At 66.6% G+C, this 56,936-nt stretch carries 48 protein-coding genes and 1 riboswitch (2 of these 49 cut by a window edge); of the genes, 29 read left to right on the top strand and 19 right to left on the bottom strand.

Translation table 11 applies throughout. The features are described from left to right. The 6 genes from msbA to LDJ84_RS27105 form a co-directional block, all read left to right on the top strand. Positions 1–813, top strand: partial view of a lipid A export permease/ATP-binding protein MsbA gene (gene msbA, locus LDJ84_RS27130; protein WP_065085593.1) — the end only. Its footprint begins 1,020 nt before the window's first position; 813 of the gene's 1,833 nt are visible here — the last part of the coding sequence; its start codon lies off the left edge, out of view; the stop codon is at positions 811–813. A gap of 22 nt (positions 814–835) precedes the next feature. Beyond that, positions 836–1,732, top strand: a complete 897-nt coding sequence (locus tag LDJ84_RS27125) for a GNAT family N-acetyltransferase (protein WP_065085592.1) — start codon at positions 836–838, stop codon at positions 1,730–1,732. Positions 1,733–1,829: 97 nt separating this feature from the next. After that, a complete protein-coding gene (locus LDJ84_RS27120) occupies positions 1,830–3,242 on the top strand; it encodes a PIG-L deacetylase family protein (RefSeq protein WP_065085591.1) in 1,413 nt (470 codons plus the stop codon). Between the two features lie 64 nt (positions 3,243–3,306). Further along, positions 3,307–4,731: a bifunctional D-glycero-beta-D-manno-heptose-7-phosphate kinase/D-glycero-beta-D-manno-heptose 1-phosphate adenylyltransferase HldE gene (hldE, locus tag LDJ84_RS27115; RefSeq protein WP_024764284.1), complete on the top strand. Its 1,425-nt coding sequence runs from the start codon at positions 3,307–3,309 to the stop codon at positions 4,729–4,731. A gap of 159 nt (positions 4,732–4,890) precedes the next feature. Next, complete coding sequence (locus LDJ84_RS27110) at positions 4,891–6,174, top strand: acyl-CoA dehydrogenase family protein (protein ID WP_065085590.1); 1,284 nt, start codon at positions 4,891–4,893, stop codon at positions 6,172–6,174. A 148-nt stretch (positions 6,175–6,322) separates the two neighbouring features. Then, positions 6,323–7,528, top strand: a complete 1,206-nt coding sequence (locus tag LDJ84_RS27105; RefSeq protein WP_065085589.1) for an acyl-CoA dehydrogenase family protein — start codon at positions 6,323–6,325, stop codon at positions 7,526–7,528. A gap of 128 nt (positions 7,529–7,656) precedes the next feature. Here the strand turns inward: LDJ84_RS27105 and LDJ84_RS27100 are convergent, their stop codons facing one another. The 4 genes from LDJ84_RS27100 to LDJ84_RS27085 all read right to left on the bottom strand — a co-directional run bounded on the left by LDJ84_RS27100 (position 7,657) and on the right by LDJ84_RS27085 (position 11,284). Next, positions 7,657–8,568 carry a metal ABC transporter ATPase gene (locus LDJ84_RS27100; protein WP_065085588.1) on the bottom strand — a complete coding sequence of 304 codons (912 nt, stop codon included), beginning with the start codon at positions 8,566–8,568 and terminating at the stop codon, positions 7,657–7,659. A 329-nt stretch (positions 8,569–8,897) separates the two neighbouring features. After that, on the bottom strand, positions 8,898–9,701 hold the full coding sequence (locus tag LDJ84_RS27095) for an aldo/keto reductase (RefSeq protein WP_065085587.1): 804 nt from the start codon (positions 9,699–9,701) through the stop codon (positions 8,898–8,900). After that, complete coding sequence (locus LDJ84_RS27090) at positions 9,698–10,873, bottom strand: NAD(P)/FAD-dependent oxidoreductase (protein WP_065085586.1); 1,176 nt, start codon at positions 10,871–10,873, stop codon at positions 9,698–9,700. The genes LDJ84_RS27095 and LDJ84_RS27090 overlap by 4 nt, the downstream gene beginning before the upstream one ends. 78 nt (positions 10,874–10,951) lie before the next feature. Beyond that, positions 10,952–11,284, bottom strand: coding sequence for a DMT family transporter (locus LDJ84_RS27085; protein WP_024764290.1), 333 nt, complete (start codon positions 11,282–11,284; stop codon positions 10,952–10,954). A 142-nt stretch (positions 11,285–11,426) separates the two neighbouring features. On the opposite strand from LDJ84_RS27085, the gene LDJ84_RS27080 reads away from it, so the two are divergent. After that, a complete protein-coding gene (locus tag LDJ84_RS27080) occupies positions 11,427–12,311 on the top strand; it encodes a LysR family transcriptional regulator (protein WP_024764291.1) in 885 nt (294 codons plus the stop codon). A gap of 77 nt (positions 12,312–12,388) precedes the next feature. Next, positions 12,389–13,669, top strand: coding sequence for a lipid IV(A) 3-deoxy-D-manno-octulosonic acid transferase (gene waaA / locus LDJ84_RS27075; protein ID WP_065085609.1), 1,281 nt, complete (start codon positions 12,389–12,391; stop codon positions 13,667–13,669). Here the strand turns inward: waaA and LDJ84_RS27070 are convergent. From LDJ84_RS27070 to LDJ84_RS27060, 3 genes are all read right to left on the bottom strand, one after another. Then, positions 13,650–14,243 carry a helix-turn-helix domain-containing protein gene (locus LDJ84_RS27070; RefSeq protein WP_024764293.1) on the bottom strand — a complete coding sequence of 198 codons (594 nt, stop codon included), beginning with the start codon at positions 14,241–14,243 and terminating at the stop codon, positions 13,650–13,652. The two genes, waaA and LDJ84_RS27070, sit on opposite strands and share 20 nt — an antisense overlap. 185 nt (positions 14,244–14,428) lie before the next feature. Next, positions 14,429–16,378 carry an FAD-dependent oxidoreductase gene (locus LDJ84_RS27065; protein WP_065085584.1) on the bottom strand — a complete coding sequence of 650 codons (1,950 nt, stop codon included), beginning with the start codon at positions 16,376–16,378 and terminating at the stop codon, positions 14,429–14,431. Between the two features lie 164 nt (positions 16,379–16,542). Then, on the bottom strand, positions 16,543–16,893 hold the full coding sequence (locus LDJ84_RS27060) for a cupin domain-containing protein (RefSeq protein WP_065085583.1): 351 nt from the start codon (positions 16,891–16,893) through the stop codon (positions 16,543–16,545). Between the two features lie 333 nt (positions 16,894–17,226). On the opposite strand from LDJ84_RS27060, the gene LDJ84_RS27055 reads away from it, so the two are divergent. After that, entirely contained in the window at positions 17,227–18,300 is a 1,074-nt protein-coding gene (locus LDJ84_RS27055) for an ABC transporter substrate-binding protein (RefSeq protein ID WP_065085582.1), read from the top strand. A gap of 66 nt (positions 18,301–18,366) precedes the next feature. Beyond that, positions 18,367–19,155, top strand: a complete 789-nt coding sequence (locus LDJ84_RS27050; RefSeq protein ID WP_065085581.1) for a class II aldolase/adducin family protein — start codon at positions 18,367–18,369, stop codon at positions 19,153–19,155. Positions 19,156–19,225: 70 nt separating this feature from the next. Here LDJ84_RS27050 and LDJ84_RS27045 read toward each other — a convergent pair whose 3' ends face one another. Continuing rightward, complete coding sequence (locus tag LDJ84_RS27045; RefSeq protein WP_065085580.1) at positions 19,226–20,680, bottom strand: TolC family outer membrane protein; 1,455 nt, start codon at positions 20,678–20,680, stop codon at positions 19,226–19,228. 174 nt (positions 20,681–20,854) lie between these two features. Beyond that, positions 20,855–20,962, top strand: a riboswitch (TPP riboswitch). 112 nt (positions 20,963–21,074) lie between these two features. Between LDJ84_RS27045 and thiC the strand changes: the two genes are divergently transcribed. Both thiC and cytX read left to right on the top strand, forming a co-directional pair. Next, a complete protein-coding gene (thiC, locus tag LDJ84_RS27040; RefSeq protein ID WP_024764298.1) occupies positions 21,075–22,955 on the top strand; it encodes a phosphomethylpyrimidine synthase ThiC in 1,881 nt (626 codons plus the stop codon). A 136-nt stretch (positions 22,956–23,091) separates the two neighbouring features. Next, complete coding sequence (gene cytX / locus LDJ84_RS27035; RefSeq protein ID WP_024764299.1) at positions 23,092–24,378, top strand: putative hydroxymethylpyrimidine transporter CytX; 1,287 nt, start codon at positions 23,092–23,094, stop codon at positions 24,376–24,378. 89 nt (positions 24,379–24,467) lie between these two features. Here cytX and LDJ84_RS27030 read toward each other — a convergent pair whose 3' ends face one another. Further along, positions 24,468–25,220, bottom strand: a complete 753-nt coding sequence (locus LDJ84_RS27030; RefSeq protein ID WP_024764300.1) for an RsiV family protein — start codon at positions 25,218–25,220, stop codon at positions 24,468–24,470. Positions 25,221–25,449: 229 nt separating this feature from the next. On the opposite strand from LDJ84_RS27030, the gene LDJ84_RS27025 reads away from it, so the two are divergent. The 11 genes from LDJ84_RS27025 (at position 25,450) to LDJ84_RS26975 (ending at position 37,856) form a co-directional block, all read left to right on the top strand. Then, positions 25,450–26,067 (top strand): NUDIX domain-containing protein, encoded by a 618-nt coding sequence (locus tag LDJ84_RS27025; protein ID WP_038803343.1) that lies wholly within the window; start codon positions 25,450–25,452, stop codon positions 26,065–26,067. Next, positions 26,058–26,516, top strand: a complete 459-nt coding sequence (locus LDJ84_RS27020) for a DUF1249 domain-containing protein (RefSeq protein WP_024764301.1) — start codon at positions 26,058–26,060, stop codon at positions 26,514–26,516. Before LDJ84_RS27025 ends, LDJ84_RS27020 begins: the two co-directional genes overlap by 10 nt. Before the next feature lie 159 nt (positions 26,517–26,675). Then, positions 26,676–27,485, top strand: a complete 810-nt coding sequence (gene cpdA / locus LDJ84_RS27015) for a 3',5'-cyclic-AMP phosphodiesterase (RefSeq protein ID WP_024764302.1) — start codon at positions 26,676–26,678, stop codon at positions 27,483–27,485. 75 nt (positions 27,486–27,560) lie between these two features. After that, entirely contained in the window at positions 27,561–28,190 is a 630-nt protein-coding gene (locus LDJ84_RS27010) for a YqiA/YcfP family alpha/beta fold hydrolase (protein WP_024764303.1), read from the top strand. 11 nt (positions 28,191–28,201) lie between these two features. Further along, entirely contained in the window at positions 28,202–30,097 is a 1,896-nt protein-coding gene (parE, locus tag LDJ84_RS27005) for a DNA topoisomerase IV subunit B (RefSeq protein ID WP_065085579.1), read from the top strand. Further along, positions 30,097–31,149 (top strand): esterase-like activity of phytase family protein, encoded by a 1,053-nt coding sequence (locus tag LDJ84_RS27000; RefSeq protein WP_065085578.1) that lies wholly within the window; start codon positions 30,097–30,099, stop codon positions 31,147–31,149. The genes parE and LDJ84_RS27000 overlap by 1 nt, the downstream gene beginning before the upstream one ends. Continuing rightward, positions 31,146–31,670 carry a TIGR02281 family clan AA aspartic protease gene (locus LDJ84_RS26995; protein WP_024764305.1) on the top strand — a complete coding sequence of 175 codons (525 nt, stop codon included), beginning with the start codon at positions 31,146–31,148 and terminating at the stop codon, positions 31,668–31,670. The genes LDJ84_RS27000 and LDJ84_RS26995 overlap by 4 nt, the downstream gene beginning before the upstream one ends. A 7-nt stretch (positions 31,671–31,677) precedes the next feature. Then, the gene (gene parC, locus LDJ84_RS26990) at positions 31,678–33,942 is read left to right on the top strand and encodes a DNA topoisomerase IV subunit A (protein ID WP_065085577.1); all 2,265 of its coding nucleotides are present in this window, start codon (positions 31,678–31,680) and stop codon (positions 33,940–33,942) included. A gap of 151 nt (positions 33,943–34,093) precedes the next feature. Next, positions 34,094–34,816, top strand: coding sequence for a membrane integrity-associated transporter subunit PqiC (locus tag LDJ84_RS26985; RefSeq protein WP_024764306.1), 723 nt, complete (start codon positions 34,094–34,096; stop codon positions 34,814–34,816). 245 nt (positions 34,817–35,061) lie between these two features. Continuing rightward, positions 35,062–36,618 carry an ArnT family glycosyltransferase gene (locus LDJ84_RS26980; protein ID WP_065085576.1) on the top strand — a complete coding sequence of 519 codons (1,557 nt, stop codon included), beginning with the start codon at positions 35,062–35,064 and terminating at the stop codon, positions 36,616–36,618. Continuing rightward, positions 36,618–37,856: a calcineurin gene (locus LDJ84_RS26975; protein WP_065085575.1), complete on the top strand. Its 1,239-nt coding sequence runs from the start codon at positions 36,618–36,620 to the stop codon at positions 37,854–37,856. The genes LDJ84_RS26980 and LDJ84_RS26975 overlap by 1 nt, the downstream gene beginning before the upstream one ends. Before the next feature lies 1 nt (position 37,857). Here the strand turns inward: LDJ84_RS26975 and LDJ84_RS26970 are convergent, their stop codons facing one another. Then, the gene (locus tag LDJ84_RS26970; protein WP_065085574.1) at positions 37,858–38,394 is read right to left on the bottom strand and encodes a metal-dependent hydrolase; all 537 of its coding nucleotides are present in this window, start codon (positions 38,392–38,394) and stop codon (positions 37,858–37,860) included. A gap of 50 nt (positions 38,395–38,444) precedes the next feature. Further along, entirely contained in the window at positions 38,445–40,013 is a 1,569-nt protein-coding gene (locus tag LDJ84_RS26965; RefSeq protein ID WP_226045613.1) for an AhpA/YtjB family protein, read from the bottom strand. Between the two features lie 222 nt (positions 40,014–40,235). On the opposite strand from LDJ84_RS26965, the gene serB reads away from it, so the two are divergent. Beyond that, positions 40,236–41,456, top strand: a complete 1,221-nt coding sequence (serB, locus tag LDJ84_RS26960; RefSeq protein WP_024764311.1) for a phosphoserine phosphatase SerB — start codon at positions 40,236–40,238, stop codon at positions 41,454–41,456. An 81-nt stretch (positions 41,457–41,537) separates the two neighbouring features. On the opposite strand, the gene LDJ84_RS26955 is transcribed toward serB, so the two are convergent. The 6 genes from LDJ84_RS26955 to LDJ84_RS26930 all read right to left on the bottom strand — a co-directional run bounded on the left by LDJ84_RS26955 (position 41,538) and on the right by LDJ84_RS26930 (position 50,005). Beyond that, entirely contained in the window at positions 41,538–43,622 is a 2,085-nt protein-coding gene (locus tag LDJ84_RS26955; RefSeq protein WP_065085572.1) for an EAL domain-containing protein, read from the bottom strand. A gap of 65 nt (positions 43,623–43,687) precedes the next feature. Beyond that, a complete protein-coding gene (locus tag LDJ84_RS26950; RefSeq protein WP_065085571.1) occupies positions 43,688–45,496 on the bottom strand; it encodes a molecular chaperone in 1,809 nt (602 codons plus the stop codon). Positions 45,497–45,624: 128 nt separating this feature from the next. Further along, the gene (locus LDJ84_RS26945) at positions 45,625–46,602 is read right to left on the bottom strand and encodes an HPP family protein (RefSeq protein ID WP_065085570.1); all 978 of its coding nucleotides are present in this window, start codon (positions 46,600–46,602) and stop codon (positions 45,625–45,627) included. A 76-nt stretch (positions 46,603–46,678) separates the two neighbouring features. Continuing rightward, a complete protein-coding gene (gene asd, locus LDJ84_RS26940) occupies positions 46,679–47,548 on the bottom strand; it encodes an archaetidylserine decarboxylase (protein WP_024764314.1) in 870 nt (289 codons plus the stop codon). A 3-nt stretch (positions 47,549–47,551) separates the two neighbouring features. Continuing rightward, the gene (gene rhdA / locus LDJ84_RS26935; protein WP_065085569.1) at positions 47,552–48,367 is read right to left on the bottom strand and encodes a thiosulfate sulfurtransferase; all 816 of its coding nucleotides are present in this window, start codon (positions 48,365–48,367) and stop codon (positions 47,552–47,554) included. Between the two features lie 114 nt (positions 48,368–48,481). After that, entirely contained in the window at positions 48,482–50,005 is a 1,524-nt protein-coding gene (locus LDJ84_RS26930; RefSeq protein ID WP_065085568.1) for an HDOD domain-containing protein, read from the bottom strand. 120 nt (positions 50,006–50,125) lie between these two features. Between LDJ84_RS26930 and motA the strand changes: the two genes are divergently transcribed. Together motA and motB are read left to right on the top strand one after the other, a co-directional pair. Further along, entirely contained in the window at positions 50,126–50,977 is an 852-nt protein-coding gene (motA, locus tag LDJ84_RS26925) for a flagellar motor stator protein MotA (RefSeq protein WP_024764317.1), read from the top strand. Between the two features lie 15 nt (positions 50,978–50,992). Then, positions 50,993–52,060: a flagellar motor protein MotB gene (gene motB / locus LDJ84_RS26920; RefSeq protein WP_024764318.1), complete on the top strand. Its 1,068-nt coding sequence runs from the start codon at positions 50,993–50,995 to the stop codon at positions 52,058–52,060. Positions 52,061–52,194: 134 nt separating this feature from the next. On the opposite strand, the gene rsgA is transcribed toward motB, so the two are convergent. Then, positions 52,195–53,226, bottom strand: a complete 1,032-nt coding sequence (gene rsgA, locus LDJ84_RS26915) for a small ribosomal subunit biogenesis GTPase RsgA (protein ID WP_065085567.1) — start codon at positions 53,224–53,226, stop codon at positions 52,195–52,197. Positions 53,227–53,315: 89 nt separating this feature from the next. Here rsgA and orn point away from each other — a divergent pair, with 89 nt between their 5' ends. After that, positions 53,316–53,858 carry an oligoribonuclease gene (orn, locus tag LDJ84_RS26910; RefSeq protein WP_024764319.1) on the top strand — a complete coding sequence of 181 codons (543 nt, stop codon included), beginning with the start codon at positions 53,316–53,318 and terminating at the stop codon, positions 53,856–53,858. Positions 53,859–53,963: 105 nt separating this feature from the next. On the opposite strand, the gene queG is transcribed toward orn, so the two are convergent. Then, a complete protein-coding gene (gene queG / locus LDJ84_RS26905) occupies positions 53,964–55,025 on the bottom strand; it encodes a tRNA epoxyqueuosine(34) reductase QueG (RefSeq protein ID WP_065085608.1) in 1,062 nt (353 codons plus the stop codon). A gap of 245 nt (positions 55,026–55,270) precedes the next feature. Between queG and LDJ84_RS26900 the strand changes: the two genes are divergently transcribed. Beyond that, the gene (locus LDJ84_RS26900; protein WP_065085566.1) at positions 55,271–56,767 is read left to right on the top strand and encodes a bifunctional ADP-dependent NAD(P)H-hydrate dehydratase/NAD(P)H-hydrate epimerase; all 1,497 of its coding nucleotides are present in this window, start codon (positions 55,271–55,273) and stop codon (positions 56,765–56,767) included. Further along, positions 56,755–56,936, top strand: partial view of a tRNA (adenosine(37)-N6)-threonylcarbamoyltransferase complex ATPase subunit type 1 TsaE gene (tsaE, locus tag LDJ84_RS26895; protein ID WP_037012078.1) — the start only. It continues 286 nt past the right edge of the window; only the first 182 of its 468 coding nucleotides appear in the window; it begins with the start codon at positions 56,755–56,757; its stop codon lies off the right edge, out of view. Before LDJ84_RS26900 ends, tsaE begins: the two co-directional genes overlap by 13 nt.

Below are 56,936 nucleotides of genomic sequence, written 5' to 3'. Positions count from 1 at the left end.
GTGGACAACGGTACCGTCGAGCGTGACCGCGTAAAGGGCCGCCTTGAAGTGAAGAACCTCAGCTTCACCTACCCGGGTACCCAGAAGAAGGTCCTCGACGACCTGAACTTCAGCGTCGAGCCGGGCCAGATGGTGGCGCTGGTCGGTCGTTCCGGCAGCGGCAAGTCGACGCTCGCCAACCTGATCCCGCGCTTCTACGACCATAGCGAAGGGCAGATCCTGCTCGATGGCACGGATGTCGAGGACTACAAACTGAGCAACCTGCGCACACACATCGCGCTGGTGACCCAGCAGGTCAACCTGTTCAACGACAGCGTGCTCAACAACATCGCCTACGGCGACCTGGCCAGCAAACCGCGCGAAGCGGTGGAGAAGGCCGCCGAGGACGCCTTTGCCCGCGAGTTCATCGACCGCCTTCCCGAAGGCTTCGAGACCGAAGTCGGCGAGAACGGCGTGATGCTTTCCGGCGGTCAGCGCCAGCGCCTGGCAATTGCCCGCGCCTTGCTCAAGGATGCGCCGGTGCTGATCCTCGACGAGGCCACCTCGGCGCTGGACACCGAGTCCGAGCGGCACATTCAGGCCGCCCTGGAAAAGGTCATGGAAGGTCGCACCACCCTGGTTATCGCCCACCGCCTGAGCACCATCGAGGCGGCGGACCTGATCCTGGTGATGGACCAGGGTCACATCGTCGAGCGCGGCAGCCACGACGAGCTGATCGCGCAGAACGGCTACTACGCCCGTCTGCACGCCCGTCAGTTCGCCGACGACCCGGTCGACGGGACCGAAGAAGCACCGGTCGAGCAACCGGTATGACGGCAGTGGGGAATCGCCGTCCATGCTGAACCGCCTGCGCGTCTTCCGCGAGCGCGGCTGGACCTCCCTCAGCGCCACCGATTACGCCGCCGCCTGGCAGCGCTTCGGCGGCAGCGTCGCGACCCATCCGGACGTGGTCGAACGTCTCGCCGCCCTGGCCGGTATCCCGGTGCGCTACCTCGGTTGGTTCGAAGGCGACGAACTGCGCGCCGCCGTGCCCACGTGGGGGCGCAACCTGGCCTTGTCCAAGGACGTGCTCAAGCGCGAAGGCAAGAAGGCGCTGTTCGACCTGGGCAACGCCGAGATCATCCTGCCGATCGCCGAGGGCGCGCGCATCGAGTTGCGCCATCAGGTGCGCTATCTCTCGGAGCTGAACCGTGAGCAGGTCAGCGACGCCCGTGAGCAACCCGAGCAGTTGGCGATGAATCGCGCGCCAGCGGATTTCTCGAAGAAATTCCGCTACAACCAGCGCCGCGAACAGCGTTTGCTGGAAGAGGCGGGCGGCGTGCTGCAGCCGATGAGCGAGCTGAGCCCCGAGGAGCAGGCGAGCATCTATGCCGACCTGTTCCAGCGCCGCTGGGAGTTCGAGGTACCGGGCAAGGCACGGTTGGCCGAGGTATTCGGCCTGATGCGTGAGTTCATGCGTGGTTCGCTGGTGCGCCTGGACGGCGAGCCGGTGGCGATCCAGATTCTTTACAGGGTCGAGGCGCCGAAATGGATCAGCGTCGAATATATCAATGGCGGCGTGGCGCCGGAGAACCGCGAGTTCAGCCCCGGCAGCGTGCTCAGCTTCGTCAATACCCAGCAGGCCTGGGCCGAAGCCGAAGCGCTGGGCAAGCCGCTGCGCTACTCCTTCGGCCGCGCCGACCGCGAGTACAAGGACCGCTGGTGCCACCGCGTGCCGGTGTTCCAGGTCTGAAGGCCCCTCGTCCTTCAGGGACAGGGGAGAACCCGAACCTCAAGCCTCACCGTTTGAGCGGACCTCGTCCACCATTTGCCTTGAGAGAGATCCCCGCGTGACCGCCCGCAAACAGCATCTGCTCAAACAGCACCGCCGCAAGAAGCGTGTGGTTCTGCTCGTCGCCCTGCTGGCGCTGATCCTGCTGGGTATCTTCGCGCCCTGGTGGAGTGTGCCGCTGGCCGTGTTGCTCGGCTGGGTCGCCCACGAGGCGTGGTTCGCCGATCACCTGTTCTACTCGCCGCGCGACGACTACCGCTACGACTTCCCCGAAGGCTCCGTCGCGCTGCCGGTCTCCCTGGGTCCGCACGGCTTGCACGTTGCCACCGGCGCGTTGCCGGAGCGGGAAGAGACCCTGGTGCTGGAGATCGAGGTGAAAGCCTCGCTGCTCGGCCGCTGGCTCGATCCGCAGGTGTTGATCGAGGGCGTCGAGAACGACCGCCAGGACTTCGAACGGGGTGTCAGCGGCAAGCGCTACATCAACCTCTCCGGCCAGGGCGCAGCATTGCGTGCCGGGCACCTGCGCATCCGCAGCCGCCATTGCCGGCTGGCGCAGCAGGGCGTGCTGCATGCCTTCGACAACCCCGATTACGCCCGGCAGCGCCTGCTGATCATCGCCCCTCACGCCGATGACGCCGAACTGGCTGCCTTCGGCCAGTACAGCCGTTGCCCGGAAGCCTGGATCGTCACCCTGACCCAGGGTGAGATCGAGGCCGAACACTACCAGCGTCTCGGGCTGGGCAAGGCCGAGGCTGCCAGACTCAAGGGCCGTCTGCGCACCTGGGACAGCATTGCTGCGCCGCTCTGGGGTGGCGTGCCGGCCGAGCGTTGCGTGCAACTGGGCTACTACTGCCTGCAACTGCCGGCCATGGCTGCCGAGCCGAGCCAGGCGTTCGGCTCGAAGGAGTCCGGCGAGACCGACATCCGCAGCGTACGCGGCTTCAATCCGTTCGCGCTGCCGGCCGACAGCGACGGTGCGCCGACTTGGCTCAACCTGGTGGCTGACCTCACCACACTGATCGAACACATCCGCCCTGAGGTGATCCTTACCGCTCACCCGGAGCTGGACCCCCACGCCGACCACGTGCACGCTACCCGCGCGACCCTGGAGGCCATCGAACGCAGCAGCTGGCGGCCGCAGACCCTGCTGCTTTACGCCAACCACCTGCACGATAACGATCGCTGGCCCATGGGGCCGGCCGATGGCGGTATCGCCCTGCCACCTTGTATCGAGGCATTGCCGGCCGACCCGCTGTGGAGCCCGGTGCTGGATGCCGCGACGCGCATCGACAAAGCCCAGGCCCTGGCCCTGCAGCACGATCTGCAGACCCCGCTGACCGGCAAGAAGCGCCTGCGCCGGCTGATCCAGCGTGTGTTCGCCGGGCGCCAGTGGCCGGTCACCGGTGACGACGAGTTCTTCCGCAAGGCGGTGCGTCGCCACGAGCTGTTCTGGGTCCGCAGACTGCCCTGACCGGCGCAAGTCGCACCGGGCGGCTATGGTATTATCCGCGGCGATTTCGACCTGCGGAGTTCCCATGAAATTGACCATGCCCCGATTCGATCAGGCCCCCGTTCTAGTAGTCGGCGACGTGATGCTCGACCGCTACTGGCACGGCGCGACCTCGCGCATCTCGCCCGAGGCGCCGGTGCCCGTGGTGCGGGTCGAGCAGCATGAGGACCGCCCCGGCGGCGCCGCCAACGTCGCGCTGAACCTTGCCGCCCTCGGCGCACCGGCCTTCTTGGTCGGTGTCACTGGTGTCGACGAGGCCGCCGACAGCCTGAGCGACAGCCTGCAGGCCGTGGGCGTGACCACCCGCTTCCAGCGCATCGCCGGCCAGCCGACCATCGTCAAGCTGCGGGTCATGAGCCGCCACCAGCAATTGCTGCGCGTAGACTTCGAGGAAGCCTTCCGCACCGACGCGGTGGCGCTGTCCGCCGATGTCGAAGCGCTGCTGGACCAGGTCCGTGTGCTGGTGCTCTCCGACTACGGCAAGGGCGCGCTGAAGAACCACCAGGCACTGATCCAGGCCGCGCGCAAACGCAATATCCCGGTGCTGGCCGATCCCAAGGGCAAGGACTTCGCCATCTACCGTGGCGCCAGCCTGATCACCCCGAACCTCTCCGAATTCGAAGCCATCGTCGGTCGCTGCACCGATGAAGCCGACCTGGTTGCCAAGGGCCAGCAACTGATGACCGAGCTGGAGCTCGGTGCGCTGCTGGTCACCCGTGGCGAACACGGCATGACCCTGCTGCGCCCCGGCCACAGCGCCCTGCACCTGCCGGCCCGCGCCCGCGAAGTGTTCGACGTCACCGGTGCTGGCGACACGGTGATTTCCACCCTGGCCGGCGCCATCGCTGCTGGCGAGGACCTGCCGCAGGCCGTGGCCCTGGCCAATCTCGCCGCCGGCATCGTCGTCGGCAAGCTCGGCACCGCCGCCATCAGCGCCCCGGAACTGCGTCGCGCCGTGCAGCGCGAGCAGGGCTCCGAGCGGGGCGTACTGAGCCTCGACCAACTGCTGCTGGCCATCGAGGACGCCCGCGCCCACGGCGAGAAGATCGTCTTCACCAACGGCTGCTTCGACATCCTCCACGCCGGCCACGTGACCTACCTGGAGCAGGCGCGCGCCCAGGGCGACCGCCTGATCGTCGGGGTCAACGACGACGGCTCGGTGACCCGCCTGAAAGGCCCTGGCCGCCCGATCAACAGCGTCGACCGCCGCATGGCCGTGCTCGCCGGCCTCGGCGCGGTGGACTGGGTCGTCAGCTTCGCCGAAGACACCCCCGAGCGCCTGCTCAGCGAAGTCCGCCCGGACGTGCTGGTGAAAGGCGGCGACTATGGCGTCGATCAGGTCGTGGGTGCCGACATCGTCAAGGCCTACGGCGGCGAAGTCCGCGTGCTGGGCCTGGTGGAAAACAGCTCCACCACCGCCATCGTCGAGAAGATTCGTCACCAGGGCTGATCCTCCCCTCCCCAGAAAGGGCGCTACCGGGTAGCGCCCTTTTTGTTTGTGCCCCATGCACTGACCGCTCTGCCAGCGACCAACGGCAAAGCGGTCATGGTTCCTGCGGCATTTTGCGGCGCATGATCGGGGCATCCACCCTCCGCGGAGCGAGATGCCATGACCACCGACGTGCAGGGCCGCGCCCTGGCCGTGCTGAACCGTGTCGCCCAGGCCGACTGGCCGGACCGACTGAAGCTGCGCAAGCCTTTCGAAAGACTGCTCTACAGCGGCAGCCGCACCGGCTTTCGGTTGGCCAGCGAGCGCGCCGCCAAGCAGCCCAAGACCCCACGCAAGGCCGATCCCGATGGGCTGTTCGACCTGTCCCTGTCCGACGAGCAGCAGATGTTGGTGGAGATGCTCGAAGGCTTCGCCGCCGAAGTGCTTCGCCCGGCCGCCCATGAGGCCGACGCCAGGGCCCATCTCAGTCTCGAACTGCTGGCCCAGGCGCAGGAGCTGGGGCTGATCCACTATGGCGTCAGCGAAGTGCATGGCGGCATGGCCGGCGAACGCACCGTGGTGACCAACGCGCTGATCGCCGAATCCCTCGCCCGCGGCGACCTGAGTCTGGCTGCCGCGCTGCTGGTGCCGTTGTCGGCGGCCAACTCTATTCGCCGCTGGGCCTCGCCCGAACAGCAGGCGCGCTGGCTGCCGGCCTTTGTCGCCGAGGAAGCGGCGCCGCTGATTGCCATCGCGGTGAACGAGCCGCAGTTGTTGGCTGATCCACTGCGCCTGTCCACCAGGGCCCGCAAGCGCGGTTCGAGCTACACGCTATCCGGCGAGAAGTGCCTGGTGGTGCGCGGCGTGGATGCGCAGAAGCTGATCGTCGCCGCGGATGCCGGCGACGGCCCGGCGCTGTTCCTCGTCGATACCCGTGCCAAGGGCGTCGAAGTGCGTGCCGAGCCGGCGATGGGGCTGAAAGCCACCGGCACCGCGCGGGTTCGCTTCAAGGGGGTGAGAGTCCCGGCCGAACAGCGGTTGGCAGCCGAGCGCTTCGACTATCAATCCTTCCTCGATCACACCGCGCTGGCCTGGTGTGCGCTGGCCGTGGGCACCGCGCAGGCCGCGCTGGACTACGTGATCACCTACTGCAACGAGCGCGAAGCCTTCGGCGAGCCGATCAGCCACCGCCAGGGTGTGGCCTTCATGGTTGCGGATATTGCCATCGAACTGGACGCCATGCGCCTGATGGTCTGGCGCGCGTGCGCGCTGGCCGAACGTGGCCAGGCGTTCCACCGCGAGGCCTATCTCGCGAAGCTGCTCTGCGCCGAGAAGGCGATGAAGATCGGCACCGACGCGGTGCAACTGCTCGGCGGCCACGGTTTCACCCAGGAACACCCGGCCGAGCGCTGGTACCGCGACCTGCGCGCCGTCAGTTTGATGGTCGGCGGCCTACACCTGTAACGCGGGCTCATCGCTGCTGTGCTCGCCCAGCCGGCGTTGGAAACGAACTCGGAATGCTCATTTACAACTGTAGACTCCGCTTCCTCGTCCGTTTCCGCCTTGGCTGCGCTTCGCTCGCAACGCGATGAGCTCCGCTTAGGAGCCTTGCATGTACCTCGAGACACCGAAGAAATTCCGCACCTTGCAGAACCAGGCCCGTCAGGTCGCCGAGAACTACCTGCGGCCGATTTCACGCAAGTACGACAAGGCCGAACACGCCTATCCCAAGGAACTGGACCTGCTGGCGGCGCTGCTGGACGGCATGAACGCCGGTTCGCCGGACGCCGTCGGCGCCACCTCGGCCAGCAAGCGCAAGGCCGGCGCGGAGGAGGGCGTGAAGAACGGCGGCAACCTCTCCGCCTGCCTGGGCGTGATGGAAATGTGCTGGGGCGATACCGGCCTGCTGCTGGCCATGCCGCGCCAGGGCCTGGGCAACGCCGCTATCGCCGCGGTGGCCAATGAGGAGCAGCTCAAGCGCTTCTCCGGTACCTGGGCGGCCATGGCGATCACCGAGCCGGGCTGCGGCTCGGACTCGGCAGCAATCCGCACGACCGCAACCCGCGATGGCGATCACTACCTGCTCAACGGCGAGAAGATCTTCGTCACCTCCGGCGCCCGCGCCGATGCGGTGGTGGTGTGGGCGACCCTGGACAAGAGCCTCGGCCGCGCGGCGATCAAGTCCTTTGTGGTGGAGAAGGGCACGCCGGGCATGACCGTCACCCGGCTGGAGAAGAAACTCGGGATCAAGGCGTCGGATACCGCCTCCATCAGCTTCACCGATTGCCGCGTGCCGGCGGCTAACCTGCTGGGCAATGCCGAGATCGATGTGCAGAAAGGCTTTGCCGGGGTAATGGAAACCTTCGACAACACCCGGCCATTGGTGGCCGCCATGGCCATCGGCGTGGCGAAGGCCTCGCTGGACCGTACTCGCGAGCTACTGAAGAAGGCGGGTTGTCGCTTCGACTTTCGCCAGCCGCTGCTGATCGCCAGCCATGCCGAAGCCACCCTCTATCGCCTGGAAGCTGAATGGGAAGCCGCGCGCCTGCTGACCCTGAAGGCGGCGTGGATGGCCGACAACCGCCTGCCCAATTCCAAGGAGGCTTCCATCGCTAAGGCCAAGGCCGGGCGGGTGGCCAACGAGGTGACGCTGAAATGCGTCGAACTGGCGGGGGCGTTGGGTTACGGGGAAGAGGAGCTGTTGGAGAAGTGGGCGCGGGATTCGAAGATCCTCGACATCTTCGAGGGCACCCAGCAGATCCAGTTGCTGATCGTGGCGCGGCGCTTGCTGGGCAAGAGTTCCAGTCAATTGAAGTGAAGCTGTTGTAGGAGCGAGCTTGCTCGCGAACTGCTCAACGCCGGCGTACCCGCCTGACATGGTTCGCGAGCAAGCTCGCTCCTACAGACGTCGCCCTACCGTCAGGCAGGGCGAATCAGGTTACGGCCTCAGGCCGTGCGTCGCCCGCTGCCGGCATTGCCGGCGGCGGGCGGCCACTGCTCCATCCATTCGCGGAAACGGATGCGCTCTTCGCGCACCAGCCAACCTTCCTGTTCGGCGAAGCTTTCCGATAGCCAGAGGCCGCGGGTACTCGCCTTGCACAGTTCGCCCTTGCTCAGGGTGAAGAGTTCGCCAGTGGGGCGGCCGTGTTCCAGCGGCAACAGGTAGAGGTCCGGACGACGGCGGTCCAGGCGGGCCACCAGCGGGCCGCTTTCGAGTTTTTCGTCGACATGGAACAGACTGACCTCGCGGGCGTCCTTTGGCAGCTCCATGCGCAAGTCGTAGACCAACTGCAGGGAGGCCGTCGGCAGGTGCACGTAGGCTTGCGGGCGCTCCAGCAGGCGCAGCGCGCCGGCCTGCACCGGGCGCGAGGCGCCGGAGAGCGGGGTGAGCGAGAAGTGGCTGGTTTCGCGGTAGCGCAGGATGCCCTCGTAGGGCGTTGGCAGCCAGGTGTCGCCGAAGCGCCCGCCGAGCCAGCCGTCCGCGGTTTCCACCAGGCATTCCTCGGCCACTTCCTGGATCGCGGTGAGCAGCGGCAGGTTCAGTTCGTGGGCCGGCACGTAGCCGGAAATCAGCTTGAGCACCGTGTCGCCGCGGTCGAGGCGGCGCTGGCGCACCAGGATCCAGTGATCGCGGCCCTGGTAGTTCAAGGTCAGTCGCACCGACACGCCGAGATTGGCCAGTTCGGTGGTAAAGCGTTCGGTTTCGTGGATTTCGATGGGGCGGCGCTTTTCCAGGACCTGGGCAAAGTTCAGGGGCTTGCCGAGGGTCTGGTAGGCGAGACCTTCCGGGCTGGCTTCCACCAGCAGCGGCAGGGTCTTGAAGGCGGTCGGGTCCTTGCGGGCGAGCGTACGGGGCATGTGGGGGTTCCTTCTCGTACAGGGCGCCGGGTTGCGCCGGGCGCGTCCTTTTCAAAGGCGACGCCGACGCCAACGCTGACCGTCTGCGGGAGACGGACCGGCCGATCGTTCTTTACCGGGTCGCTACAACCTAGACAGCCTGACACCGATTCTGGCGTCATCGAAAATCAAAAAGATTTCCGGATTTTTCCCTGAAGGTCTTGGTGATTCCGAGATTTTTGCAGGGGAATGGCTGGCTGGCGACAGTTTCTGTGCCCACGGTTTTCGCCGGGGGAGTTGGAGCATGGCACAGGAATACGCAATCCACATGACCGTACGGCGTCTGCCGATCAGTGGTCGAGCACCTCGGCGGCGATGCTGACGTTGTGCGCCAAGTGCAACGGATTGATGGTGCCGACAATGGCGCTGGCGACGCCCGGATGGCCCAGCGCCAGCTCGAAGCTGGCGCGCACCGGATCGACACCCGGCGCCAGGGTGGCGTGGCCGCTGGCCAGGGCCTTCTTGATCAGGATGCCGCGACCCTGGGCCAGGGCATGGTCGATCACCAGCTTTTCCGCCTGTTCGTTGAGGTTGTAGGTGACCATGGCGCAGTCGCCGCGCTCCAGGGCCAAGAGGCCGCCGTCGGCGGTCTTACCGGAGAAACCGAAGCCGCGGATCAGCCCTTCGTCCTTCAGCTGTTCCAAGGTTGCGTAGACCTCGGTGCCGCGCAGGATGTCCAGGTCGTTGCCGTCGGAGTGCACCAGCACCAGGTCGATGTAGTCGGTCTCCAGGCGCTGGAGGCTGCGCTCTACCGAGCGGCGCGTGTGGGCGGCGCTGAAGTCGAACTGCGACTGGCCGCTGACGAATTCCTCGCCGGTCTTGCTGACGATCACCCACTGATCGCGCTGGCCGCGCAGCAGCGGGCCGAGGCGTTCTTCGCTGCGGCCATAGGCCGGTGCGGTGTCGATCAGGTTGATGCCCAGATCGCGGGCCAGGGCGATCAGGTCGGCAGCCTCGCGGTCATCGGGAATGCGAAAGCCCGCGGGATATTTTACGCCCTGGTCGCGGCCGAGCTTAACGGTGCCCAGGCCCAGCGGCGAGACGTTCAGGCCGGTGCTGCCCAGCGGGCGGTGCAGGTGATGCAGGGTCTTCATCCGAACAGTTCCTCCCACACCGGGCTGGCCATGGCCGGGCGCGGCAGGTTGGGCAGGGCGGCGCTGGCTTGCGGGCGGACGCCGCTCTTCTCCAGGGACTCCACTACGCGATCGGCGAAGTTCGGCGCCAGGGCCAGCTTGGTCGGCCAGCCGACCAGCAATGCGCCGTCCTCCGCGAGGAAGGCGCTGTCCGGACGCAGCAAGTTGTTCTGCGAAGGCTCCGCGCGGTCCACCCGCAAGGTGGCCCAGCGCGCGGTGGAAAGGTCGATCCACGGGACCAGCTTGTGCAGCTCGCGCTGCGCCTCGGTGATCTGCTCGGCTTCGCTGCGCGCGACACCGCCGGCTTCGGCGATGTCGCCTCCCAGGTACCAGACCCAGTCGCCATTGCTCAGCGGGTGGGTGGTGACGGTGACTCGTGGCTTCGGCCCGCCGCCGAGGCAGTGGGCGTAGAGCGGTTTCAGGGTCGGCGCGGTGACCAGCACCATGTGCAGCGGGCGGCGCTGCATTTCCGGGCGCTCCAGGCCCAGCTCGCGCAGCAGCGCCTCGTTGCCGGCGCCGGCGCTGAGCACCACGCGCTGGGCGCGGATCTCGCGGCCGTCCACGCGCAGGCCGGCCAGTTGGCCGCCTTCGCGCAGGGCTTCGATGTGTTCGCCGGCCAGCAGGCTGTCTCCGGCCAGTTCGGCGAGGCGGGCGATCAGGCTCGGCACGTCCAGCACCAGTTCAGTGAGGCGGTAGGCCTTGCCCTTGAAGGCCTTGTCCTGCAGGGCGGGCGGCAGATCGCTGCCCTTCACCTGGGCGACGCGGCTGCGCACCGCCTTGCTGGCGAAGAAGCTGGTGAGATTACCGGCCAGGCCGCCCGGTGACCACAGGTAGTGGGCGTCGGACAGCACGCGTACGCCGCGCAGGTCCACTTCGCCGGTCCCGGCCAGGCAGTCGCGCCACAGGGCCGGCATGTCGGCGATGGCTTCCGAGGCGCCGGTCAGCGCGCCGTGCAGCGCGTACTTGGTGCCGCCATGGATGATCCCCTGCGAGCGCATGCTCTGCACGCCCCCCAGCGCGGTGTTTTCCACCAGCAAGGTGGAAAAGCCGGAGCGACGCAGGCGGGCGTTGAGCCAGAGACCGGCGATGCCGCCGCCGACGATGAGGATGTCGGTGCTCAGGGATTCGGACATGAAAGCGCCTCGAAGGGAAAACAAGGCGCGCAGTATAACCCGATGGCGCGCGGCGGCAGGCCGCGCGCCGATGCCACGTCAGTGACCGGCGTTACCGGAAAACAGTTGGATCACCACCACCCCACTGACGATCAGGCCCATGCCGAGCAGCGCGGCGGTATCGAGCTTCTGTTGGTAGAGCACCAGGGCTGCAATGCTGACCAGCACGATGCCCAGCCCGGCCCAGATAGCGTAGGCGATGCCCACCGGGATGCTGCGGACCACCAGGGTGAGCATCCAGAAGGAAATGGCGTAGCCGACGATCACCAGTACCAGCGGCAGAGGCGTGGACAGGCCCTTCACCGATTTGAGTGAGGCGGTGGCGATGACTTCGGCGACGATGGCGATGGCGAGGTAGAGATAGCCGGGCATGGTGGGTGCTCCCCGGAACGACACGCCGCTCGTTGTGAGCGACACGCAGCTGACGTTCGATTCTGCCGGCCATTCTAGTCCCGTGGCTGATGGGATAAAGTCATTACCTATCTGAGTTGGAGATGGGTTCTGGAGATAGACCATGCAGTGGAACCTGGACCAGTTGCGCCTGTTCGTCAGCGTCGCCGATCAGTCGTCGTTTTCCGCTGCCGCGCGGCAGCTCAAGCGGGTGCAGTCTGCCGTGAGTTCTTCCATCGCGCTGCTGGAAAGCGACCTGGGTGTGACCCTGTTCGAGCGCAGCAGCGGCCGCCAGCCGGTGCTGACCGTCGAGGGGCGTGCGCTGCTGGACGAGGCGCGCGAAGTGCTGCGCCAGTGCGAGCGGCTGGAGAGCCGCGCGCTGTCGCTGGTGCGCGGCACCGAGCCCTTGTTGCGATTGGCGCAGGATGAAGCGATGCCTTATCAGCCGGTGCTCTCCGGGCTGCAGGCGCTGGCGCAGGAGTTCCCCGCGGTGGAGGTGCAGCTTTCCAGCAGCGCCCAGGGCGACGTGGCGCGCAAGCTGCTGGAGCGCCGCGCGGACCTTGGTCTGCTGTTCCATCACGAGGGTATGCCGCAGGAACTGGAGCGGCAGCGCCTGGGCACCATCGAGATGGTCACCGTGTGTGGCGCCGGGCATGAGCTGGCGAAGCTGGATTATGCGGACCGTCGCGAGCTGGCTCGGCATCGCCAGTTACTGATGGCCCCGCAGGACAGCCACTACCCCGGCGGCGAGCAGATCAGCCCGCTGGTGTGGCGCGCCGACAGCTTCTACGCCATGGCCGAACTGCTGATGCGCGACCTCGGCTGGGCCTGGCTGCCGACCCACGTGGCGCAGTATCCGGCCTACCAGCCGTTGCTGGTCGAGCTCGCCAGCGACTGGACGCCGCCGCCGCTGGTGGTGGAGTTGGTCTGGCGCCGCGACGAGCCGCTGGGGCCGGCGGCGAACTGGCTGGGCGAGTGCTTTGCGGAGCATCTCGCCGCGCCGGTTTGACCTGCTCTTCGTGGGAGCGATGCACCATGCAGGATTGTCCGGCCGCCAAGCCCGCTAATTTGCTACTCTCCGCCGCCATGAACCGGACCCTCTATACCCTGCTGTTCCACCTGGGCCTGCCGCTGGTCGCGCTGCGCCTGTTCCTGCGCTCGCGCAAGGCCCCGGCCTATGCCCAGCGCGTTGGCGAGCGCTTCGCCCTCGGACTGCCGGCGCTCAAGCCTGGCGGCATCTGGGTGCATGCGGTATCGGTGGGCGAGAGCATCGCCGCCGCGCCGATGATCCGCGCGCTGATACAGCGTCACCCCGGCCTGCCGATCACCGTCACCTGCATGACGCCCACCGGCTCCGAGCGCATCCGCGCGCTGTTCGGTGACCAGGTGCAGCACTGCTACCTGCCGTACGACCTGCCCTGGGCGGCGGCGCGCTTCCTCGACCGCGCACGGCCGGTGCTGGGCGTGATCATGGAGACCGAGCTGTGGCCCAACCATATCCACCAGTGTGCCAAGCGCGGTATTCCGGTGGCGCTGGCCAATGCGCGGCTGTCCGAGCGCTCGGCGCGTGGCTACGCGCGTTTCGCCGGGCTGACCCGGCCGATGCTCGAAGAGATGAGCTGGATCGCCGTGCAGACCGAGGCCGAAGCCGAGCGCTTCCGCCGGCTCGGCGCGCGCCCGGACTGCGTGAGCGTCACCGGCTCGATCAAGTTCGACCTGGCCATCGACCCTGAACTACTGGTCCGCGCCGGTGATCTGCGCGCCCAATGGCAAGCACAGCAGCGGCCGATCTGGATCGCTGCCAGCACCCATGTCGGCGAAGACGAAATCATCCTGGCGGCGCACCGCCAACTGCTGGAAAAACATCCGGACGCCTTGCTGCTTCTGGTGCCGCGCCACCCGGAGCGCTTCGGCCCGATGTTCGAACTGTGCCAGCGTGAAGGCTTCCGTACCCAGCGTCGCTCCACCGGCGAGCTGGTCACGGCGGACACCCGGGTGCTGCTGGGCGATACCATGGGCGAACTGCTGTTCCTCTATGCGCTGGCCGACGTCGCCTTCGTCGGTGGCAGCCTGGTGCCCAATGGCGGGCACAACCTGCTGGAGCCGGCGGCGCTGGGCAAGCCGGTGTTGTCGGGCCCGCACCTGTTCAACTTCCTGGAAATCGCTGCGCAATTGCGCGAGGTTGGGGCGCTGCGCGAGGTGGCCGATGCACCTTCGCTGGCAGTGGCCGTGGCCGCTCTGTGGGACGAGCCGGCAAGCGCCGAGCGCATGGCCGAGGCCGGGCGTGGCGTGATGAAAGCCAACCAGGGCGCGCTCGGGCGGTTGCTGGATGGGCTGGGGCGACTGATCAGAACGTCGGCGGGGTAATCACCCACAGCACCACCGCGTCCACGTCACCCGGATTGCCGTAGCGATGCGGCTCCTGGCTGGAGTAGCTGAAGCTGTCGCCCTCATTGAGCAGGAAGTAGCGCTCGCCCACCCATAGCTCGAACGTGCCGCTGAGCAGGTAGCCGGCTTCTTCGCCTTCATGGCTGTAGCTCTGCTGGCTGTAGGTGCCGGGCGGGAACTTCGAGTGGAGGATTTCCAGCTGGCGGCTGGGTTGTGGGCTGAGCAGTTCGTCGACGATGCCATCCTCGTAGTGCACGCTGGTACGGGCGTTGCGCCGCACGACGTAGCCGGCGTCGGCCGGATCGACCTGCACTTCGCTGGCGAAGAACCACTGGATGGTCACGCCCAGGCTGCGGGCGATATTGAACAGCGCCGGAATCGACGGATACGCCAGGTTGCGCTCCAGCTGGCTGATGTAGCCGGCGGTGAGCCCGCTCTGCTCGGCCAGCGCCGCCAGGGTCATGCCGCGCCGCTTGCGCAGGCCGCGGATGCGGGTGCCGAGGAACTGCGCTTCGGCGTTGGCGGGTGCTTCCTGCGGGGCTTTGCGGCTCATGCGGCGAGAGTCCTGGCGAATATCGTCGTGGGGCATTCTAAACAATGCGCCGGGGCTGTGGACCGTTTGCTCTTCGTAGGAGCGAGGGGCACCCAGTTCTTGCTCGCGAACGAGGCTCCCGGCGAGTTCGGCGCTGAGCGGTTCGCAAGCAAGCTCGCTCCTGCAGGAAGTTGCCTTGCCAGGGCTCAGATTGCCCAACCCGCCTTGAGTCCCTCGTAGATCGCCTCTTCCGCCGTGCGTGGCGCCAGGCAGTCGCCGATGCGGCGTACCTCGGCGAGGTCGGCGATCTCGTCGGCCAGTTCGTCCACCGGTTGGTGGCCCTGGCAGAGCACCAGAGTGTCGATGTTTTCCACCAGCATCGGCTCGCCGCTGGCGGTGTGCTGCAGGTAGACGGTGCTGTCGTCCACACCGTACAGGCGGGCGTAGGTGGTGATGCTGATGCCCAGGCGGTGCAGCTCGCCAGCCAGGTGATCGCGCACGTAGAGGGGCAGGCTTTCGCCGGCGTGGGTGCCGTTCACGGCGAGTTGCACCTGGTGGCCGTCGCGTACCAGGCGCTCGGCGATGCCGGGGGCGATCCAGTCGGCGCGCCAGTCGGTGACCAGAACGGAGCGGCCGAGCTTCACTTCGCCGCGCAGCACCTGCCAGGCGTCCACCACCTGCAGCTCGCCCGCTTCTTCGTAAGGGGGGCGATAGGGTTTGGCGCCGGTGGCGACGATCACTACGTCGGGGCGCTCGGCTTCTACCAGCGCGCGGTCGACGCGGGTGTTGCGGCGCACTTCGACGCCCGCCAGCTGCATCTCGCGTTGCAGGTTGGTGGAGGCACCGCCGAACTCCGCGCGGCGCGGCAGGAGCTGGGCGAGGTTGACCTGGCCGCCCAGCTGAGCGGTGGCTTCGCAAAGGGTGACGTCATGGCCACGCTGGGCAGCGACAGCGGCGGCCTTCATGCCGGCTGGCCCACCACCGACCACCAGGACGCGTTTGCGCTGGGCGGCCATCTTGCGTTCGGCGTAGATCAGTTCGCGGCCGGTTTCCGGATGCTGGATGCAGGAGATCGGGTAGCCGCGGTGGAAGTGGCCGATGCATGCCTGGTTGCAGGCGATGCAGGCGCGCACGTCCTCGACGTGGCCGCGTTCGGTCTTGCTGGGCATCTGCGGGTCGCAGATCAGCGCGCGGGTCATGCCGCAGACATCGGCCTGGCCACGGGCGACGATCAGCTCGGCTTCCTGCGGCTGGTTGATGCGCCCGGTGACGAACAGCGGGATGTCCAGATTGCGCTTGAAGGTGCCGGCTTCGTTGGCCAGGTAGGCCGCTTCGATGGCCATCGGCGGCACGATGTGGATGGCGCCGCCCAGGGAGGCGGAGGTGCCGGCGACGATGTGCACGTAGTCCAGGTCTTTCTGCAGCCCTTTGACGCCCTGCAGCGATTCGTCTTCGGTGAGGCCTTCGGGATCGCGTTCGTCGGCGGAGATGCGCAGGCCGATGATGAAGTCCTCGTCGGTGGCGGCGCGGATGGCGGCGATCACCTCGCGGGTGAAGCGCAGGCGGGCGTCGAGGTCGCCGTTGTAGCCGTCGCTGCGGCGGTTCACCCGTGGGTTGAGGAACTGCGCCGGCAGGTAGCCGTGGCTGGCCACCACTTCCACGCCGTCGATGCCGGCAGTGTGCAGGCGCCGTGCGGCGGCGGCATAGCCTGCAATGATCTCGTCGATCATCGCCTGGCTCAGCTCGCGGGGCATGACGCGGAAGCGCTCGTTGGGCGAGGCGGACGGTGCGTAGGCCACGGCCAGCAGGCCGTCGCTGGACTCCATGATTTCGCGGCCGGGGTGGAACACCTGGGACAGCACCACCGTGCCCTCGGCGTGGCAGGCCTCGGCGATGCGCCGGTAGCCGGGGATGCACTCGTCATCGGTGGCCATCAGCACGTGGGAGGTGTAGCGGGCGCTGTCGTGCACACCGGCGACCTGTAGCACGATCAGGCCGACGCCACCCTTGGCGCGGGCGGTGTGGTAGGCCACCAGCTGGTCGTTGACCAGGTTGTCGGTGGGCATCGAGGTGTCGTGCCCGGTGGACATGATGCGGTTCTTCAGCGCCTTGCCGCGGATCTGCAGCGGGCTGAACAGGTGGGGAAACTGGCTCATCGGGCAACTCCGGATTCTTGTTGTAAATACAGCGCTAAACATCGACCGCGCGAGCTAGAGCGCAACAAGGCGGAGACCGGAGAGGCAGCGGAGTTTACTCCAGTAAATGAGCATGCCGAGCCGGTTTCCAACGCAGTTGCGCCGACGCGCAGCCGGTCGACCAGCTAGGCGTTGCGCGCCTGCCAGTCCACCGGGTAGAGGGCGTAGAAGACGCAGGCTTTTTCGCCTTCGTAGGCCAGCGGCGTGCGTTCGGGGACCCAGATCACGTCGCCCGGCCTGGCCTCGATCACCTGGTCGGCCAGGCGCAGGCGGAAATTGCCTTCCAGCACCACGATCAGTTCGTCGTAGAGCACTGTCCACTCGATGGAGACGCCGTCGAAGCGCGCCAGGCCCGCGCCCATGGTCTCGCTGTCCGCCGGACCGATCAGGCGGCAGATGGCGGCGCGTTCGATGTCTTGTCCACCGTAGGACTGGAACTGCAGGGCGGATTGCTGGAAGTGGCGAACCTGGGACACGGCGACTTCTCCTGGGTGGAAAGTGTTGTTTAAGTTCTTGCTATGGAAATTTACCGCCAGTAAAAAATCAACTTGTTTTTTTAAAATTGACTGGGTAGTTTCGATGCCGCTCCCGGAGTTTCCGGGGCAACCGCGACGTGCTCCACAACAACTACAAGAGGAGAGGCGCATGAACCGTCCCGTACGGTACCCCCTCGCACGGCGGGTCCACCCGCTGGCAATCGATTCATCTCTGCCCTGTCTTTCTTGCTCCGTGGTTCCGGCGCGCCCGTCCTGCGTGTGTGCAGTCATTCCGGCTGCGCCCGCTGCCACCTACGACTGGGGGTATGCCCGATGACTTTGCGTCAAAGCAGTTTCCACAAACGCTTCTTCCTCAAGACCGCCGCCGCGCCCCTGCTGCTAGCCCTCGGGCTGTGCTGCGGCGTCGCCCAGGCCGCCGAGAACATGGTGGTGGTCGGTTATGGCGGCGCGGGTCAGAAGGCCCAGGAAGCGGCCTTCTTCCAGCCGTTCAGCAAGCAGTCCGGGGTTGGTGTGACCCAGACCGAATACAACGGCGAGATGGCGCGCATCAAGGTAATGGCCGATACCGGCCACGCCGACTGGGACGTGGTGCAGATCGAAGGACCTGACCTTGCGCGTGGCTGCGACGAGGGCCTGTTCGTGCCGCTGGACTGGCAGCAGATCGGCGGCAAGGACCAGCTGATTCCCAACGCCGCCAAGGATTGCGGTTCGGCCGCGCTGGTATGGGGCGTGGCCATCGCCTACGACGCGGACAAGCTCAAGCCGGCGCCGCAGTCCTGGGCCGATTTCTGGGATGTGAAGAAATTCCCCGGCAAGCGTGGCCTGCGCAAGCGCGCCATCTACAACCTGGAGTTCGCCCTGATGGCCGACGGCGTGAAGCCGGCGGACGTCTACAAGGAATTGGGCACCAAGGCCGGTGTCGACCGCGCCTTCGCCAAGCTCAACCAGATCAAGCCCTATGTGCAGTGGTGGGAAGCCGGCGCGCAGCCCGCGCAGTGGCTGGCCGCCGGTGACGTGGTGATGACCACCACCTACACCGGGCGCATCGCCGATGCCTTCAAGGGCGGGCGCAACCTGCAACTGGTCTGGCCGGGCAGCCTGTATGGCATGGACTACTGGGCGATCATCAAGGGCTCGCAGCACGTCGACGCGGCGAAGCGCTTCATCGCCTTCGCCAACCAGCCCGATGCGCAGGTCGACTACGTGAAGCACATTGCGTATGGTCCGACCAACAAGCAGGCCGCCGAACGCCTGCCGTCCGATCTCGCCGGCTGGGTGCCGACCTCGACGCAGAACCTGCCCCAGGGCCTGGCGATGGACGATGAGTTCTGGGTCGACCATGGCGAGGAGCTGGAAGAGCGCTTCAACGCCTGGGCCGCGCAATAACCAGAACGTGACCGTGACGCTGGGGCGACTGCCCCGGCGTCTTCTTGCCTTGAGGAGAAGTGCACCATGACGTCGCTGCAGGCGCCCAGCCGCGCCACCTGTTCACCCGAGGAATGGAAGCTGCGCGAGGAATTGGCGGCCTGCTACCGCCTGATCGCGCACTACCGCATGTCCGATCTGATCTTCACGCATATCTCGGTGCGTATTCCTGGTCCCGAACACCATTTCCTGATCAATCCCTACGGCCTGATGTTCGACGAGATCACTGCCTCGAGCCTGGTGAAGATCGACCTGTCCGGTCATGCCGTGGAGCCGTCGCCGTACAAGGTCAACCCGGCCGGCTTCGTCATCCACAGTGCCATCCACGGCGCCCGCGAGGACGCGCAGTGTGTGCTGCACACCCACACTCGCGCCGGCTGCGCGGTGGCGGCTCAGGCTTGCGGGTTGCTGCCGCTGAACCAGATGTCGATGGAGTTCTACGGACGGCTGGGCTACCACGATTACGAAGGGATCGCCCTGTCCATGGACGAGCAACAGCGCCTGGTCGCCGACCTGGGCGATCACCTGGGCCTGATGCTGCGCAACCATGGGCTGCTGACGGTCGGCCAGACCGTGCAGCAGGCGTTCCTGCGCATGTACTACCTGGAGAAGGCCTGCGACATCCAGTTGGCGGCCCAGGCAGGCGGCGAGCTGTTGATTCCGCCGGAGGAGGTATGTCGTCACACCGAGCAGCAGTTCAACGCCCCGGCGCGACCGCTGGCCGAAGGCGAATTGAGCGATCCGGATGGCTATGACCTGGCCTGGTCGGCGCTGCTGCGCATGCTGGATCGCGTCTCGCCGGGGTATCGCGATTGAGCGCGACGCCCTGTCGGCGGCGAGTCCAAAGAAAAAGCCCCGCATCGCGGGGCTTTTTCATGGGGCGGGATCAGTACTTCGAACCGGCCTTGAGCTGTGCCTCGGCGGCCTTGGCCAGGTCTGGCGGGAGGAAGTCCTTGTCCGGGTTGTAGTCCGGTTTCAGGTAGCTGCCCAGCGCTTCCAGGTCGCTCGGCGCGAGGGTGCCGGCGGTCTGCTTGAGACTCAGGTTGTCGAGGATGTAGTCATAGCGGGTGTTGTTGTAGTCGCGCACCGAGTTGTACAGCGAACGCTGGGCGTCCAGTACGTCGACGATGTTGCGGGTACCGACCTGGTAGCCGATCTCGGTGGCTTCCAGCGAACTCTGGTTGGAGATGATCGCCTGGCGGCGCGCCTTCACCTGCTCCACGTCGGTGTTCACCGCACGGTGCTGGTTGCGCGCGTCCTGTACCACCTGGCGGCGCTGGCTTTCGCGCAGCTGCTCGCTCTGGTTCAGGCGCTGGTAGGCCTCGCGGACCTGGGAACTGGTCAGGCCGCCGCTGTAGATCGGCACGTTCAGTTGCAGGCCGATGCTGCTCTGGTCGACGTACTTGCCATAGTGCGGCTCGCCCGGTACGCCGGAGTTGGCAAAGCCCAGGGCATCGTTGTCGCCCTTCTGGTACTGGGCCACGGCGTCGACGGTCGGCAGGTGGCCGGCCTTGCGCTGGCGCAGGGTCTCTTCGGCGGCGTCGACCGCGTAGTTGCTGGCCTGCAGGCGCAGGTTCTGCTGCACCGAGGTATCCACCCAGGCCTTGGCGTCATTGGGGATCGGCGCGACCACCGGCAGCGAGTGGAGGATGCCCTCGATGGCGCTGTACTCGCGGTTGGTCAGGGTCACCAGGGCCTGGAAGGCGTCATCCACCTGGCGCTCGGCGACGATCCGGTTGGCGCGGGCGGTGTCGTATCCTGCCTGGGATTCCAGCACGTCGGTCTTGTCGGACAGGCCGACGTCGAAGCGCTCGTTGGACTGGTCGAGCTGGCGCTTGAACGCCGCTTCCTCGGCCTTGCTGGCCGCCAGGTTGTCCTGGGCTCGGAGCACGCCGAAGTAGGTCTGGGCAGTCTGCAGGATCAGCTGTTGCTGCGTTGCGGAAAATTCCAGCTGGGCCTGTTCGGTGGTGTTTTCCGCGGCCTTTAGCTGGAACCAGCGGTCCGCACGGAACAGCGGCTGGCTCAGGCTTGCCTGCACCAGCTGGGTATTGCGGTTCAGCGTGGCGCTGGGGGTGTCCAGTGAGGTGCGAGTCGACCCGGTGCTGGCACCGGCGTTGATCTGCGGCAGCAGGCCGGAGCGTGCCTGGGGCACGGCTTCCTTGCGCGCCAGGTAATCGGCCTGGGCGGCGGCGAGGTCGGCGTTATTGTCGACAGCGTCCTTGTAGACGCTGATCAGATCCGTCTTGGTGGGCAGCGGAGTAGCGGCCGGAGCGGGCTGGGCAGCCCAGGCAAAGCCTGTCGTAGCGGCAACAGCGACAGCCAGAGAGAGTCTGCGCAGCATTCGTTCATCCTGGAAAGTGATGCGAGGTGGGGCAAGGCTACGGTCGCCGCCGGTGGCGGTCAAGGCACGTTCGTACGAGCCTTCCGAGGCTGGAGTGTAGCTGCCTGTAGGAGGTCGCAAGGAATTCTGTCGGACGGCGATTGGCTAATCCCTGTCCACTTGATTAGACTGCGGGCGTTCTTGTCGGGGTGCCCCATTGCGAGGGGCTGAGATCGGATAGTTCCGGATCCCGTTGAACCTGATCGGGTTAGCACCCGCGTAGGGAACAAGAAGACCGCATCCCGCGGCGTATTCCGCCCCGGCCCCAGCCCTTCACGGGATGCGTCCCTTCGCTGCAGCAAGCAGCTCCTCTCGTTCCAGGTTCTCCCCGGCAATCAACCCAAGGAGAGCCAGGATGAGCACCCAGAAGAACAACGTCACCCGCCTTGAACAGCTCGATCGCCAGTCGACCCAGCCGTTTCCGAATTCGAAAAAGGTCTATCTGACCGGCTCGCGCCCGGACATCCGCGTCCCTGTGCGGGAAATCACCCTCGCCGACACCCCGACCGCCTTCGGTGGCGAGAAGAACGCCCCGGTGATGGTCTACGACACCTCCGGCCCCTACACCGACCCGGACGTTCGCATCGACCTGCGCAAGGGCTTGCCGGACGTGCGTTCGGCCTGGATCGACGAGCGCGGCGATACCGAAATCCTCCCCGGCCTGACCTCCGAGTTCGGCCAGTCGCGCCTGGCCGATGCCAGCCTGGACGCCCTGCGCTTCGCTCACGTGCGCACCCCGCGTCGGGCCAAGGCGGGCGGGAACGTCACGCAGATGCACTACGCACGCCAGGGCATCATCACGCCGGAAATGGAATACATCGCCATCCGCGAGAACATGAAGCTGCAGGAGGCCCGCGCCGCCGGCCTGCTGGGCGCCCAGCATCCGGGCCAGAGCTTCGGCGCGAGCATTCCGCAGGAGATCACTCCCGAGTTCGTCCGCGAGGAAGTTGCCCGTGGCCGCGCGATCATCCCGGCGAACATCAACCACACCGAACTGGAACCGATGATCATCGGCCGCAACTTCCTGGTGAAGGTCAACGGCAATATCGGCAACAGCGCGCTGGGCTCCTCCATCGAGGAAGAAGTGGAAAAGCTTACCTGGGGCATCCGCTGGGGCGCCGATACGGTGATGGACCTGTCCACCGGCAAGCACATCCACGAGACCCGCGAGTGGATCCTGCGCAACAGCCCGGTACCGATCGGCACTGTGCCGATCTACCAGGCGCTGGAGAAGGTCAACGGCATCGCCGAGGACCTGACCTGGGAAATCTTCCGCGACACCCTGATCGAACAGGCCGAGCAGGGCGTGGACTATTTCACCATCCACGCCGGCGTGCTGCTGCGCTACGTGCCACTGACCGCCAAGCGGGTTACCGGCATCGTCTCCCGTGGCGGCTCGATCATGGCCAAGTGGTGCCTGGCCCATCACCAGGAGAATTTCCTCTACACCCACTTCGAGGAAATCTGCGAAATCATGAAGGCCTACGACGTCAGCTTCTCGCTGGGCGATGGCCTGCGTCCGGGTTCGATCGCCGACGCCAACGACGCGGCGCAGTTCGGCGAGCTGGAAACACTCGGCGAGCTGACCCGCATCGCCTGGAAGCACGACGTCCAGGTGCTGATCGAAGGCCCTGGCCACGTGCCGATGCACCTGATCAAGGAAAACATGGACAAGCAGCTGGAGTGCTGCGACGAGGCGCCGTTCTACACGCTCGGCCCGCTGACCACCGACATCGCGCCGGGCTACGACCACATCACCTCCGGCATCGGCGCGGCGATGATCGGCTGGTTCGGCTGCGCCATGCTCTGCTACGTCACGCCCAAGGAGCACCTGGGCCTGCCGAACAAGGATGACGTGAAGACCGGGATCATCACCTACAAGATCGCCGCCCACGCCGCCGACCTCGCCAAGGGCCACCCGGGCGCGCAGATCCGCGACAACGCGCTGTCCAAGGCGCGTTTCGAGTTCCGCTGGGAAGACCAGTTCAACCTCGGCCTGGACCCGGATACCGCCCGTGCCTTCCACGACGAGACCCTGCCCAAGGACTCGGCCAAGGTCGCGCACTTCTGTTCCATGTGCGGGCCGAAGTTCTGCTCCATGAAGATCACCCAGGAAGTCCGCGACTACGCCAAGGAAAACGGCTTGACCGACGAGCAGAAGGCCATCGAGGCCGGCTTCCAGGAACAGGCCGCGCGCTTCAAGGACGAAGGCTCGGTGATCTACAAGCAGGTGTGATGCCTGTGCAATACCTGTAGGAGCGAGTTTGCTCGCGAACCTTTGCCGGCGACTCCGCAACTGGGCGGTTCGCGAGCAAGCTCGCTCCTACAAAAAACAACAAAACCTAATCCAACCTTCGAGCCCTGCACGCATCGTGACCACTACCGCCATCGACTACTCACCGACTTCCGCCGTGGGCAACGCCCAGCGGGTACTCGGCCTGCGCGACCTGTTCTCCCTCTGGTTCTCCCTGGGCATCGGCCTGATGGTGCTGCAGACCGGCGCGCTGTTGGCGCCGGGCCTGGGCCTGGCCGGCGCGCTGGGCGCGATCCTGCTCGGCACCCTGGTCGGCGTGCTGCTGCTGGCCAGCGCCGGGGTCATCGGCACCGACACCGGCCTGTCCGCCATGGCCTCGCTCAAGCTCAGCCTGGGCAGCCATGGCGCCGCGTTGCCGGCGCTGCTCAACCTGCTGCAGCTGGTCGGCTGGGGCGCCTTCGAGATCATCGTCATGCGCGATGCGGCCAGCCTGCTGGCGACCCGCGCCTTCGGTGAAGGTGGCGCCTGGAGCAACCCTGCGCTGTGGACCCTGGTATTCGGCGCGCTGGCAACCCTGCTGGCGGTCGCCGGCCCGCTGGCCTTCGTGCGCCGTGTGCTGCGTCGCTGGGGGATCTGGCTGCTGGTCGCCGCGTGCATCTGGCTGACCATCGACCTGTTCCAGCGTGCCGACCTGGCGGCGCTCTGGGCCAAGGCCGGCGATGGTTCGCTGACCTTCGCCGTGGGCTTCGACATCGCCATCGCCATGCCGCTGTCCTGGCTGCCGCTGATCGCCGACTACTCGCGCTTCGGCAAGCGCGCCGGGCAGACCTTCACCGGCGCGGCGCTGGGCTTCTTCATCGGCTGCTTCTGGCTGATGGGGCTGGGCGTGGCCTACACCCTGGCGTTCGCCCAGGGCAGCGATGCCAACGCGCTGCTGCTGGCGCTGGCCGGTGCGGGCATGGGCATCCCGCTGCTGCTGATCCTGCTCGACGAATCGGAGAAGGCCTTTGCCGACATCCACTCGGCGGCGGTCTCCAGTGGCATCCTGCTGCCGCTCAAGGTCGAACACCTGGCGCTGGCGATCGGTGTGATCTGTACCCTGATCGCCTGGTTTGCGCCGCTTGCGCAGTACCAGAATTTCCTGCTGCTGATCGGCTCGGTGTTCGCCCCGCTGTTCGGCGTGGTGCTGATCGATCACTTCGTCCTCCGTCGCCGCGCGCCGGCCGCGATTCCCCATGGCCTGCGCTGGGGCTCGCTGCTGGCCTGGGGCGGCGGCGTGGTGGTGTATCACCTGTTGGCGAACTACCAGCCTGATCTGGGCGCAACGCTGCCGGCTTTGGTGGTGGCGGGTGTGTTGCAACTGCTGCTGGGGCGTGTGGGCGTGAAAGGGCCGGCTACTGCGTAACGCTGTTCGCGAGCAAGCTCGCTCCGGCAGGCACCCGGTAACGCCGAGTGTGCTCTTCGTAGGAGCGTGCGTGCTCGCGAACCGGACCTTTACTGCGCCCCGCGCCCAGGGAAGTAATAGGTCTTCACGATCCCGTTCAGGCGCGGGTACGGAATCTTCAGCTCCGGGTGCCCGACCGAATGCGGAGCGATGCGGTCGATGTCGTACTTGAGCGTCAGCGCGCCGAAGGTCAGGGCGAAGTGCTCGGTCGGCTGGAACGGCCAGTTCTTCGAGAAGTTCGGGTCCTGCTCGTCCAGCTTGTTCTGCAGGATCCACGCCTGGTGCGCCATGCGCGCCACTTTCCAGAAGTTGTCCTCCTGGCCGGGCTGGAGAATGTCCTGCAGGGTGAGCACCTTGTGGAGGCGTCGATCATAATTGATGAAGGCGCGGCCGGGCTGGCCGTACTCGCCGCCGGTGAAGCGATAGCTGGACAGCTCGATGATCACCAGACCGTCATGCTGTTCGCGGATCTTCGCTTGCAGGTAGGAGCTCCAGCCGGGCTGCGCCGAATCGAGGAAGCCTTTCTCGTAGACATCCAGGCTGGCGGGGGCCGCACCGTCGCCCTCGCGGGCCAGTTGCAGCAGTTGGGCGTTGATCGCTTCGTTGAGCGCCGGCTCGTCGTCGAAGCTCAGGGTATCGAGGTTGAACAGCGGGCATTGCTCGCCCTGGCAGCCCGGCTGTGCGTGTTCGAAAGCGGTGTGGCGCGCAGTGAGCGGCTCGTCGAGCGAGGGCTTGAACAGACCCTGGCACGCCCCCAGTAACAGGCAGATGCTGCCCAGGGCGGCAAGTTTCAGAAGTCGCATGGGAATCCTTGTCGTTGACGTTCGCCGGCAATTGGAGTGGTTCGACCGCCATCGGTGCTGCCGGTTCGGCGGGTGAGTATGAACCACTTTGGCGGAACGCCGGCAGTGTGCGACGGTCACAGCAGACCGGCCGCCCGGCGGCCCGCGAAAGAGGCTGCGCCTGCTCCGGCGGCGCGATAGGATGGCGCGAAGTTCAACGTACTGTCAGTAGGAACGGGAGTAGAACGGGATGTCGGAAACGTTCAAGCCAGGCCCGCAGGATATCGAGATCCAGGAGCGCGAACAGTGCTTCAAGGGCTTCTACAAGGTCGACCGCCTGCGCCTTCGGCACCGCCAGTTCGCCGGCGGCATGGGCCCGCTGCTGACCCGCGAATTGTTCGTGCGCCACGATGCCGTGTGCGTACTGCCCTACGATCCGCAGCGCGATGAAGTGGTGCTGATCGAGCAGTTCCGCGTCGGCGCCATGGACGCCGGGGTCAATCCCTGGCTGATGGAGCTGGTTGCCGGGCTGATCGACAAGGATGAGGAGCCCGAGGAGGTCGCCCGCCGCGAAGCGGTGGAGGAAGCCGGCCTGACCCTTGGCGCGCTCTGGCCGATCGCCCAGTACCTGCCGTCGCCCGGCGGCAGCAACGAACTGGTGCACCTGTTCGTCGGTCGCTGCGACAGCAGCAGCGCCTCCGGCATTCACGGGCTGGAAGAGGAGGGCGAGGACATCCGCGTCCACGTCATGCCGCTGGAGGAAGCACTGCAGGCCGTGCGTGACGGCCGTATCAACAACGCGGCGAGCATGCTCGCCCTGCAATGGCTGGCGCTCAATCGCGCCGAGGTAAGGGGGCTATGGGTGTGAATCTGCTGCGCGAGCGCTATCGCGTCGACCTGGCGGGGTTGCAGGCGACCTGTGAGGCGAACTACTTGCGCCTGATGCGCCTGTTGCCGGAAATGCGCGAGGCCCAGGTCTCGCGCCGTGTGGCGCTCAGCGAAGGCGAGCGGCTGCTCGGCGTGCTGGCGCTGGACGTGGTCGAAGCCTGCCCGTACACCACGGTCCTGCAGGTACGCCAGGAGCTGGGGCTGCCCTGGCTGCCTGCGCCCAAGCTGGAAGTGCGGGTGTACCACGATGCGCGCATGGCCGAGGTGGTCGGTGCCGAGCAGGCGCGCCGCCTGCTGGCGATCTACCCCTACCCGAACCAGGCGATGCACCAGCCGGACGAGAAGAACCAGCTCAACCAGTTCCTCGGCGAATGGCTGAGCCATTGCCTGTCCTGCGGCCATGAGCTGGAGCCGGTGCTGCAACGCTGAGATGGCGGTGGTGGCAGCGTGCCATGATATCCTGCCCGTCCATCGCAGACTCGTGTCCCTAACTGTGATCTGTGACGCTTTCCCGGTTTGCTCAGGGGGGCGCCTGTCACCATACTTCGTCACGAATCCCCGCACGCCCGCCTCACAGGAGAAGGCGCATTGCCCACCCAGCCCACCGCTTCCGATTCCGTCCTGGTCGTCCAGCTTTCCGACAGCCACCTGTTCGCCGAAGAGAACGGCCGGCTGCTGGGCATGGACACCGCCGACAGCCTGACCCAGGTCGTCCGACTGGTGGGCGAGGAGCAACCGGCGATCGACCTGGTGCTGGCCACGGGTGATCTCTCCCAGGATGGCTCGGTAGAGTCCTACCAGCGCTTTCGCGAAATCACCGCATCGATTGCCGCGCCGGCCCGCTGGTTCCCCGGCAATCACGACGAACTGGGGCCGATGCGCGAGGCCGCCGCCGACACCGACCTGCTCGACCCGGTGATCGACCTGGGCGCCTGGCGGGTGATCCTGCTGGACTCCACCATTCCCGGCGCGGTGCCGGGGCAGATGACCGTCGAGCAGATCCATCTGCTTGAGCGCGCCATCCAGGCCGCGCCAGACAAGCACCTGCTGATCAGCTTCCATCACCACCCGGTGCCCATCGGCAGCCGGTGGATGGACCGCATAGGCATCTACAACCCCGAGCGCCTGTTCGCGGTGCTCGACCGCCATCCGAACGTGCGCTGCCTGCTCTGGGGCCACGTGCACCAGGAGATCGACCGCATGCGCGGCGACGTGCGCCTGCTGGCTTCACCGTCCACCTGCGTGCAGTTCACTCCCGGCAGCGAAGACTTCTGCGTCGACAGCCCGGCGCCGGGCTATCGCTGGTTGCGGCTGATGGCCGATGGTCGGGTGGAGACAGGCGTTTCGCGCGTGACCGACATCGAGTTCGAAGTCGACTACAGCATCAAGGGTTATTGATCGGTCACGCTTCGAACGCCTTGCGACGCTGACCCACTTGCGGCATGCCACTTGCAGCTTGTAGCCTCCCGGCCCATGACCGCATTCCTCTATATCCACGGATTCAACAGTTCGCCCGGCTCGCAGAAGGCGCGCCAGTTCGCTGCCGCCATGGAGCGCCTGGGCCTGGCCGAGCAACTGCGCGTGCCCGCGTTGCACCATCATCCGCGCAAGGCCATGGCGCAGCTGGAGTCCGCCGTTGCCGACCTGGGCCAGCCAGTGCTGATCGGCAGCTCCCTGGGCGGCTACTACGCCACGTATCTGGCCGAACGCCATGACCTGAAGGCCGTGCTGATCAACCCGGCCGTGGCCCCGCACCGGCTGTTCGACGGCCAGCTCGGCCCGCAGACCAACTACTACAGCGGCGAGACCTGGGAACTGACCCTGGACCACGTTGCCGCCCTGGCGGAACTGGAAGTCCCCACGCCCACCGACGGCTCGCGCTACCAGGTGTGGCTGCAGACTGCCGACGAAACCCTCGATTACCGCGCCGCCGAGCGCTACTACCGGGCCGCTGCCTTGCGCATCGAGTCCGGTGGCGATCACAGCTTCCAGCGCTTCGTCAGCCATCTGCCGGCCCTGCTGGCCTTCGCCGGCGTGCCGTCCAGCCAGTGGCGCGACATCGACTTCTCCGCCTTTGAAGCCATCACCTCTTCGACTGATTAAGCAGGAACCCCATGGCCCAGCAGAACGCCTATAACGCAGACGCCATCGAGGTTCTCTCCGGCCTCGATCCGGTGCGCAAGCGCCCGGGCATGTACACCGACACCTCGCGCCCGAACCACCTGGCCCAGGAAGTCATCGACAACAGTGTCGACGAAGCCCTCGCCGGCCACGCCAAGAGCGTGCAGGTGATCCTCCACGAGGACAACTCGCTGGAGGTAATCGACGACGGCCGCGGCATGCCGGTGGACATCCACCCCGAAGAGGGCGTGCCCGGCGTCGAACTGATCCTCACCAAGCTGCACGCCGGCGGCAAGTTCTCCAACAAGAACTACCAGTTCTCCGGCGGCCTGCACGGCGTGGGCATCTCGGTGGTGAACGCGCTGTCGACGCTGGTCGAGGTGCGCGTCAAGCGCGACGGCAACGAATACCGCATGACCTTCGCCGACGGTTTCAAGTCCAGCGACCTGGAAGTCGTCGGCACCGTTGGCAAGCGCAATACCGGCACCAGCGTGCACTTCTGGCCGGACGCCAAGTACTTCGATTCGCACAAGTTCTCCGTCAGCCGCCTGAAACACGTGCTGAAGGCCAAGGCCGTGCTTTGCCCCGGCCTGCTGGTCAGCTTCGAGGACAAGGCCAGCGGCGAGCGCATCGAGTGGCACTACGAGGATGGCCTGCGTTCCTACCTGGTCGACTCGGTCTCCGAGCACCTGCGCCTGCCCGACGAGCCGTTCTGCGGGTCGCTGGCCGGCAACAAGGAAGCAGTGGACTGGGCCCTGCTGTGGCTGCCCGAGGGTGGCGAATCGCTGCAGGAAAGCTACGTCAACCTGATCCCCACTGCCCAGGGCGGCACCCACGTCAACGGCCTGCGCCAGGGCCTGCTGGACGCCATGCGCGAGTTCTGCGAATTCCGCAACCTGCTGCCGCGCGGCGTCAAGCTGGCGCCGGAAGATGTCTGGGAGCGCATCGCCTTCGTCCTCTCGATGAAGATGCAGGAGCCGCAGTTCTCCGGCCAGACCAAGGAGCGCCTGTCCTCCCGCGAGGCCGCCGCGTTCGTCTCCGGCGTGGTCAAGGACGCCTTCAGCCTGTGGCTCAATGCCCACCCTGAACTGGGCCTGCAACTGGCGGAGCTGGCCATCAGCAACGCCGGCCGCCGCCTCAAGGCGGGCAAGAAGGTCGAGCGCAAGAAGATCACCCAGGGCCCGGCGCTGCCCGGCAAGCTAGCCGACTGCGCAGGGCAGGACCCGATGCGCGCCGAGCTGTTCCTGGTGGAGGGTGACTCCGCCGGTGGCTCGGCCAAGCAGGCGCGCGACAAGGAATTCCAGGCGATCATGCCGCTGCGCGGGAAGATCCTGAACACCTGGGAAGTGGACGGCGGCGAAGTGCTCGCCAGCCAGGAAGTCCACGACATCGCCGTGGCCATCGGCGTCGATCCGGGCGCGGCCGACCTGACCCAGCTGCGCTACGGCAAGATCTGCATCCTCGCCGACGCCGACTCCGACGGCCTGCACATCGCCACCCTGCTGTGCGCGCTGTTCGTCCGCCACTTCCGCCCGCTGGTGGAAGCCGGCCACGTCTACGTCGCCATGCCGCCACTGTTCCGTATCGACCTGGGCAAGGAAGTCTTCTACGCCCTGGACGAAGCCGAGCGCGACGGCATCCTCGACCGCCTGGCCGCCGAGAAGCGCCGTGGCAAGCCGCAGGTCACCCGATTCAAGGGTCTGGGCGAGATGAACCCGCCGCAGCTGCGCGAAACCACCATGGACCCCAACACCCGCCGCCTCGTCCAGCTGACCCTGGAAGACGCCGAAGGCACCCTGGAAATCATGGACATGCTGCTGGCCAAGAAACGCGCCGGCGACCGCAAGTCGTGGCTGGAAACCAAGGGCAACCTGGCGGACTTCGCCTGATGCGCTGGCTGCTGGCCTGCTCCTGCCTGTTGACGAGCCTGTTCGTCGGCGCAGCGAGCGCTGCCCAGGTGCCCGAACAGGCGCCGAAGGCTGGCGCGCCGCTGGCTGCGCCCGTGGCTCCTGCGTCGCTGCAGTTCGTCGCCGAGCATCCGGTGGAGGGCATGCCCAGTGGCAACCTTTCCGGGCTCGCACTGTGCGGCAACGAGATGTGGACGGTGTCCGACCGCGACGACGACCGTATCTATCGACTGCTGATCGACGAAGCGCCGGGCAAGGCCTGGCAGGCCACCGCCGAACCCTTCGTGGTGCCGGGCGCCCCGGAAAGCGGGCTGTCCTGGGGCACCCGTGCGCGGGTCGCCGTCGGTGGGCTGTTGCGTGGTGGGGCCATGGACTTCGAAGGCATCAGCTGCGACCAGGCGGGCAACCGCTATGTGGTCAGCGAAGGCTACGCGGCCGTCCTGCTGCTTCCCGCCGTCGGCGAGCCGAGCTGGCTGCCGCTGCCGCAGAGCCTGCTGCGCCAGGCTCGCGCCAGCGGCCTGCTGATGGAGTTCAATGCGCTCTACGAAGGCATTGCCGTCAGCGCCGATGGCAAGCAGCTGTGGCTGGCCGCCGAGCGCCAGCGCCGTGGCCTGCTCAAGGTGCGCAACGAGAACGGCACCTGGAAGTGCGAAGGCAACTGCGTGATGCTCAGCGAGGGCGGTACGGCAATGCCGCCACCGGAACTGGGCAGCGAGCGCGCACTGCCGATCGATTTCTCCGATATCGCGTTGTTCAAGGACAAGCTGTTCACCCTGGAGCGCCTGGCGCACCAGATCTGCCGCCGTGACGCCAAGACCGGCGCGCAGGAGTTGTGCTGGTCCTTCGCCGCCGGTGCACTGGCCCCGGAGCGCCGCTACGACCTGCCTTATGGCGTGGCCGAGGCGTTGATCCTCGACGAGCAGGGCGCCTGGATCGGCCTGGACAACGGTGAACACGCCCGCGCCGACGGCGATGGCCGCCCCTACGTGCTGCGCTTCGCGGCGCCGGCCGGCGGCTGGCTTGGTGGCAAATGAACGACGCAGTCCCGGGCAAGCGGGTCGGCAAGGTCATGATGTTCCTCGCCTGGGGCGCGGGCATCCTGCTCGCCACCCACTATTTCGGCGCCTGGGAAACCCGTCAGCACAATCCCAACCCTCAACCGCAGTCGACTCGCGCCAATGGCGCCGTGGAAGTGCGGTTGGTGGGCAATCGCGCCGGCCACTATGTGGCCGACGGCCGGATCAATGGCGAGGCGGTGACCTTCATGCTCGACACTGGTGCTACCCAGGTAGCCCTGCCGCAGCGCCTGGCCGACCGGCTCGGCCTGCCGCGCGGGTTGCCGATCACCCTGGACACCGCCAACGGCCGCAGCCAGGGCTGGCGCACGCGCCTGCCCAACCTGCAGCTCGGCGACATCCGCCTCACCGATGTGCCGGCGCTGATCGCGCCGGGCATGGAAGGCGACGAGGTGCTGCTCGGCATGAGCGCACTCAGACAACTGGATTTCACCCAGCAGGACGGCACCCTGGTGCTGCGCCAGCGATCTACACCGTGAGGCACGCATGAGCGAAACCCTCGATCTGAGTCTGGAGGGCGTGGAGCGCCGGTCACTGGCCGACTTCACCGAACAGGCTTACCTGAACTATTCCATGTACGTGATCATGGACCGCGCCCTGCCGCACATCGGCGACGGCCTCAAGCCGGTACAGCGGCGAATCGTCTATGCCATGAGTGAACTGGGCCTGGACGCAGACTCCAAGCACAAGAAGTCGGCGCGTACCGTCGGCGACGTGCTGGGCAAGTACCATCCCCACGGCGACTCGGCGTGCTACGAAGCCATGGTGCTGATGGCCCAGCCGTTCTCCTACCGCTATCCGCTGGTGGACGGCCAGGGCAACTGGGGGGCGCCGGACGATCCCAAGTCCTTCGCCGCCATGCGTTACACCGAGGCCCGTCTGTCGCGCTACGCCGAAACCTTGCTCTCCGAACTGGGCCAGGGCACCGCGGACTGGGTGCCGAACTTCGACGGCACCCTGGACGAGCCGGCCGTGCTGCCGGCGCGCCTGCCCAACCTGCTGCTCAACGGCACCACCGGCATCGCCGTGGGCATGGCCACCGACATTCCGCCGCACAACCTGCGCGAAGTGGCCGCTGCCTGCGTGCACCTGCTGGATAACCCGGGCTCCACCGTCGCCGACCTGATCGATTTCGTCCCAGGCCCGGATTTCCCCACAGAGGCGGAAATCATCACCCCGCGCGCCGACCTGCAGAAAATCTACGAAACCGGCCGCGGCTCGGTGCGCATGCGCGCCGTGTACCGCGTCGAGGATGGCGATATCGTCGTCACCGCGCTGCCGCACCAGGTCTCCGGGGCCAAGGTGCTGGAGCAGATCGCCGGCCAGATGCAGGCCAAGAAGCTGCCGATGGTGGCCGACCTGCGTGATGAGTCGGACCATGAGAACCCCTGCCGCATCGTCATCATCCCGCGCTCCAACCGCGTGGATGCCGAAGAACTGATGACCCACCTGTTCGCCACCACCGACCTGGAAAGCTCGTATCGGGTGAACATGAACGTCATCGGCCTGGACGGCAAACCCCAGGTCAAGGACCTGCGCCAGGTGCTCAGCGAGTGGCTGACCTACCGCACCGACACCGTGCGCCGCCGCCTGCAGTTCCGCCTGGACAAGGTCGAGAAGCGCCTGCACCTGTTGGAAGGCTTGCTGGTTGCCTTCCTCAACCTCGACGAAGTCATCCACATCATCCGCACCGAGGACCAGCCCAAGCCGGTCCTCATGCAGCGCTTCGAGCTCTCCGAGCTGCAGGCCGACTACATCCTCGATACCCGCCTGCGTCAGTTGGCGCGCCTTGAAGAGATGAAGATCCGCGGCGAGCAGGACGAGCTGGCCAAGGAGCGCGCCAAGCTGCTGGCGATCCTGGGTTCCAACGCCAAGCTGCGCAAGCTGGTGCGCGACGAGCTGGTCGCCGACGCCGAGACCTACGGCGATGACCGCCGTTCGCCCATCGTCGAGCGTGCCGAAGCCCGCGCCCTGTCGGAAACCGAGCTGATGCCGACCGAGCCGGTCACCGTGGTGCTCTCGGAAAAAGGCTGGGTACGTTGCGCCAAGGGGCACGACATCGACGCCACCGGTCTGTCCTACAAAGCCGGAGACGGCTTCAAGGCCGCTGCGCCGGGCCGCTCGAACCAGTACGCGGTGTTCATCGATTCCACCGGCCGCAGCTATTCGCTGGCCGCCCACGGCCTGCCATCGGCCCGTGGCCAGGGTGAGCCGTTGACCGGCCGTCTGACGCCGCCGCCGGGCGCGTCCTTCGAGCGCGTGCTGCTGCCGGAGGACAATGCCCTGTACGTGCTGGCCTCCGACGCCGGCTACGGCTTCGTCGCCAAGGGCGAGGACATGCAGGCCAAGAACAAGGCCGGCAAGGCGCTGCTCAGCCTGCCCAATGGCGCGCAGGTCATGGCCCCGCGGCCGGTCAACGACCTGGAGCAGGACTGGATCGCCGCTGTCACCACCGAAGGCCGCCTGCTGCTGTTCAAGGTTTCCGACCTGCCGCAGCTGGCCAAGGGCAAGGGCAACAAGATCATCAGCGTGCCGGGCGACCGCGTGGCAAGCCGCGAGGAGTATCTCACCGACCTCGCTGTTCTTCCGACGGGCGCTACCCTGGTGCTGCAGGCCGGCAAGCGGACGCTTTCGCTCAAGGGTGACGATCTGGAGCACTACAAGGGCGAAAGGGGGCGTCGTGGCAACAAACTGCCGCGCGGTTTCCAGCGAGTGGACGCCTTGCTGGTAGAATCGCTGTCTCAGGATTGAAACGCGGTTCGATACATTCTGCCTCTGGAGCTGAGGCGCCGGTTGAGGGATGATACGTCCCTTTGGCTACTGGCGCCTCGGCGCGTTGCCTGAAGCCATAGTGAAATTTGTTGGAAGTAGCGCCGATTTTCGGCGAATGACGGTGAACCAGATGAGCGCTTGGCGCGTCTTGGCCTTATTTTCCCTCGTCAGCCTCCTTGGGCTGACGGGCTGTACAGTGAACCGACCGACCCAGTTGTACCAACTGGACGCGGGCGCGGTTCCTGTTCCGACCCGTGACAACGGCGTCGCGGTTCTGCTCGGCCCGGTGTCCCTGGCCGATTACCTGAAGCGCGAGACCATGGTCCAGCGCCAGGCCGACGGTATCCTCAACCTGTCGACTGAAGCCCGCTGGGCTGGCAGCCTGGAAACCAACGTCAGCCAGCAGCTGATGCGCCTGCTGTCGGGCGAGCTGGACAGCACCCGTCTGGCGCTGTTCCCGGAGAAGCCCGGTTTCACTCCGCAGGTGCAGGTCATGCTGACCATCAGTCGCCTGGATTCCGGCCCCAAGGAGCCGGCGGTGCTGGAGGCGCGCTGGCGTCTGCTCGACCCGAAGGGTGAGCTGCGTGACAGCCGCGTCTTCCGCGAGGAAGAAGCGCATTCTGGCAGCGTGCAGGACCAGGTGCGTGCCCAGGGCGACCTGCTGCGCAAGCTGTCCGCGCAGCTCGCTCGCGACGTACGTCCGGTCGCCGCCGCGGTTGCCGAACAGCAGGCGGCGCCGCCGCGCAAGCCGCAGGTAGCCAATACCGAGCAGGTGGCCAAGCCCAAGGTGGAGGGGCCGAAGATCCCGCTGGTGGTGCCGATCCGCACTGACGTCGAGGTCTACCGCTTCTAAGCCGGCACTGCTCGGCGCGAAATTCCACGGCCCGCAGAGTTTGGCTTTGCGGGCCGTTTTGCATCTGCCGTGGCCGGTTTTGACATCTTCTTGACGGCCCCTGTGGTATCTACGGGCGCTTGTGCAGGCTATTGGCGCCCGGACGTTTCCGCGCGGAGCCTGCGAGAGACTCAAGCGTGTCGTCATTCCCTCCTACGTCCGGTATTCAGGCAGATTCCGCCCTGAGTCGTCAGACGCTTTGCGTCATGCTGGCGACTCTGGTGCTGTTCCTGCTCGGTGTACACGGTGACGCCTTCGTTGGCTTCGACTCGCGCTTCGTGCTGTTCGCCCGCGAAATGCTGCGCCATGGGCCCAGCTGGTTCCCGACCACCTACGGCGCACCCTACCCGGACTATCCGGCTACCTCCACCCTCCTGACCTACCTGCTCTCGCTACCGCTGGGGCGGGTCACCGAGCTCACCGCCTGGCTGCCCACCGCGGTAGCGGCGGCCGTCTGCGCCGGCATGGTGTATCGCCTGGTGGCTCCGTTCTCGCGCTCCTGGGCGCTGGTCAGCCTGGCGATGCTGCTGCTGACGGCCACCTTCGTCAGCGAGACCCGGGCCGTGTCCCTCGACCTGATGGTCGCTGCCGTAGGGCTGCTGGCCTTCTACCGGGCGTTTCAGGCCGAGCGCCATGGCGTGCCGGGCCTGCTGCTGCGCCTGCTGCCACTGCTGTTCATCGGTTTTGCCCTGCGTGGCCCGCTGGGGTTGGTGGTGCCGGCCGGCATGGTGTGCAGCCAGTTGCTGCTGGACCGGCGCTGGAAGGCTCTGGTTGCCTTCTCGGCAAGCGCGCTGGTCCTGCTGATGCTCTGCGTGCTCGCGCTGATTGCCCTGGCGCGCTCCACCGGCGGAGAGGAGTTTGTCCAGGATGTCCTGCGGATGCAGGTGATCGGCCGTCTGGACGGCTCCGCTGGCTCCAGCGATGCCCTGTATTACTTCCGCAGTTCGCTGGGCAACTACGCCCTGGCCTTCCCGCTGGCGTTGCCGGCGCTGGCGCTGCTCTGGCAACGGCGCCGCGAGCCGGCGTTCCGCCTGGTGGCGGGTTGTGCCCTGGCGGCGCTGGTGGTCATGGTCGGCCTGTCGGTACCGCAGGCCAAGAAGGCCCGCTACATCGTTGCCCTGGCGCCGCTGGCGGCCATTGTCGCCGGTTATCCCTTCATGGTTGTCGGCAGCCGTCTGGCGCAGGTGCTGCGTGGCGTACTGCGCGTGCTATGGCTCGCCTTGCCGGCCTTGCTGCTGGCCGGGTTGTGGCTGGCCTGGAAACGCTACCCACAGGAACTTGCCGCCCTGGGCTGGCGCCTGCCGGCCTGCATCGTGGTGCTTGCCGCGCTGCTGGTGCTGGGCGCACTGCGCTGGCGGCGGCCGGCGGCACTGGCCCTGGGGGCGGCGCTGGCACTGTGGGCAAGCTACATTCTGGTCTTCGAGCCGGTGGAGCATCGCCTGTACGACAGCCAGGCGTTCTCCCGCGAGCTGGTCCTGCAGCTCGATGCGCAGCCTGCGCCCCTGGCGCTCTATGGCATGGCTCCGGACGCGCGGGCGATCAAGCTGATGGTCAATCTCGACCGTGACCTGCAGCCGCTGTTCCTCGACCGCCCGGAGCAGTTGGCTGCCCAGCGCGGCCCGCTGTACCTGATGATCCAGGCGCGCGATGCCGAGCGTATCGCCGCCTCCCTGCCCACGGCCCCGGAGCAGTTGTTCGAGGGCCGCTTCGACAATGACACCTATCGCCTGCTGCGCCTCCCCGGAGTGGGCTCCAATCCGTGATGAAAGTACTGACATCCCTTCTTGCCTGCTGTCTGCTGCTGGTCGGCTGCGACGATTCCGATACCCAGGATGTGGTCGAGCGGGACCAGGCATTCTTCCGCCAGCATCCGCTACCGCCTCTGGAAATCATCTCCGGCGGTGGCAGCTTCGTGCTGCCGCTGCTGCCCGACACCCAGTTCTACGCGGAGAACAACCACCGCCAGCGCCACCTGTTCCGCAGCGAGCAGCGCTTTCCCGGCTTGCCGTACCAGCCGGCGCTGGCGTTCTTCGCCCAGACGTTCTGGCTGGCCAAGCACGCCGAGGTTCTCCAGGTGCCGCTGGTGGTGCACCTGGGGGATGTGGTGGAGAACGCCGGCGTCGCCACCCAATGGCAGACCGCCAGCGGTGCCATGCGTACGCTGGAGGAGCGCGGCGTGCCCTACAGCATCGCCACGGGCGAACGCGACGTGCATGAGGAGGCCAGTAGCGATGACCGCCGATCGTTCCTTGACCGCTTCGCTGACCACTTCGGACCTCAGCGCGCGGCCTGGCAGAGTACCTATGTCGGCAGCGATCCCAGGGGGCTGAGCCAGGTGCACCTGTTCCAGCGCTATGGGCAGTCGTTCCTGCTGCTGGCGCTGGACTGGAACCCTTCTGAAGCCACCCTGGTGTGGGCGCAGAGCGTCATCGACGAGCATCCCCATGTGCCGGTGATTCTCGCGTCCCACAGCATCCTGCGGCGCACCGACAAGGGCGTGGCGGAGCTGTCCCGCGAGGACAATGCCAGTGGCGTGCTGCTCTGGGATCGGCTGATCCGTCGCAACGACCAGGTGTTCCTCACTCTGAACGCGCACACCGATGGCGCTGTGCACACCCGACTGCTCAACGACCGGGGGCACAGCGTCGATATGGTGATGGTCGACTACCAGCACCAGTACCTCGGCGGCAACGGGCTGCTGCAGTTGCTGGAGCTGGACTTGCGGCGCAATCGTCTCGCGGCGTTGACGCTGTCGCCGTGGGTACTCTGGAAGCGCCAGGTCTATCCGCAGGCCTACAAGCCCTGCGATACGTTGCAGGCGCTGCACGATTGCGACCAGCTGATGCCGGAAGATTCGCCCGGCTGGGACAACCGCTTTCAGCTGGAACTCGATTACCAGGCACGGTTCAGCAGTTTCCAGGGCTACAGTGCGCAGTTGCCGTTGCAGGGTGAGCAGGCCTCGCTGCTGGACCAGCTCCAGGCGCAGCTCGGCAAACGCTGAGTCAGGCGTCCCCGCGCAGCAGGCGGCGTACTCCAATGCCGGCCAGCGCCATGCCCAGGCAAGGCAGCCAGACCCAGCGCGCCTCGGAGAGCAGTACTTCCAGGCCGCGCGGGCTGAGGAAGCGCGACAGGCCGATGGGCGAGACCTCGATCGGGTGCAGGGGCAGGAAGTAGCGCTGCTCGCTCCACGGCCAGAACCAGGCGACGCCCAGTCCTCCGTCGGTCATCGCATCCAGCACGCTATGGGAGGCGGTTGCCAGGCCGATCCACAGGCCGGCTTTCAGCGGGCCGCTGCCCAGCAGGCGGCAGCACAGCGCCCCAAGCACACCCAGGCACGCCGCGAACAGCAGGGAATGGCTGAAGCCTCGATGACCGAAGGCGTCGTGGTAGGCAATGCCCAGCTTGAAGGCCAGCACATCGAGGTCGGGTAGGCACGCGGCGAGCATGCCGGCCAGCAGCAGGCGCGGCCCGATGGCGCGCGAGCCGAGCGCGAGGCCCAAGGCCAGCACAGGCAAGGGATGGGTGAGCAGGGTGGTCATGGAATCCGTTCCACGTGGGGCCGGGCGGCCCCCTCTCTTTCTATTGGGGGTCAGCTGGTGCGCAGGGCGCGCATGCGCGAGAGCTGGCGTTCCAGCATGGATGGGTAGGGCTCTTTCAGCCATTCCACGCAGCAGGCGTTTTCCGGGCTGGCGATGGGGCGGATGCGTGCCCGCTCGCGGACCTTCTCGTCGTCGCCGATGGATTTTTCCACCAGCAGCAGGTTGCGGCTGTGCTGGCTGAGGGCCAGGGCGTCCTGGGCAGAGGAATCCTGCAGCAGGTCGGCCTGTTCGAGGTCGGCGACGTCTTCGCCCAGCACCAGGCCCAGTTGCAGCTGCAGGGTGATGCCGCTGTCGGCCACCTCGATCTGCAGGGCATGGCCCAGGGCGCACATCAGCTCGCCGCAGCACAGTGCGTTGGTGAGGAATTCCTCGTCCTGGTCGCGGCTGTGGAAAAGGATCAGGCTGCCGCCGTCGCTGAGGGTGTAGAGCGTACCCTTGTACAGGCGCGCGGCTTGCTCCAGGCAGTCGCGGTAGCGTTCCAGCAGGTCCACCAGGCGTGCACGCGGCAGGCGGCGCAGCTGTTCCTGGGCGCCCAGTTGCACGGCCAGCACAGCGCTGGTGCCGGCGGAAATCGGCTCCGGCTCGGCTTCAGGCTCTTCTTCCTCGACGCCGATTTCGTCCTCGGCTTCCTCTTCCGCCACGGTCTCGAACTCTTCCTCGGGGAAGTCGTCGTCAGCATTGGCCTTGCGGCGCGCGGCGGGGGCGAGCAGCTCGTCGTCGGAGAAAATGTTTTCGTCGAACTCGTGTTCGTCTGCGGGGCCCGTTGCTTCCAGCGACGGCTCTTTGGCCGCGGGCTTGCCGACCTTGGCAGGCGCTTTCGGGCGCGGCGCGGGAGCGCTGGCCAGCGGTTCGGGAGCTGGCGGTTTCTCGGGCACCAGGCGCGCCTGCAACTGGCGGGCAAGGTCGCCGATCTCGTTCTGCAGGCCGGCGCCTGGAGCGGGGTCGTCCGGGTCGCGCAGCCAGACACGAAGCTGTAACAACGGTGTGGAAATCTGCCGCCCCAGACGCAGGCCGAAGGTCAGGGTGAGCAGCAGCAGGATCAGGCTGATCAGCCCCATGCTCTGCAGGCTGACGGTCATCGGTTGCTCGAACTGGTGCATGTCGAGGCTGATGCGCAGGTGGCCGGCGATCACTTCCTGGAAGGTGATCGGCGTGGAGTACAGGCCCTCGGCATCGCCCAGCAGGCCCTGCTTGGGCCGCGTGCCGGACTCGGCGAGGATGCGGTTGTCCACGCTGTAGATGGCGGCGTGGGCCACCAGCGGGTTCTTGGTCAGGTTGTTGAGCAGCACGTTGAGGCTGAGGATGTCGTTGGACACCAGCAACTCGGTGGCCGACTGCGCGGTCTGTGTCGTCAGGCTCTGGCCGAGGGCGTCGGCCTGCTGCTGCATGGCCTGCTTGAACTGCATGCCCATCACCCAGGCGTAGATCACCAGGGCAGCGGCCACCAGCAGCAGGCTGTGGATGGCGATGCGCAGGGCGATCGGCACGCGGCGCTGGCGCAGGGCATGGAAGAGCAGCAGGAAGAAATTGTCGGGCTTGACGGAGGTGGGCCGGGTCACAGCGGGCTCGGTCTTCTCTAGGGCAGATGCGGGGCAGTATAACGAGGCCCTACCGAGGGGCAAAGCGCCGCAGGGCCCGTCAACTCGAACCGGGCCGGAATGACCCGGGGAACTCGCCGTTAATCCGATCGACGGCGCCGGCCCCGAACGGGCGAGCGGAGCATCCGCGGACGGTGAAAGCAGGTAGAATGTCTGCCTTTTTTCCATGGCGGAGACAGCGCCTTGCGCGAGATCGTCCTGATCAACATCACCGGGGAAGACCGCCCCGGCCTCACCGCAGCCATCACCGGCGTCCTGGCGCAGGGTGGCGTGAACATCCTCGATATCGGCCAGGCGGTGATTCACGACACGCTGTCCTTCGGCATCCTCGTGGAAATCCCGGACAACGAGCGCGCTTCGTCAGTGCTCAAGGATGTGCTGTTCACGGCCTACGAGCTGGACCAGCAGGTGCGCTTCACACCGGTCTCCGAGGACGATTACCGGCAGTGGGTCGGTGGCCAGGGCAAGCCGCGCCACATTGTCACCCTGCTGACTCGCCGGGTGACCGCCGAGCAGTTGCAGCGGGTCAGCTCGATCACTGCCAAGTACGGCCTGAACATCGACCAGATCGATCGCCTGTCCGGACGTATGCCGCTGGACATGCCGGCGGACCAGGGCAAGGGCTGCATCGAGTTCTCCGTGCGCGGCGAGCCCGCGGATCCGGCAGCCCTGCGCGCCGAGTTCCTCAGCGTGGCCCAGGAGCTGAACGTCGACATCGCCTTCCAGCAGGACTCGGTGTTCCGCCGCAACCGTCGCCTGGCGGTGTTCGACATGGACTCGACGCTGATCGAGGCCGAGGTCATCGACGAGCTGGCCAAGGCGGCCGGCGTGGGCGAGCAGGTTTCCGAAATCACCGAGCGCGCCATGCGCGGCGAGCTGGACTTCCGCGCCAGCTTCAAGGAGCGCCTGGCGTTGCTGCAGGGGCTCTCCGAGGATGTGCTGGAAGAGATCGGCGCTTCGCTGCGCCTGACCGAAGGTGCCGAAACCCTGTTCGCCGAGCTCAAACGCCTGGGCTACAAGACGGCCATCCTCTCCGGCGGCTTCAGTTATTTCGCCAAGCAGCTGCAGGCCAAGCTGGGCATCGACTATGTGTTCGCCAACGAATTGCAGATCGTCGACGGCAAGCTGACCGGCGTGGCCATCGAGCCCATCGTTGACGCCCAGCGCAAGGCCGACCTGCTGCGCGAACTGGCGGCGAAGGAAGGCCTGCAGCTGGAACAGACGATTGCCGTGGGCGATGGCGCCAACGACCTGCCGATGCTCGGCCTGGCCGGCCTGGGCGTGGCCTTCCGCGCCAAGCCACTGGTCAAGCAGTCGGCCAAGCAGGCGATCTCCACCCTGGGGCTGGACGGCATCCTCTACCTGCTCGGCTTCCGTGATCGCGAAGGTGTGGACGGACTCTGATTTGCCGCAGCATGAAAAAGCCGCCTCGATGGGCGGCTTTTTTATGGGCTTCCGGCTGCTTTTTGTAGGTTCCGTTCCGGGTTACTCGTCCGAGGCGAAGTCGTAGTCCATCGCCTGGCTCGGGCCCTGCAGGTAGCGGCCCTGGATGTAGTTGGCGCCGGCCTGCCACAGGGTGGCCAGGGCGGTGGCGCTTTCCACCATGGGGACGATGGTCAGCTTGGCCTGGGCGTGCAGGCTGGCCATCAGGGTCTTGAGGTTTTCCTGGTTCTCCGCCGTGTTCAGGTCCTGCACATAGGAGCCGTCGACCTTCACGAAGTCGACGTTCATGTGCTTGAGCGTGTTGAACGGGTTGAGTGCGCAACCGAACTGGCACAGGGCGATCTGGCAATGCAGTTCCGCCAGGCCCTGGCTGAGCACCTTGGCCTGGCGCAGGTAGGCGATGGCGTCCGGTTCGCTGATCTGGACGATCAGCGCATCGGCCGGCAGGCGCGAGGCCTTCAGCGCCACGCTCAGCCACGGCAGCAGTTCGGGGTCCTGCAGGCTGGGGCCGGAGAGGTGCACGAAGAGCTTGGTCTCGTGACCCTTGGCGCGGTGTTCGGAGAGCAGCTTGATGGAGTTGAGCAGCACCCAGCGGTCGATCTTCTCGGCCAGGCCGCTGGCCTTGGCGGCGTTGAGGAAATCTGCCGGCGGTACTTCCTCGCCCTGCGGGTTGAGCAGGCGCAGCAGTACTTCGTAGTGCTCGTGGGTATCTCCACGCAGGCTGATGATCGGCTGGAACAGCAGGCGGAAGCTGTTCTGCTCCAGCGCCTGGCGGATGATCGCGACGATGTCGCCACGGTAGGCGGCAGCGGCGAGTTCATCGGCCGGGTTGTAGATCTTCAGGCCGTTGCCGTCCTTCTGTGCGACGTCGTCGGCGCCACGGTGGGCGCGCTCGATGACTTCCTGGGCGCGGGTGGTCTTCTCGTCCAGCCCGGCGGTGCCGATGGACAGGGTGACCTGTGCGGTGCGGCCATGGATGTCGAACAGGTGGCCTTCGACCTTCTTCAGCAGCGCGTTGAAGCGCGGCGCCGATTGTTCCGGGGTTTCGCCCTGCAGCAGCACGGCGAACACATCGTCGCCCAGGCGGGCCAGTTGCGCCTGCTCCGGGAACTGCCCGCGCAGCAGGTTGCCCAGGTCCGCCAGCAGCAGGTCGATGCTGGCAACGCCGAGGTCGAGCTGGAGGGTCTGGGCGCGATCCAGCAGCATGTAGGCGAAGGTCGCCGGCTGGCCGGCGGTTACCGCACGCTCCACGGCGCTGTCCATCAGGTCGAGGAAGTGGGCGCGGTTGAACAGGCCGGTGACCAGGTCCTGACTGCTGACTTCGCGCAGTTTTTCCTCGAGTTGGGCGTTGTCCGATTCGGCGCGTATCACCACCTGGATGCAGGGTTCGCCGTCATAGGTGGCCGGCGAGAAGGTCATGCGCGCGGCGAAGGCCTGGCCATCGCTGCGGATGCCGCTGCAGGCCAGGTCGGCGTTGTCCTCGGTGCTTTCCTTGGTGAGATGGTAACCCTTGAGGAAGTCCTTGAAGTTGGCCTGGTCGCAGCCGGCGATCAGGTCGATCATCGGCATGCCTTCCAGCTCCTCGGCATCCTCGTAGCCGAACAGGCCGACGTAGGCCCGGTTGGCGTAGATGTGCATGCCGTCGTGGACGTAGGTGATGGCGTCCACCGAGCTGTCCAGCAGCAACTGGCAACGTTTCTCTGCTTCACGCAGCGCGACTTCGGCGGAGCGGCGGGCGCGGCGCTCCTCGAGGTTGGCCAGCTCGCGGTTGGCGACCAGGATCAGCCGCTCGTCCTCGCCTTGCGGCAGGGCATCCTGCGCGCCGAGGGCCAGGGCCTCGGTGACGGCGTCGGAGTCGTTGCCGCTGACCAACTGGATAAAGGGAATGTCCTTGGCCTGGCGGCGAATGCTGCCCAGCGCTTCGCTCGGGTCCAGCGCCTCGGCCTCGGGGGCGGCGATCAGCAGGTCCCAGCCCTGGGGCAGGATGTCCGTCAGGTCGTCGCTGGAGGTGATGCGGTGGACGCGGGTCGCGCGACCGGCATTGCGAAACAGGCTGACCAGGCGCTCGGCTTCGTTCTGCGAGTCTTCCAGGATCAGCAGGCGGATGGTTTTCTTTTCATTGGCCATGAGGAAGGCTGCTTATACCGCGCTGGACGGCAGCAAATTGGCGACGAATGGGAATTCTCCGGAATCTACAGAGACTTCCATAGTGAGTCAAAGTCTTCCTCCCCGCCAGCACCTCGAGCATTCGGTGCTGTGATGGGCTTATCGCTCGACGGGCCGGCAGCATCCTGCGCCTGGTATTCGAACTGGGTGAAGCTGGCGGTGGCGGTGACCTTGCGGGTCAACGTGGCACGTCGTTCGTCACCCTGCAGGTTGAGCTGCACGCGGTTGCCTTCCTGGAAGGGCAGGCGAGGAGTAATGACGGTCGCCGGGCGGGAGATGGCGGCGATTTCCGGCAGCAGCAGCGCCCGCAGGTACTGGCTGCCCTGTTCGGTCTTGCGCAGCAGTTGCAGGCCGCAGGGCTGGGCGAGCGGGGCGATCAGCTCAATGCCCATCTGCGTGCCGCCGCCGCGGACCTGGCGGATCCAGCGCACCACCGCGACGCTCCAGCTGTGCTCCGGGGTGTCCTGGATACCGAGCAGTTCGCCGGCCTGCAACTGGCTGGGAATTTCCTTTGGCCAGGTCAGGCAGTAGCCACCGGGGCTGTGGTTGACGATGGCCAGGTTGAAGACTGGATAGTCGTCGCGCGGATTTTCCGGTGCGGCGCCAACGCCCGTGTCGTCGACGGTGCGTGGCGCGGTGTATTCGATTTCCTCCAGCGGCATGCCGGGCTGCCAGTCGTTGAGTTTCTGCGCATCGAAGGCGCCGGACCAGGCGTCGTTGACCTCTGCCTTGAAGCTGGGCACCTGTTCCTGCACCTGGATCTTCAGGACGTCGGCAAAGCTGCGACGGCCGGCGAGGAAATAGTGCAGGGCGCTCATGCCGATACAGAGGGTCAAATGACCCTGGCCGGGCGTACGGTTGAAGGTGCGTTCGGCGATGTCGCCCCAGGCGGCGGCGAGGTGCTGCAGCAGATCGATGCTGACGCCGTCCGGGACTTTCAGGCGCGCCTTGGCGCGATCCTCGGCCGGCAGCAGGAGGTATTCGCGGATCAGGTCCACCAGCGGCTGCGGGTCGATGCCCAGCGCGCCGGTGAGATCGCTTTCCTTGAACAGCGTGCGATAGCGCGGCGGGCCATCCACCTGCGGCACCACCACGAACAGGGTGGAAGGCGCGTCGGCGGCCTGCACTCTGATCTGCGCCGCCCAGCCTTCGAGCACTTCGGCGACGCGTGCGATGTTGTTCTGGCGCATCTGGTTGCAGCGCGCAGAGCCGAGCATCAGCGCAGTCACATAGGCGTGCTCGATGGACAGCCCCTGGGACTGGCGGGCGAGCGCATCGCGCACCGGCGTGTGCTGCAAGCCGTGCCGACGAGCGAGCTGGTAGAGCTGGTGGAGTTCCAGCCAGAGGTTTTCCGGCACCGGGCAGTACAGCTGGGACGCTCGTACCAGCGGCCCGCAGAGGCTGCGGATGGCGCGCTGGGTGGCCGCGGTCATCACCTGGGCGCGTTCGCGGGTGAAGCGCGAGGCTTCGCGTACGACAATCAGCTTGTAGCCGATGGCCAGATGGTTCTGCAGCGCCTGGCAGAGGTTGGCGACCTTGCGCGGGCGCTCGTCCAGGACGATGGATTGGTTGAGGAAGTGCCGCTCCAGGTTGTGGCAGACGAAGTGGACTTCCGGGCGGAACAGTTCCAGTAATTGCAGGCGAGTCTCGACCGGCAGTTTGAGCTGGTTGAGTTCGATCAGCCCCTGGTAGAGCTGACGAGCCGTTTCCCCGAGATTGGCCTTGGGCAGGTGATCCAGCCAGTTTTTCAGCTCGCGCGCATTGGCGTTGCAGAAGCTCAGGCTCTCGTGCGTTGGTGTGGGGACACGTAGAAACTGCTGGGGACTGTTGTCCATGGTGAGAGTCGATTCTCCACAACCCGGCTCGTTGTACGAACCAGTTGTTCATAACTGTCGGCTTTTTCCGAACTCTAGCAGCATCCGCCGCCCGCCGCAGCCCATCGCCCGGATGGTGCGCGGACAGGTCACGGCCGAGGGGATTGCCCCTTGATCTGACGTTGCAGGGCGTCCTTCGCCGAGTCCTGCGCCGTGCTGCGCACCCAGCCGTCGCCCTGGGCCGTCACCGGGTAGGCCGCCCAGTCGAGCAGGTCCTGACGGCGGCAGACGCCAGTGTTGCCTTTGCCGGCGCCGGCGACCACCTTGTAGACCAGCTGATCCTGGCGGCTGCGCTTGTCCGGGTGGTCGTCGATCACCTGGCGCACGGCCCAGGCGTTGCCGCTCAGGGCGTTGCTGTAGCTGGCGCCGAGCAGGATGTCTTCGGGCGTCAGGCGCTGCGCCTGGGCGTGTTCCTGGGCCAGCTGGAGAATCTTCAGCAGGTCGTCGAACTGCACGTCGATGTACGAATCCATCTTGCGCAGCGCGTGATACAGGTCCTCCGGTGCCGGCCCCGCGGGCAGCTTCGGCGTGACTGGCAGGCGTGCCAGCGGTGCGGGGTAGCGGCGCCAGGCGAACAGGCCGTTGAAGGCCAGCGCGACGGCGAGGATCAGCACGACGTTGAGCAGCACCGGGCTGAGCACGTAGTGGAAGCCCAGGGCCGTGATGGCCGGACCGCCGGATACTGCCGCCAGTGCCGTGGCGCCGCCCGGGGGGTGGATGCAGCGGGCGTAGTGCATGACCAGGATTGCAGCGCCCACCGCGAGGGCGGGGGTGAAGGCCTGGCCGGGGAGGAGCTTCTGGCAGATCACCCCGACGCAGGCCGAGAGGACCTGGCCGCCGAGAACAGCCCAGGGCTGCGAGAGCACGCCATGAGGTACAGCGAACAGCAGCACGGCGCTGGCGCCCATGGAGGCGACGACCCAGATGGCCGCTTCGCTGGGTAGCACCCAGTGGGTGACGGCGTAGATGGCGGCGATGCCGCACAGCGCTCCGGTTGCGGAGAGCCACTTTTCAAGATGGCTGGTGGCATTGGCACGCCAGCCCATCAGGTGCAGGAAGCGTTTCATGGCAGGGAACTGGCACGATGAGGCGAAAAGCAGTGGTGGGCGGCTCGTTGGCCGCCCGCCTTATGGACAGCGGACCTCAGCCCTGGCGTGCGCCACCCAGGCGCTCGCCCATGCGCACGGCGCTGGTGGCGGCGAGGTTTTGCGCCCAGCTCACCTGCTCGGGACCGAACAGCACGATGGCGGTCGAACCCAGCTTGAAGCGGCCCAGCTCGGCGCCTTTCTCCAGGTGGATCGGCGCACGGGAGGCTTCGTCGTAGGAGAACGATTTCAGCTCACGCTTGGGCGGCGTGACCAGGCCGGCCCAGACGGTCTCGATGGAAGCGACGATCATCGCGCCGACCAGCACCACGGCCATTGGCCCGCGCTCGGTGTCGAAGATGCACACCACGCGCTCGTTGCGGGCGAAGAGTTCCGGCACCTGCTCGGCGGTCAGCTGGTTTACCGAGAACAGGCGGCCCGGCACGTAGACCATCTCGCGCAGGGTGCCGGCCAGCGGCATGTGCACGCGGTGGTAGTCCTTGGGCGACAGGTAGACGGTGGCGAAGTCGCCGCCCATGAAGGGCGCGGCGCGCTCGGCGTCGCCGCCCAGCAGTTCCATCAGGCTGTAGCTGTGGCCCTTGGCCTGGAACACGCGGCCATGCTCGATCGGGCCGAGCTGGCTGATGGCGCCGTCGGCGGGGCAGAGCACCGCGCCTGCGCTTTCGTCCAGCGGACGCGCGCCCTCTTTCAGGGCGCGGGTGAAGAAGGCGTTGAAGTGTTCATAGGCGCGCAGGTCCTCGACCTGGGCTTCGCGCATATCCACCTGGTAGCGACGGGCGAACCAGGGAATCAGGCGGTCCTTGAACCAGGGCGCGCGGCATTCGGCGGCGCAGCCGATCAGGCGCGACAGCAGGTGATGCGGCAGCAGGTACTGGCTGAGGATGAACAGACGATCTTTGAACGACATTCCTTAAACCTCTACGGGGGTGTCGGGATGGTTGCCCCATTCCGACCAGGAACCGGCATAGCCCTTGACCCGCGGATAGCCGAGGGCCTTGGCCACCAGGTAGGTGAAGCCGGAGCGGTGGTGGGTCTGGCAGTGGGTGATCACTTCCTTGTCCTTGGTGATGCCCAGGTCCTCGAGGATCTGCGGCATATCGGTGCGGATGCGCAGCGCGCGGGCCGGATCCATGCCGGCGGTCCATTCGAAATTGACCGCGCCGGGCACGTGGCCGGCCTTGGCGGCGAGAACCTTCTGGCCGCTGTACTCGCTGGGGTTGCGGGCGTCCCAGACGGCCAGGTCGGCTGCGCCCAGGCGGCTCTGCAGGTACTCGCGGGTGGCGGTCGGCTCGTCGTGCAGGGTCAGCGGCAGCGGGCCGCCGACCGGCGCCGGAACGTCCTCGCTCAAGGGCAGGCCGTCGGCAAGCCAGGCGTGCAGGCCGCCGTCGACGTAGTGGTAGTTGCCGTGGTCGATCACATCCAGTAACCAGATGAAGCGACCGGCCCAGCCGCCGCCTTCGTCGTCATAGACCACGTAGACGGCATCGGGGTGGTGGCCCAATTCGCCGAACAGCGCTTCCAGGTCGGCCTTGGCCGGCAGCAGGCCCGGGGCCGGCGTGCCGCCCATCTGGGTGCGCGCAGGAGCGACGAAACGGGCGCCGGGGATGTGGCCCTGGGCGTAGCGCGCGGCGCTGGTCAGGTCTACCAGGATCAGTTCCGGAGCATCGAGACGGCTGGCGAGGTCAGCCGGTTCGATCACCAGGGGCAGGGCGGAGAAGGCGGACATGGCGGAGACTCCCGGCGAAAAGGGTGGGGGAGGCAACGTGAGCGCGCGCCCTGGGCTACCCCGTGAGGGCGGTTAGTTTAAAGGGCAGAAGGCGGGGAGCAAACCTTTCCCGGATCACGAGCCCCGCGCCATCTGCTTCACCGCGTGCTCGATGCACTGCACGGTGCGGCCGAAGGCCTGCGCGTGCAGGTCTGCCAGCGGCTGCCCGAGGCGGTCGCAGACGACCAGCATGACCACCCGCGCGCCATTGCCCAGCGAGCGCAGCAGCAGATGTTCACTGGGTAGCAGCGCCTTCAGCGAGCCGGGAATCAGCGCCGAGAACTCGGCCATGTTGGTCGGGCTCAGGCGCAGTTGTCCGGGTTGTTGCAGGAGTTTGCGCAGCACCGGGCTGGCGGCGACTTCCAGCTTGAACTCGCCGATCTCGCCGTCCAGGCCGAAGTGGCGGCGCGCCTGCAACCAGCTGCCGCCCTTGTCGGCCAGCAGGATCATCCCGCGTTGCAGCCCGCAGGCCTGCAAGGCAGCCGTGGCACAGTCGAGCAGTTGCACGGCGTTGCCGAACGGGCTGGGCGTCTGCATCAGGCGGGTGCAGTGCTGACGCCATTCGACGAGGGTGTCCGGCGCCTTGGCCGGCTCCTCGGCCTTCGGCCCGTTGAGCCAGCGGCGCGCATCCCAGGGCCAGAGCAACGCCTGCGCCGGGTGCCAGAGCAGCGGGCGGGCGTGGCGGCGGGCGCTCTGCGCGGCGAGGCCGTGGACGGTCTGCTGCAATTCTTCCAGCGGCATCTGCAGATAGAGGCTGGTCAGGCGCTGCCAGCGCAGCATGTGCACGCCCCCCCAGGACTGGTGTGCGGCCATGGCGATGCTGTTGGCCAGGAGGATGGTGTTGGCCGGGCGGGTCAGCCAGCGTTGCAGTTCCGGATCGGCGTCCAGGCGCTGCTGCTGGCCCAGCGGCTCGTGTTCGGTGTGGGCGACGTGCAGGGCGCGCACCAGCAGGCGCTTGTCGTCGCTGAGCAGGGCGTAGCCCTGGCCGACCCAGTCCGGCAGCCGCCAACTGTCGGCCAGCGCGCGGCACAAGGGCAGCAGGGGAGTGCCGAGCAACTCCTCTTCGACTTCGCTGCTGCAGCGGCCCAGGCCGTAGACCTGGCGCTGCCAGCTCTCCATCAGCTCCGGTTTCGCGGTGGCCAGCGCCCACAGCGGCGCAAGGGTGAACAGGCTGCCCCAGTGGATTTCCTGCCAGAGTCGCGCCAGGCGGTTGGCGAACAGGCCGCTGGCCTGCTGCATGGCATGGCGGCTGATCAGCAGCAGTTGGCTCAGGGCTCGCGGCATCTGCGTCTCGGGCATCGCGGGCAGGCTGTCGAGCAATTGAGTGACGCGGGACAAGCCCAGGCGGTTGAGGGCGACCTCCAGGCTTTCCGCCGGATTGTCCCTGGCGCTCTGTGCGCGGTTGGCTTCGCGCAGGATGGCAAAGGCCAGGGTCGGCGCGTCCTGCAGCAGTTCGGCGATATCGCGGATCGAGCGGCGGCTGTCGTTCAGCGCCCGGCGAATGTCATCGCGCTGTTCCAGCGGAACGGGCAAAGGCAGGTCTTCCAGCTGGGTTAGCCAGGCCTTGAGACGCTCTGGATGAAGCAATTGCTTAGACATGCGTGAGGCGCCGAACTGGTTTTTAGTGTTTTCGGCCTATAGTCTTGCCCGAAATCTCCGATAACAACAGGGAGGCGGGAATCATGCCTCCATTCTGTTCACAGTTTCAGTCCGGTCCCCATGGCAAAAATCATCGGCATCATCGTCATTCTGGGTAGCGTGCTCGGCGGCTACATGCTCTCCGGCGGCAAGATCGCGGCCATCATTCAGCCGTTCGAAGTGCTGATCATCGGCGGCGCCGCGCTGGGCGCCTTCCTCCAGGCCAACCCTGGCAGCACCTTCATGACCGTACTGAAGAAGGCGCCGAAGATGTTCGGCAACCGCTTCACCCATACCTTCTACCTGGAGGTGCTGGGCATGCTCTACGAGGTGCTCAACAAGAGCCGCCGCGAAGGCATGATGGCGATCGAGGCCGACGTCGAGGACCCGGCTGCCAGCCCGATCTTCAGCAAGTACCCCGCGGTGCTCAGGGACGACCGCATGACGGCCTACATCTGCGACTACCTGCGCATCATGTCTTCCGGCAACATGGCGCCCCACGAGTTGGAAGGCCTGTTCGACATGGAACTGGGCAGCCTCAAGGAAGACCTCGAGCACCCCGCCCATGCAGTGACCCGCGTCGCCGACGCCCTGCCGGGCTTCGGTATCGTCGCCGCGGTACTGGGCATCGTGATCACCATGGCGCTGCTCGGCCAGGGCAGCCAGGCGGAGATCGGCCACCACGTCGCCGCGGCGCTGGTGGGTACCTTCCTCGGTATTCTCGCCGCGTACGGTTTTGTCGGCCCGCTGTCCAACGCGCTGGAGCACGACGCCAAGGAAGAGCTGAACCTCTACGAAGCGATCAAGGCCTGCCTGGTGGCTTCGGCTTCCGGCATGCCGCCCTCGCTGGCCGTGGAGTTTGGCCGCAAGGTGCTGCTGCCGGCGCACCGTCCGAGCTTCAGCGAGCTGGAGCAGGCCGTTCGCGGTCGCTGATGGGTCGCCTGACGCATGGATAACAATCAGCCGATCATCGTCAAGCGCGTCAAGCGCTATGCCGCTGGCCACCACGGCGGCGGCTGGAAGATCGCCTTCGCCGACTTTGCCACCGCCATGATGGCGTTCTTCCTCGTGCTCTGGCTGCTGTCCTCGGCCACGCCCGAGCAGAAGAAGGCCATCTCCGGTTACTTCCAGGACCCCATCGGCTTCACCGAGAGTGCCAGCCCCTACGTCATCGACCTGGGCGGCACGCCGACGCCGGCGCCGGACAAGACGCTGAACCCGCAGATCCAGGCCCAGCCGGATGCCGACGAGACGCGCATCAACCCGGACGAGAACGCCAAGATCAACGAGCAGCAGGCCGAGGACGTCGCCGAGAAGGTCGAGAAGGAGCGCCTGGAGTTGCTGCTGCAGGAACTGCAGAACAAGGTCGACGAGAACCCGACGCTCAAGCGCTTCAAGGACCAGATCCTCTTCGAGATCACCCAGGACGGCCTGCGTATCCAGATTGTCGATTCGGACAACCGGCCGATGTTCGACCTGGGCAGCGCGCGTTTGCAGTCCTATTTCGAGGACATCCTGCTGGCGCTGGCCGAGACCATCAAGCAGGTGCCGAACAAAATCAGCATCAGTGGCCACACCGACGCCAAGCCCTACGCCGGCAATGGCGACTTCGGCAACTGGGAGCTTTCGGCCAACCGCGCCAACGCGGCGCGGCGCGCGCTGGAAGCCGGCGGCTACCCGGAAGACCAGATCGCCCGCGTGGTGGGCTACGCCTCTTCGGCGCTGTTCGACCGCGACCAGCCGCTGAATCCAGTGAACCGTCGGATCGACATCATCGTCCTGACCAAGAAGGCCCAGCGCGCCATCGAGGGGCAGGACGGCGGCAGCGACAAGCCGGTCGATGGCGCAGTCCCGGCTGCCCCGGGCGCCGCCACACCGGCAGCGCCCAATGGCGCACCGGCCAAGCCAGCGAGCGGCCAGGGCGACCCTGTGCCGCCGGACCAGCTCAAGCAGAAGCTCAACCTGTTCGACGACGGCGGTACGCTGAAACTCGACGAGTTGAACAAGCAGCAGTAGGAAACGAAGAAGGCCAGCTGAACAGCTGGCCTTCTTCGTTGCGCTTCATGCCATTGATTTGCCGAGGCGTGCTCGCTCCTACTGGGCCGTGCAACATCGGTGCGGCGGATAACGCTTGAGGCGTTATCCGCCAATCAATATTCGTCTTGCGGCAGGCTCGCGAGGATGTGCCGGTAGCTGGCCATCCGTTGCGGCGAAACACGCCCGTCTTCCAGCGCCTTGAGCAGCGCACAGCCCGGTTCGCGATCGTGCTTGCAGTCGCGGAAGCGGCAGTGGCCGAGCAGGTCGTGGAACTCGATGAAGCCGGCTTCGACATCGTCACGGCTGACATGGCCGAGGCCGAATTCGCGGATGCCGGGGGAGTCGATCAGGTCGCCGCCGGCGGGGAAGTGGAACAGCCGCGCGGTGGTGGTGGTGTGGGTGCCCTTGCCGGTGACTTCCGAGAGATCACCGACGCGGGTGTCGACGCCGGGCAGCAATGCGTTCACCAGCGACGACTTGCCTACGCCGGACTGTCCGACGAACACGCTGACGTGCTCGTTCAGCGCGGCACGAAGGGCGTCCAGCGCCAGGCCGTTGAAGGCGGAAACCTCCAGCAGCGGGTAGCCCAGCTCGCGGTAGGTGCCCAGCAGCGAATCGAGGAAGGGGGCGTTTTCCTCGTCGATCAGGTCGGCCTTGTTCAGCAACAGCAGCGGCTTGATGCCGGCGTGCTCGGCGGCCACCAGGTAGCGGTCGATCAGGTTGGCGTGGGGTTCCGGGCGCGGGGCGAAGACGATCACGATGCGATCGACGTTGGCCGCCACCGGCTTGAGCACGCCGCGCATGTCCGGGCGACGCAGCTCGGACGTTCGCGGCAATTGCGCGACGATCACCCCGATGCCCTGGTTGCCGGGGCGCCAGACCACCTGGTCGCCGGTCACCAGCGGGGGCAGGTTGGCGCGCAGGTGGCAGCGGAACACCTGGCCGGCGTGGTCGCCTTCCTGGGCCTCGACTTCCACCTGCACCCCGAAGTGCGCAATCACCTGGCCGGTCTGCTCCGGGCCGAGGTCGCCGCCTTCCAATTCTTCCAAGGCGCGTGACTCACGCTTCGCCGCGCGCGAAGCGCGTTCTTCCTGGACTTTTTCGATCCGCCAGCTCTGCCGGCGGGTGAGGTGACGCTTGGCCATAGGGTATCCACAGGGAAAATCGCGCCGCAGTTTAGCATGCGCGCGTCCGCTTCCCGCTAAACTAGGGGGCTGAGCTGAGGAGCCCCATCATGCAGAACCCGCAGAACCTGATCTGGATCGACCTGGAAATGACCGGGCTGGACCCGGACAAGGATGTCATCATCGAGATGGCGACCATCGTCACCGACAGCGACCTGAACATCCTCGAGGAAGGCCCGGTGATCGCCGTGCACCAGAGTGAGGAGCTGCTCGCCGGCATGGACGAGTGGAATACCCGTCAGCACGGCCAATCCGGCCTGACCCAGCGCGTGCGTGAAAGCACCATCTCCGCCGCCGAAGCCGAAGCGATGACCATCGCCTTCCTGGAAAAGTGGGTACCCAAGCGCAGCTCGCCGATCTGCGGCAACAGCATCTGCCAGGACCGCCGCTTCCTCTACCGCCACATGCCGAAGCTGGAAGGCTACTTCCACTACCGCAACCTGGACGTCTCCACCCTCAAGGAACTGGCAGCGCGCTGGGCGCCTTCGGTGCGGGATGGCTTCAAGAAGGGCAACACCCACCTGGCGCTGGACGACATCCGCGAGTCGATCGCCGAGCTGCGCTACTACCGCGAGCACTTCATCAAAGTCTGAGCCGACGGCTCTTTGTAGGGGCGAGCTTGCTCGCGAACTGATTCCGTCGCGGGGCTTGGTTTGCGAGCGAGTACCATGCGTCCCCCTCGCTCCTACACGTCTCCTTCAGGCGCAGTGCCGGCCCAGCGCCCACGCCACATGCTCGCGCACCAGCTCCGACGGGAACTCCTGTCGTGCCCGCAGCGCCTCGATCACCGGGATGGTCGATGGCGCATTGCCCAATCCCACGGCCAGGTTGCGCAGCCAGCGCTCGTAGCCCGCTCGTCGCAATGGCGAACCCTCGGTGCGGCTGAGGAATTCCTCTTCCGTCCACAGGAACAGCTCCGCCAGCGCGGCGTTGTCCAGGCTGTGGCGCGGTTGGAAGTCGCCCTGGTCGGTGGCGCGGGCGAAACGGTTCCACGGGCAGACCATCTGGCAGTCATCGCAGCCGAATACACGGTTGCCGATCAGCGGGCGCAGGTCTTCGGGGATCGGGCCCTTCAATTCGATGGTCAGGTAGGAAATACAGCGCCGTGCATCCAGCACATAGGGCGCCACGAAAGCGGCGGTGGGGCAGATGTCCATGCAGGCCGAGCAGCGCCCGCAGTGCTCCGTGCCGTGCGGCTCATCCACCGGCAGCGGCAGGTCGGTGAACAGCTCGCCGAGGAAGAAGTAGCTGCCGGCCTTGCGGTTCAGCACCAAGGTGTTCTTGCCGATCCACCCCAGACCCGATTGCTCGGCGATGGCCTTCTCCAGCACCGGTGCGCTGTCGACGAAGGCGCGGAAGCCGAACGGTCCGACCTGCTGCTGGATGCGTTCGGCCAGTTGCTGCAGACGCTTGCGGATCAGCTTGTGGTAATCGCGGCCCAGGGCATAGCGCGAGACATAGGCCCTCTCCGGATCGCCCAGGACCTGCGCCATACGGGTGTCGCCGGGCAGGTAGTCCATGCGCAGCGATACGACCCGTAGCGTGCCGGGAACCAGTTCGTCGGGCCGCCAGCGCTTGCTGCCATGGGCGCCCATGTAGTCCATCTCGCCGTGGTAGCCCGCATCCAGCCAGCGCTGCAGGTGGGTGCCGTGTTCCTCGAGGTCGAGCCCGCTGATGCCGACCTGCTGGAAGCCGAGTTCGCGCCCCCAGTCCTTGATGGAGCGGGCGAGGTCGGCGTAGTCGAGCGTTGAATCGTGCATGGAAGGCGGGAAACCGAAGTCCGGGTGCGTATAATTCTGCCAGACCTGGCCGGCGTCGGCCCGTCCGTACGCCAATAGCCGCTCAAAATCTGCTGCGCGTCGGCAGAGCTGCGTTAAAAACAGACTCGGAATGCTCATTTACAGCAGTAAACTGCGCTCCCTCGTCTGTTTTTGCCTTGCTCTGCTCTAGCTCGCGAGCTTTTGAACAGGCGCTCAGGCGACACATTCTGCCGCCCGGAACAGCGATGACTGCCCACGACGATCTGCCCCTGAATCTGTACAGCGCCCAGCAGGTGCGCGACCTCGATGCGCGCCTGATCGCGGCCGGCACGCCCGGCTTCGAGCTGATGCGCCGCGCCGCCCATGCCGCCTGGCGCGCCCTGCGTCGCCAGTGGCCGGATGCCGGCGAGGTTACCGTGCTGGCCGGCCACGGCAACAATGCCGGCGACGGCTACCTGATCGCCGCTCTGGCCCTGCGCGCCGGCTGGCGCGTACGCGTGCTGGCAGTGGGCGATGCCTCTCGCCTCTCTGGCGATGCCGCCTCGGCCCATGGCGAGGCGCGCGCGGTCGGCGTGGATGTCCAGGCCTGGAGCGACCGCGCCGAACTGCGAGGTGTGCTGGTGGATGCGCTGCTGGGCACCGGCCTCGGCGGCGAGGTGCGCGAGCCCTATGCCTCGGCCATCGCGGCGATCAACGCCAGCGGCCTGCCGGTCCTGGCCGTGGACATCCCTTCCGGCCTCAGCGCCGATACCGGACAAGTGCTGGGCTGCGCGGTGAACGCCGATCTGACGGTGACCTTCATTGGCCTCAAGCTTGGCCTGTTTACTGCTCAGGGGCCCGACCAGTGCGGCGAGCTGGTATTCGACGGGCTCGATGCCGATCCTGCGCTGCTTCCCGAAAGCAGCCTGGCGCGCCGGCTCGCTGCAGCTTCCCTGCCCTGCCTCGCAGCGCGCCCCAAGGCTGCGCACAAGGGCCTGTTCGGCCATGCGCTGGTGATCGGCGGCGACACCGGCATGGGCGGCGCCGTTCTGCTGGCGGCGGAGAGCGCGCTACGCTGCGGCGCCGGGCTGGTTTCCCTGGCGACCCGTGCAGTCCACGTGCCCGCTGCGCTGGCTCGTCGCCCCGAACTGATGGCACGCGGCGTCTCCTCTTCCGCAGAGCTGCTGCGCCTCGCCGAGCGGGCCGATGTGCTGGTGGTCGGCCCTGGCGTCGGTCGTGACGCCTGGGGGCGCGTACTGGTCAGCGCCGCAGCGAGCCTGGAGCGCCGACAGGTGTGGGACGCCGATGCGCTCAATCTGCTGGCCGAAGAGCGGGTGGCCCGCCCGTCCGGCGACTGGGTGATCACTCCCCATCCCGCCGAAGCGGCGCGCCTGCTGGGAATCTCCACCGCGGAGGTTCAGGCGGATCGCCCCAAGGCTGCTCTCGCACTGGCGCAACGCTATCAGGCGGTGGCCGTGCTCAAGGGCGTCGGCAGCCTGATCGCGTCCCCGGATGGCCGGCTCGCGCTGTGCGATCACGGTCATCCAGCCATGGCGGGCGCCGGGCTGGGTGACGTGCTTTCCGGCATCCTCGGTGCGCTGCTGGCGCAGGGGTTGCCTGCATTCGATGCCGCTTGCCTGGCGGTCTGGCTGCACGCGCGCGCCGGCGAGTCGCTCGGCGCGCAAGGTCGCGGCCTGGCCGCCGCCGATCTGATTCCTGCCGTTCGTCAGCTGCTCGAGGAGTTGTGCCCATGCCTGAACTGAATCTGTTCGCCGATGGCGAAGAGGCCATGGTCGATCTTGGTCGGCGGATCGCCGAGGCGACCGGCGGGCGCGGAGTGATCTATCTGCATGGCGACCTGGGGGCGGGCAAGACCACGCTGTCGCGCGGCATCCTGCGGGGATTGGGCCACGGTGGAGCGGTCAAGAGTCC

It is taken from the genome of Pseudomonas sp. HS-18 (genome assembly GCF_020401845.1).
In the GTDB taxonomy this organism is placed as follows: domain Bacteria; phylum Pseudomonadota; class Gammaproteobacteria; order Pseudomonadales; family Pseudomonadaceae; genus Pseudomonas; species Pseudomonas nitroreducens.
Note: the sequence above shows the minus strand (reverse complement) of the source record. Positions and strands in the feature narration are given on the sequence as shown.

Excerpts from the sequence above, each read along its gene's own strand:
- LDJ84_RS27125 (WP_065085592.1), top strand. The coding sequence starts at position 836 with ATGCTGAACCGCCTGCGCGTCTTCCGCGAGCGCGGCTGGACCTCCCTC.
- LDJ84_RS26955 (WP_065085572.1), bottom strand. The coding sequence starts at position 43,622 with ATGGCCAATGAAAAGAAAACCATCCGCCTGCTGATCCTGGAAGACTCG.
- asd (WP_024764314.1), bottom strand. The coding sequence starts at position 47,548 with ATGTCGTTCAAAGATCGTCTGTTCATCCTCAGCCAGTACCTGCTGCCG.
- LDJ84_RS27105 (WP_065085589.1), top strand. The coding sequence starts at position 6,323 with ATGTACCTCGAGACACCGAAGAAATTCCGCACCTTGCAGAACCAGGCC.
- waaA (WP_065085609.1), top strand. The coding sequence starts at position 12,389 with ATGAACCGGACCCTCTATACCCTGCTGTTCCACCTGGGCCTGCCGCTG.
- rsgA (WP_065085567.1), bottom strand. The coding sequence starts at position 53,226 with ATGGCCAAGCGTCACCTCACCCGCCGGCAGAGCTGGCGGATCGAAAAA.
- LDJ84_RS27100 (WP_065085588.1), bottom strand. The coding sequence starts at position 8,568 with ATGCCCCGTACGCTCGCCCGCAAGGACCCGACCGCCTTCAAGACCCTG.
- motB (WP_024764318.1), top strand. The coding sequence starts at position 50,993 with ATGGATAACAATCAGCCGATCATCGTCAAGCGCGTCAAGCGCTATGCC.
- LDJ84_RS27070 (WP_024764293.1), bottom strand. The coding sequence starts at position 14,243 with ATGAGCCGCAAAGCCCCGCAGGAAGCACCCGCCAACGCCGAAGCGCAG.
- parE (WP_065085579.1), top strand. The coding sequence starts at position 28,202 with ATGGCCCAGCAGAACGCCTATAACGCAGACGCCATCGAGGTTCTCTCC.
- LDJ84_RS27090 (WP_065085586.1), bottom strand. The coding sequence starts at position 10,873 with ATGTCCGAATCCCTGAGCACCGACATCCTCATCGTCGGCGGCGGCATC.
- orn (WP_024764319.1), top strand. The coding sequence starts at position 53,316 with ATGCAGAACCCGCAGAACCTGATCTGGATCGACCTGGAAATGACCGGG.
- LDJ84_RS27000 (WP_065085578.1), top strand. The coding sequence starts at position 30,097 with ATGCGCTGGCTGCTGGCCTGCTCCTGCCTGTTGACGAGCCTGTTCGTC.
- LDJ84_RS27095 (WP_065085587.1), bottom strand. The coding sequence starts at position 9,701 with ATGAAGACCCTGCATCACCTGCACCGCCCGCTGGGCAGCACCGGCCTG.
- LDJ84_RS26985 (WP_024764306.1), top strand. The coding sequence starts at position 34,094 with ATGAGCGCTTGGCGCGTCTTGGCCTTATTTTCCCTCGTCAGCCTCCTT.
- LDJ84_RS27055 (WP_065085582.1), top strand. The coding sequence starts at position 17,227 with ATGACTTTGCGTCAAAGCAGTTTCCACAAACGCTTCTTCCTCAAGACC.
- LDJ84_RS27110 (WP_065085590.1), top strand. The coding sequence starts at position 4,891 with ATGACCACCGACGTGCAGGGCCGCGCCCTGGCCGTGCTGAACCGTGTC.
- LDJ84_RS27085 (WP_024764290.1), bottom strand. The coding sequence starts at position 11,284 with ATGCCCGGCTATCTCTACCTCGCCATCGCCATCGTCGCCGAAGTCATC.
- LDJ84_RS27020 (WP_024764301.1), top strand. The coding sequence starts at position 26,058 with ATGGGTGTGAATCTGCTGCGCGAGCGCTATCGCGTCGACCTGGCGGGG.
- LDJ84_RS26945 (WP_065085570.1), bottom strand. The coding sequence starts at position 46,602 with ATGAAACGCTTCCTGCACCTGATGGGCTGGCGTGCCAATGCCACCAGC.
- LDJ84_RS27025 (WP_038803343.1), top strand. The coding sequence starts at position 25,450 with ATGTCGGAAACGTTCAAGCCAGGCCCGCAGGATATCGAGATCCAGGAG.
- LDJ84_RS27050 (WP_065085581.1), top strand. The coding sequence starts at position 18,367 with ATGACGTCGCTGCAGGCGCCCAGCCGCGCCACCTGTTCACCCGAGGAA.
- rhdA (WP_065085569.1), bottom strand. The coding sequence starts at position 48,367 with ATGTCCGCCTTCTCCGCCCTGCCCCTGGTGATCGAACCGGCTGACCTC.
- LDJ84_RS26975 (WP_065085575.1), top strand. The coding sequence starts at position 36,618 with ATGAAAGTACTGACATCCCTTCTTGCCTGCTGTCTGCTGCTGGTCGGC.
- queG (WP_065085608.1), bottom strand. The coding sequence starts at position 55,025 with ATGCACGATTCAACGCTCGACTACGCCGACCTCGCCCGCTCCATCAAG.
- LDJ84_RS26980 (WP_065085576.1), top strand. The coding sequence starts at position 35,062 with ATGCTGGCGACTCTGGTGCTGTTCCTGCTCGGTGTACACGGTGACGCC.
- hldE (WP_024764284.1), top strand. The coding sequence starts at position 3,307 with ATGAAATTGACCATGCCCCGATTCGATCAGGCCCCCGTTCTAGTAGTC.
- parC (WP_065085577.1), top strand. The coding sequence starts at position 31,678 with ATGAGCGAAACCCTCGATCTGAGTCTGGAGGGCGTGGAGCGCCGGTCA.
- LDJ84_RS26900 (WP_065085566.1), top strand. The coding sequence starts at position 55,271 with ATGACTGCCCACGACGATCTGCCCCTGAATCTGTACAGCGCCCAGCAG.
- LDJ84_RS26970 (WP_065085574.1), bottom strand. The coding sequence starts at position 38,394 with ATGACCACCCTGCTCACCCATCCCTTGCCTGTGCTGGCCTTGGGCCTC.
- LDJ84_RS26950 (WP_065085571.1), bottom strand. The coding sequence starts at position 45,496 with ATGGACAACAGTCCCCAGCAGTTTCTACGTGTCCCCACACCAACGCAC.
- LDJ84_RS26995 (WP_024764305.1), top strand. The coding sequence starts at position 31,146 with ATGAACGACGCAGTCCCGGGCAAGCGGGTCGGCAAGGTCATGATGTTC.
- LDJ84_RS27030 (WP_024764300.1), bottom strand. The coding sequence starts at position 25,220 with ATGCGACTTCTGAAACTTGCCGCCCTGGGCAGCATCTGCCTGTTACTG.
- thiC (WP_024764298.1), top strand. The coding sequence starts at position 21,075 with ATGAGCACCCAGAAGAACAACGTCACCCGCCTTGAACAGCTCGATCGC.
- LDJ84_RS26930 (WP_065085568.1), bottom strand. The coding sequence starts at position 50,005 with ATGTCTAAGCAATTGCTTCATCCAGAGCGTCTCAAGGCCTGGCTAACC.
- LDJ84_RS27045 (WP_065085580.1), bottom strand. The coding sequence starts at position 20,680 with ATGCTGCGCAGACTCTCTCTGGCTGTCGCTGTTGCCGCTACGACAGGC.
- LDJ84_RS27010 (WP_024764303.1), top strand. The coding sequence starts at position 27,561 with ATGACCGCATTCCTCTATATCCACGGATTCAACAGTTCGCCCGGCTCG.
- LDJ84_RS27065 (WP_065085584.1), bottom strand. The coding sequence starts at position 16,378 with ATGAGCCAGTTTCCCCACCTGTTCAGCCCGCTGCAGATCCGCGGCAAG.
- motA (WP_024764317.1), top strand. The coding sequence starts at position 50,126 with ATGGCAAAAATCATCGGCATCATCGTCATTCTGGGTAGCGTGCTCGGC.
- LDJ84_RS27080 (WP_024764291.1), top strand. The coding sequence starts at position 11,427 with ATGCAGTGGAACCTGGACCAGTTGCGCCTGTTCGTCAGCGTCGCCGAT.